The following is a 57671-nucleotide window of genomic DNA, read 5'->3' as shown; positions in this document are numbered from 1 at the left end:
TCGCCTAAAGGCGAGGGATTTTCCCCCAGATTGATACATTAAAAGAAATTAGAATAGTCTAAATCATTAAATCAAAATGTTTAATTTCATTTAAATATTATTTAATAGCATTAGATGGGTCAAAATAATTAATTGGAAATTTCTTATCGTTGTATTTTAGAAATGGTGTTCTATTATCCTGTATAAAATTTATTAATTCGCAATATTCCTTTCTTTTCTGGGTACTTAATTTTTCAATAAAATGAGGCGATATAACAACATTTTCCGCACCCTCAAAAAGAAAAAAATTTAAAAATTTTTGTTGCTTTAATTCATAAGGAATGGCATCAATTTGGTCTAAAAGCTTACACCCAATTGGGTCATCAGGAAATGCTGCAAGTATAATTACGGTACGATTGGAAAATGGCAAAACTGTGGTAAAAACACTACTTTGAAATTCATCCAATGGATTCATTTGAATACTTTTACCATTCGGAAGTTGGTGTGGTGTTATATAGGCAGCACATCCTATGGGGCAAGTATATGGATACTCAATTACTAAATACTCCAAATTTGAATATTCTTTATTCAAGAGCCATTCATCCATTCTCTTCTTAGGCTCAATAAAATCATTTAAAGCTGCTCGAACTCCTAATTTCGATTCTGCCAACTGAACAGGATTAAACATATTGTTTAGCAAAGATATAATTTCAGGGTCTTCGGATTGATAATATTTATCCTCTTCAAACTTGCGATGTGCAGCTATTGCAAATGACCTGTAACTATGAAGAAATAAATGTTCGTCATTATCGATATCGGTTATTTCTGGCTCATTTTCTATTAACTTAAATATCTCAGTATCGTGGAATGAACAAAACCCATCAAAAGTAGTAGCAACTTTTCTCCCTGTTTTCTTGAGGTCAAAAAAATCGTGTTTGAAGTTATGCTCTCTTTCTGTATGAATATATAAATATCTATTTCCATCAAGGTCTTTTTCCAAAAACCTCAATGATCCTTGACGCTGAAGACTATGAGCACTTTTAATGGGTAGGACGCACTCTTCTTTATCTGGATGGAAACAGTCCTTTATATTAGCTTCAGAACGAATTTTACTCTGAATTCTATTGAATTGCTTTCGCATTTCAATCATCTCTTCATTAATCTTATCTGAATCCATTCTTTTAAATATCAATTTTAATAAGCCACAGGCAAATTATCCAATTCTCTCTTATAAGTTTTCCAATTTGGCATAAACTTGTCTAGCAGTCCTTTAAAATGGTCGTTGTGGTTGCGTTCAAAAAAATGCATTAACTCGTGAACAATAACGTACTCTAAACAATGCCTAGGTTTTTTTGCCAATTCAAGATTCAATAAAATTTTTCGTTTTTCAATATTACAAGAACCCCATCTAGTTCGCATTTTTTTAATATCCCAATGTTCACAGCTTAATCCGGTTTTCTCTTCCCAGATTTTAATAATGTCCGGCACAATTTCTTTTAAATGCATTCTATACCATTCATTGAAAACTTTCTCTTTGGCTTCAATGGTCGCTTTTGGACTAACATACAATTCTATATAGCTTTTATTTTTAATTTTCAATTCGTGCTTACCGTAACGCTCTATAACTTTCAATAAATAGCGTTTACCATCAAAGTAATGACTTTCGCCTGTGATGTATTCTCTTGGCGCTTCTCTTAACTGTTCGTAGAAGTTTTTTTGATGCTTTTTAATCCATCTAATCTTACTTATAGCAAAAAGCCTAATAGCTTCATCATTTACGTCTTTAGGCGATGCTATACGGATTCTTCCTGTTGGTGGATAAACAGCCAAGTGCATATTCTTGATGTCCTTTTTAACGACATCAATAGTTAAATCTAAAACTTGTATTTGCTCTTCTTTAATACTCATTTTGATTTTTTATAATTTCAAAAATCTCATCGACACTATAACCATCTGGAAGTATATGCTTTATTGCAATTCTAATTTTCTTTTCTTTTAATTTATTACCTCTAAAATCCGCTTGTTTATTATACTTAACAGTTTCATCCATTAAAACAGCTAGAGCTTCGTCTCTTCCCAAATTATCATACAATGCACGTTTAGCATTTGTATCAAGAACGTTCGGGTAATCCGAAGTTTTATTTGGGCGTGTAACCCTTTTAGTAAGGTCTATTATTTTTTGAAGATACTTTTTATAGTCAAAAGCTTCTCGTTTGCGCTCTAGAATCAATTCATCCAAAATTACCGACATTTTCTCGAAATACCTCGGATTAGTTGGTGCTTCCTCAATAATAACTTTACGTAAATTATTTTCAATAGTTTCTGCAACAGCTTCTCTATCATTTCTAATTCCTTCAGGTAAAGATTCAATGGCTTCTTCTTCTCGTTCAACTATTAATTGAATTAAAGACAAATCATCAAAAGCTGAAATGGTTTCGCTTTCCTCTGCTCTAATATAACTATCAATTAAATGCCTCATTGCTGGCTCAAACCTTTTTAAATCAATGTAGTCGCCACTTGCCTTTTCAATTTCGTCTCTTAAATTAGCATAGAATTTAACTTCTTGCTTAATTGTTTCGATTTCGCTTGCTGAATAGCCTGCTTCTTCCATTTCGTTAGCTATATTGGCATAAGAACGAATTAAACTAACGGTATATTTATATAAATGGACTCTTAAAGCTTCTGTGTCCTTTAAATCATCTTTGTTTTCAGACTTACCACAGAAAAAATGCTGAAAATTAATTGTGTTCTGCGGAAACACAGGTTCGCATAAGGCTTTAATTGTTTCTCTTGCATCTTCTAATCGTTCTTTTGCTTTTACTAGTCTATTATCTAAAAGCCCTTGTACATCATCGTTTTCAAACTCTCCGAAAGCTTCTTTAGTATAATCGTTAATTGAGTTTTCTAAACTTTTGAATAAATCCTTATAATCTACGATATAGCCATATTCCTTACTTTCTCCATCCAATCGATTAACACGACAAATTGCCTGGAATAATCCGTGGTCTCGCATTTGTTTATCGATATATAAAAAGGTGGCAGATGGCGCATCAAAACCAGTCAGCAACTTATCGACTACAATAAGCAATTTCATTTGAGCAGGCTCTTCAATAAATTTCGTTTTCGCTTCTAATTCAAAATCTTCAGTTGTTTTTCCATCAAGCATATTTTTATAAGTCTCATACTGCATTAATTTTTCAGTATAACCCTCTTCGCCTGTGGTTTCGTCTTTTATGCTTTGTAAAGTTGGATTGTAAGACGTGATAATGGCGCATCGTTTAAAACCTTTTTGTTGAAATATGTCGTAATAACGACAAGCTTGATAAATACTTCCTGAGACTAACATTGCGTTTCCTGTTCCGTTCTGTAATCTATCCTTAATCTCAAAGTCCATTAAAATATCATCGACAATTCGATTTAATCGGTCTTGGGAACTTAATACCTTTTGCATTGTTCCCCAACGCTGTTTTAATTTTCGTTTTGCTATATCCGTTAATCCTCTTGTTTTAGCATCAAACCATTGGTCAATTTTCTTTTGCGATGTAATATTTTGATCAACATTACGAGCTTCATATCTTAAATCTAAAACCACTTTATCCCTAACAGCTTCATCAAATTTATAAGTATGAATGTACGAACCAAAAATCTCAATACTCTTTTGTTTGTCTTTTTTTAATAACGGTGTTCCAGTAAATCCAACAAACAACCCATTGGGTAGAATCTGTTGCATTGCTTTATTTAAACTTCCCGATTGCGTTCTATGGCATTCATCCACAAATACAAAAAGATTTCCTTTCGCTTTAAAGTCTTTTGGTAAGCTGCGTGTTAATTCATCAGCAAATGCATCAAAATTAGCTTCATCTTTCCCTCCGAATTTGTGAACTAAAGAACAAATTAGCCACTCGTTTTTTTGATTGAGCGTATGGATTAAGTCTTGACCACTTTCAGTTCTGTAAATATTCTCTTGAACACCTTTAAAAACTTTCTCAATTTGACTGTCTAACTCTTCTCTATCTGTGATTATTAATACTCTAGCATCATCAACATTTTCTCTTAGCCACTTGGTAAGCCAAACCATAGTTAAACTTTTTCCGCTTCCTTGTGTATGCCATATTATACCTCCTTCTCTTTTCAGAAGTCTTTCTTGCGCTGCTTTAACTCCAAAATACTGATTATGCCTGCATAATTTTTTAACACCTTTATCGAAAACAATAAAATCGTGGATAATTTCTAGAAAACGCTGCTTATTACATATTTGAGAAATGTGTTTTAATAACTTATTAGCTTCAAGGCTATTTTCTTTCCATTGTAAATAATACTTTTCTGAAGTTTCTATTGTTCCGTAGCGTAAACCCTCAGTTTCATTTCCTGCCATTAACAATTGCATCGTCGTAAAAAATGAACCAATAACATCTTTTTCTTGGTTCAATAAATTTTGTCTGATGCCTTCTGTTACTCCAACGGTACTTCTTTTTAGTTCTATAACACCTAAAGCAATACCATTGACATAAATTACAATATCTGGTCTTTTAGTATGGTTACCAGAAATTGTAACTTCTTCTGCAATAGCAAAATGATTGTTATTCGGATTTTGCCAATCTATTAGCCATACGGTTTCTTTATTTTCTCCAACATCTGGTCTTACTTTAACACCATATCTCAGAAAACTATTTGCATCTTTATTAGCATCATAAAGACTTTTACCAAGGTCGGTTGTGTCCTTGGTTAATTTATCAATAGCTTTTTTTATAAGCGTATCTGAATACCCTTGTTTCTTTAAGAACGGAATTAAGTATTTAGGTTCAATATTACTATTATCGGCTCTGTCTTTCCAATCGCCTAGATAGTCATACTTTAAACCCAATTCAAAAAACTGGATTACTTTATTTTGCGTTATGCGCTCTATTTGACCAATGTTGCTCATATTTAATTCTTTTGTAAATCGGCTATTCTACTTAAAAAATTCAGCTCTTCTCTTTTTACTTTTTCTTCGGTTAAATCGGTGTAATCAATTCCATCAACTAGATAGCGAGTGTTTGTCGCTTCTTGATTAAAAAGAGATTCAGATTTGTTTTTAAATTGCCTTTCAGTACTAAAATCTTTTGAGAGTGGATATAAAAGGCCTCCTGCAATGACATTTTTATTCTGATGATAGTAATTTATATACGTATGTATTTGAAAGAAGTCTGCCCTATCATAATCATAATAATCAAACTCCATTCTTTTATACTTAGCATCCCAAACCATAACATCCTTTTCTCTTTCTAAAACAATATCTGGAATGAGTAATCGCTTAAAATCTTTCTCCTTATAAGTCTGTATTTTATCTTCCCTCAGTTTCCAACCGAATTTAGCGAAGTGTCTTTTTAAAATTGACCTTAAATAAATTTCCCAAACTTCTGCCATATCGATAAAAAAGCTAAAGCTATCTGAATTTTTATCGTTGTTATTACCGAAACTTTTCTTTTTGATAATATCCCAAGAGAGGTCAACAACAGGTTTAAACGATTTATAAATATCATTATACTTAATATTATTAAAATCTGATTCCGTTAAATAAGTATCTCTTGTGTTAGAAGTTAATATTTGTTCTATTGCATTTTTAGCACCTAATGACACTTTGATTGAGGACAATTTGTAATCGGATTTTAAAATCCTATATGCTTTTAAAAGAATTTTAGAAATATTAGCATCAACAACTTTCTCATTGTATCTACTCACTATTTTTTCTTCAACATATAATGGCATTATACTTTTTCTAACATCCAATCGTCCTCTAACAATTGCACCTTTATAATACCTAACTTTATTGTGCTTTGGAATACCGTGCTTATTTGCCTTTGATAAAAGATTTAGCCATAAAAAAGCTATCAATTGCTTAATTAAGTATTGATAGTCGTCTTGTTTATTGACATTACTTTTAGAGTGAGTTAACTTAATATTGAAAACTTCTTCGAGCATTCTAAATAGCTGTAAGTTTCCAAATCTTGGTTTTACAACAATTTTATAATCAATACCATTATATTTAAATTGAGCCTCTCCAACTAATCTTCCAGCGTACCATTTTGCATCTTTGGTACTAAAATATGCTATTTCTAAATCATCATTCTTATTTTGGTTTCCAATATGAAATATGTTTAGTTCATTTTGATTAGAAATAAAGTATTGTATTGCTTCGCCATTTCCTTCTTGATTCTCAAAAGGAAAGCAATCTTTAGCTTCGATTAGGATTGGCGCTTCTGACATTATTTACTAAAAAATATCGTTTTAAGTTCTTTTAAAATTTCATCTCGTGAGTCAAGTTCCATATTGCCTAAAAAAGATATAAGCATAGGTTGAATAGAAATGTTCCATAAAATACCTGTTGCACCACCATCATTTCTATAAAGCTGATTTTGCAAACTTGTATAACCACCTATCTCTTTATAACTTTTATAAATCTCTACGATTTCCCCAAAAAATGTATGTCCTATTTGGTATTGTTTACCGAGTTCTGAAATTATTGAAATTTTGTAATTAAGAGCAGTTACATTCCTAATATATCTTTCCATCTCCTCTCCCATCTTTAATCGCGTTGCTAAAGCATTATTTTTTTTATGAATTATTTCCCAAAGTATATCCTGATTATATCCATAAAAAAACCATAAAAAACGCCTTCTTAAAGCAAAATCAATCCGTTCTAGTGAAAAATCAATCTCATTCATTGTACCAATAACATATAAGTTACTTGGTATCGTTAATTTTAGTTCTCCAACACCTACCTCGATTGGTTCGTCTCTATTTTCAAGTGCAGAAAACACTTCTCCAAAAAGTCTAGATAAATCAATCCTATTTATTTCGTCCAATATCAAAACGTGAGGCAGTTTCTCTGAATCTTCTGCTACTTTTTTACAGATATTGAATAATGTGCCTTTAGTTTTAACCGTATTACCATCCTTCAATTGATAGCCCGCAATAAAATCTTCGTAGGTGTAATTGGGATGAAGTTGTAAATGGTGTATTCTATTTTTGGTAAAATTGGGCTTATCCTTAAAATACTTCACAACATTCTTTCTCTCACTCAAATAACTATGCGAAATCAAAGCTTCCGCTAAATGTTTAGCGGTATGTGTTTTACTAGTACCTGGTGGACCATATAATATTATTGCCTTTTTGTATTGTAATCCTTGAACCTCTGAAAAGCCCTCTTCTGTTAAAGAATAATTCCAAATTTTAGAATATTGGTGTTCGTAAAAATCAAAATCTGGTCTGGTATATTGCCCTAACCTTTGTCTAATGGCATATATCTTTTCATCTGCATTTAGATTCTTTTTTTCTTCATCACTTAATAAGCCATTAAACGAAACTATAATTTGATTTTTATGAGTTTCCGAAGCAATACGCTCATAATTATCGGGATTACTGGTATAGGTTAGAATATTAGTTAGTGCTAATTTGCTCTTAGGCAATGCTTCTTTTAATTCTGCGGATAGCGCATAATCCTCAATTTCATTTCCATATTTATGATATATGCAGATGTTTTCTATCCAATCTTTTACTTGTTGTGAAGTCTTAATTTCGTTTGAATCAACCTTTCTTTTGATAAATTGTATGATTAATAAAGCAAAGACAATTTCAAAATATTTATTATTTGTATGCCATTGACCTGCGCTTCCAAATCCTCTTGGATAAATATCTTTAACTAATTTATCATCACTTAACTCAGTAGTTCTTCTCGTGTAATGGATTTTTTTATTATAACTTATATCGTCAACTGCAAAAGCCCACAACCATTCTGCGTGAGAAAATACTAGTCGTGTTTCTAAATCTGCATCTTTAAATTGTTGCGTTATTTTTGAATCAAAATTGCTTCCTTCTTCATCATTATAATTTTCGATAAAATTTTTAAAACAGTTATTTATATTAGTTTCATTCAGAATATTTTGATTCTCAATTGTCAAAATACTATTCCCTTTTAAAAGAAACTCATTAATAAATTGGTCGTAACATTTATAAACATCTTCTGCGTGTCCTTGTCTCATATTTTAAATCTATTTTCTAACTAAACAGTTGGTTTAGTTTATGAATAGCACTTTTTAAATTATCATCTGAAAAGATTGGTCTTTTTAGTTTTGGTCGCCATTCTTTATCATCGTTTATTAATTGCTTAACAGTTTGAAAATTCACTAATTTATTTGCTAACAATAAATCTTGCATTGCCATATCAACCGTTGCCCAAAGCTCTAATTGATTTCGTTTTGTGAATTTGAATTGCTGAATCCATTGTAACGCATTTTCTCCATACCATTTTTTAAAATACTCAACTGCTTTGGAAGAGTTCGCTCCTGCAATAAAATTTTCGTACTTTTTTCCGTTATGATTAGATATATGTTTTTTCACATATTTATTCTCTAACGCAATTTTTTCAGCACCTCCATATCTTGTTTTTGGCTTATAAGGACCAGCTGCTTTTTTTAGATAGCCTTTATCCTCTTCTTCCTTATACCGCTTAACTAAATAAGAAACTTTAGTGTACATAAAACGAGTTAATGGAAATTTATCACTACCAAATACTTCTGCCATAGTGCCAATTAGAACTGCATCGGTTATGTGTTCATTTCGTGGCTTTTCACTTTTAGAATCTTTCTCAGGATTAGTAACAATAGGTATTATTTTATCTTCAATATTTACTTTTAATTTTGTAACCAAATCTTTTTTAGAGGGTTGAATAATTGGTTTAACTAACCTAATCTTGCCTGTCAACAACTCTTGTATCATACCTTGCTTTAGATTTTCTGTTTTTTGTAGTTGAGTTTCTAAAGCTTCAATTTCTGAATCCATATCACTTAATATTTGAGCGATTGCTTCTTGTTCTTTAAAATTTGGAATTGGTAAAACTAATTCCTCTATGTCTGAATGAGATAAATGTTTTACAGTAGTACTTGAGGTTATTTCTTCTATATCTTTTAATGGTTTAATCAAAAAATAATAGAAAAATGTTAGGTTTACCTTATTTGAAACTAATCTGCCAATTCTTTGATTTAAAAGTCCTATTCCTTTGTTCCACAAGCAAGGAATAAAATCCCCATCCATTCCTATTAAAACATCTCCATTTTTTACAATATATTCAGATGGAAAATCACTATCCGAATAAAGAACTATTTTTCCATCGTTTTTTAAATCTCTATTTTTTATTAATCTAACACCTTCTTTTTCATTAAAAAAAACAGAGAGAAAAGGGTAACCAACTTGAAAAGAAAGTACTTCTCCCAATCTTTTTAACTTCCACTTTTCTTCAAAACCTTTTAACCGCTTTTTACCAGTTAACAATTCTTGCATTGCACCTTGTTTAATAGCTTTCTTCTTTGATATAACTGTATTTAAGTTTTTGATGAGTAGGACAGTATCGATTAAAACTTCCGCTATTGACTTTTGTTCATTTAATGGTGGTTTAGGAATTAAAATAGTTTTGAGATTTGTTTTAGAAACACCAAACACTTTCATTCCTGTAGTAAGGCGTTTGAAACTGTTTTTAACTAAAATATTTTCACTTATATATGCTTTAAACCCATTAGCAAAATGACCATTTTTGTCTCTAAACAAGAAAGTATGAAGTCCTGAGATTGCTTTCAAACTATTTGAATTAATTACTTCAACACTTTTACCAACACCTTCATAATCTTCAGAAGCATCAGCCATTATTATATCTCCATCTTTAATTAAGCTGTATCTTTTACCCTGAATTTCAGATACAGTAGGCAGTTCACTTTTTAAGTCTAAAAAATGCTTGAAACGAGTATGAATGTCGCCATAATGAATATACTTGATAGGCTCAATTTTAGATAATTGAGCACGAGAATAAGTAGCAGTTGACAAAAATAAAAATGCGTCATCATAAGTTATTAAATCCCAATCCTCTGGAATTACACCTATATCTGTTCGTTTATAGCCTTTTTTTAATTCCATACCATTCCCATTTTTTGTAAATGTTGTGCAACTTTCTTTTGCAATTCTTGAACTTGTTGCTCTACTTTAGGTAATGGGTATTCGTAACGGTTTGCCAACTCCATTATACGGTCAGTTAATCGTTGGCTTATGCGGTCTATTTCGCTATCAATCTTATTTTTTATAATTGTTAACCATTTATCTTCAACAATAAGAATTTTTATTTCCTGTTCTGTTAATTCAGAATATTTGGCATATGCTTTTTGTTTTAATTTTGCGACTTCTTCTTTTAAAGTCTTTTTATTCGCAGTTTCTAAAGACATTAGTTTATCGTAAATGTGAATTATATCATATTCATCTGCATATTCATCGTCTCCTTTTATTTCTTTAAGACGTTTACTCATATAACCTTTAGTAATATTGCCTTTATCATTAATTACTTCATTCAATAAACCTTCATCGCCAGAATGTTCCTCAATGAGTTCAGTCATTTCAGCTGATAATGTATCTAAATAGACTTCAATTGTAGTTACTTCGGTTTTCTCCTTTTTGAAAAATCTATTTATAACCAATTCAAAAGAGATTAATTCGCTTTCAAATTCGCCTTTTCTAATTTTTCCGTTTTTATCTTTTAATGGTGTTGATGTGGCTACCCAACCACCTTCTTTAATTAAAAAACTATCATCTTTTAGTGTTTCATTCCAATAATCCATTAAATGCTGATAAATATCATACGGATTGATTAAGGCTTTGTTTTTATACTGTTTTAATAGGCTTTCAGATATTTCAGCAACTAATTCCTTTGGCTTAGTGATTTCATTAATGTTCCAAAGTTTTGGTTTAGTTTCACTTTCCCATTCGCTATAAACCCTATCTAAAGATTTTCGGTATATTATAAATTCAGCGTGATTAAAAATAGCTTCTTTAATCAATGCCTTAGGTACAACTAAACTTTTATATTGCTCTCTTTTTGTAGGTTGAAACAAATGCTCCTTTAGGTTTGGGTAAACATCCCAATAATTTTGCAAGGCTTCCACATCTCTATTAGGAATATCGCCTAATAAATGAGCTTGGATATCTTGTATATCTTCTTCATCTTGACTATCAATATATCTTGGAATATTAAGATTGTATTCGTTGGCTTCAATCTCTTTATAAGATACCATTCTTGAAAACTTTTCTACTTTCACTTGTTTATTAAAAACATCTACGATTTTATGTAAATCTTGCTCTCTTAAACGGTTTTTGTTTCCATTTTTTATAAAGCTTTTACTAGCATCTATCATAAAAATACCTTTACGAGTTGCTGCGTTTTCTTTGTCTATAACAATAATACAAGCAGGAATACCAGTTCCAAAAAACAAGTTGGCAGACAATCCAATAATCCCTTTAATTAAACCACGTTTTACAATGTTGGTTCTTATAGTTGCTTCTGCATTACCACGGAACAAAACACCGTGAGGTAAAATAACTGCTCCTTTTCCTTTCGTCTTTAAAGAACGGATGATATGCAATAAAAAAGCATAGTCGCCATTTTTATTAGGCGGAATGCCATAACCATCAAAACGCTTATAAATATCACTTTGTGGATTAAAACCATTGCTCCAAGATTTAACTGAAAATGGTGGATTTGCCACACAGAAATCGAAGCGTTTTAATTGGTCTCCATCTTTATGTATTGGCTCTGCTAATGTGTTTCCTTGCACGATATCTTGTACTGCTTCGGGATTATTATGCAATACCATATTCATTTTTGCTAAGGCAACTGTAGCATTGTCTTTTTCTTGACCGTAAATTGTTAATCCGTGAGGTGCTTCATCGTTTACTTTTAAAAGCAACGAAGCTGATCCACAGGCTGGGTCATATACGGTTTGAGATTGCGAAGTGGCTTTATTTACACCTATAATTTTTGCCATTATTCGAGACACTTCCGCAGGCGTATAAAATTGCCCTTTGCTCTTTCCTGCTTCTTTTGCGAAGTGTTGCATTAGGTACTCGTATGCATCGCCCAATAGGTCGTCATCTTCAGCTCTGTTATTACTGAAGTTAAGCGCAGGGTTTTCGAAAATAGCAATTAGTTTGCTTAACTTTTCAATAAGTTCTTTCCCTTTCCCTAGTTTATCTTCGTCATTGAAATCTGCCATTTTAGAGAGCATATCAAATCCGTTTTCCTTATCAATAGGTGCTAAAACTTTTTTGTTGATGTAATCGCCTATACCATCTTTCCCTTTCATTTTAACCAAATCGTTAAAACTTGCACCTTCTGGAATGGTAATTAATGCATCTTCATCATCTGCATACTTGTCTGAAACATATTTTATAAATAGTAACGGAAGAATGTAATCTTTGTATTGAGAAGCATCCATACCACCTCTTAATTCGTCACAACTTTTCCAAAGTGAACTATATAATTCTGATTTTTTAATTGCCATAAATGGTTTTTATAACTTGTTTAGGTTTAATGTTATCAATATTTATTTCTTGTAATTATATCAAGTTGCTAGCAATATCTTTGGGTCAACGTGCAGAATTTGCCCAATTTTGAATAATGTCTCAATACTAGGCTGCTTCCTATTCTGCACATAACCATTAACAGTATTAAAACTTTTGCCTAACTGTTCTGCTAGCCAAACTTGCTTAATACCCTTTTCTTCTAGAACTGCTTTAATTCGGTTCATTCTGTTATATTAAAAGTTTTTAAATATAGATGTTTCAATTGTAAAACACATCGGATAACGTTATGTTTTTATATTCCAATTTTAATTACATTCAATAAAAAAACCGCAAATAGCGGTTGTTTAATATTTAATCCCCCAACTGGTGGACAATTAGGTTTTTTAATCCGTAGATTCTACTTAATAGTACAAATATGAGAACAACACCAATTAAAGGTAGTTATCTCTATATTCTACTACTTCGGTTTAGTTAATTTTCGTTTATACATTCAGCTAATTTTCAGTCAATTTATAAAATTTGAAATGAATTTTATCAGACAAAGTATCATTTACAGTTAGTTCGCTTTTATAATTATTTTCAAATAACTTATACCTTTGCGCACAGTAATATTTATTTCCACTTTCTGTGGTTACAAGACTCAATTCCTTGCTTTCTGCCAATTCTAATTTTGTTTCAGCATCTAGAGTTTCATAATCGAGACAAAACTGAACTCTGGTTCTGTAGATTCCGAAACTAATTTCAGATAAGATTGGTTTGGCAATATTACCACGATATAGCACAGTATCCTTATAAACAATTTCGAACTGATACGTTATTAAGTTATTTTTAGTCGAATTTATTAAGTCGTCATCAGGGATTTTTGCCCCCCAACTTTTAGCAATGTCCTTACTAAGGTATGCTAATTCAGCTTCGTTAAGTTCTGTTTTTGTAATATTCTGCCCGTTAGTAAATAGAAAACTAGCTAAAAGTGAGATTGTTAGTATGATTTTTTTCATAGTATTTTTTATTAGTGATATTTTTGAGAAACGATATCTCCAGCTAAGTGAAGACCTAAGCCTGAATGGTATAATTTATTATTGGTATTAAAACATTTACTACATAAACGATAATCTGCTTCGGCATACGTGTAGAATTTCTCCCTACTTTCTATAATAACATCATAGGATTTAAAACATATAAAACAGTCTATAGTGTAAATTGCATATTGTTTGATTGTACTCCATTCATTAAGGCAATAAGTACCTTTATATTTATCTAAAAATTCCTTTTCTGACATTACAAAATCCTCAATACCGTTAACTGTTTGAGTTTTGAAATATTCGTGAATCATTTCTTCTGCATCGAGGCTTAATTTGCCATTAATTACTATTTTTTTTTGTTTCATAATTGGGTATAAAAAAAGCGAGAGACCATTACTTATCAGTATAGAGGTCTCGCCAGAAACCCTTCCCCAAATAAGAACAGCCCTCGCCATTGCGAGGACGTCCTAACTTTGATTTTGGGGAAATTTAAAACTGGCGAGTTTCTATGTCCGAATCAAAAGCTAAACGCTTTTATATTATTAAATTAATTTATTTCTCTCTCATATTATTTATTTTATTCTTTACAAATTTAAGGATTTATATTTTTAATTGATTGATTTTTAAAGCTGATATGCATTTGTTCTCAATGATTAAAAAAACCTTTTTTGCTATAATGCTATTTTATATTAATACAGTAAAACTATAATACATTAAAATAGTAAAACTGTTTTAATATAAAACTATATTGATGTTAAACTATAAAGTAATAATAAGACTTTGTAGTTTTAATATAATACATCAAAACTGTAATTTATTTCTCCTTCCAATTATTATACCTCAATGCTTCTTTTTGATTTTCAAGGAAGTAGCTATGATAGTCATAGGCTTGTTTCTTAAACTTATTTCTATCTTTTAATACATTTTCATATTCGCTTTTTTCAACTGAATTCTTAACTGCGATGTAAAATGATAGTCCTGCTGTTGAAAGAAAAAAAACATTCAGAATAATCAGATAAAGCAATCTTTTTGAGCTAACTTTTTTATGAATATTCAATAATTCCTTATTATTTTCTCTTGTTTGTGCGTGAAAATTTTCAAAATCGTTTTTAATAATATTACGATTTGATTGTTTCATTGCTTCAAGTTCCGCAATATTAAAATCAACCTTTATACTATTTAACTTTGAAATAGATTTATTTAAAATATCATTTCGGTCCCTTATGACCTTATCGAAATTTGACATTTGCTGAATTAGTACCTCTACCAATTCAGATACTTTTGGTTGGGATTGTTTAGCCATAGTTTTAACGTCTTACTGATTTTCTTTTTCTTGATTTCTTTTTTTCTAAATTTTCATTTTGACTCTCGCCACCACTAAAGGCTAGTTGAGTAATTATTGATTTAAAAATCGAAGCATTTAAACTATAGTCATTTATTACAGATTCTTTATTCCAGTTATTTGAATTTCTCGATATTTCATTTTCGTTAGAAAACAATTTATTAAGTTTCAAATTCCTATCTACTTCACTTGCCTTTAAATTAGTTCCTGAAGCATCGTGAATAAATCGATAACCTTGAATGTTACCTTGTTTATTAATAGTAGGCAAAACTTGAATCCCAAACTTTGCCATATCTTTTTGATAAGCAACGAGGTTTTTAGGCTTACCTTTTAAAACTAAGTAATGCGCTTTTTTGATTATACTTCTTACTTCTTTTGTAAATTCTTTTTGTTCACGCTCTCTAGTTTCCTTTATGTCTTTAGCTGATGTCCATCCGTATTCCAGAGCCATCTTATGTGCAGCGTCTTGTGCCTTTTTACTAATAAAACTATCATTTATTAATTTGCCATCTGATTTCACACGATTTAGTAAAATATGTAAGTGCTTATGGTCTTTCTCAGTATGTATAAAGGCAATAAATTGATTTGATTTAGGATCTAGATTCATTTCCTTTAAGAAACCTTTTGTTAGTTCCTTTAACTGGTAGTCTGACATACGACTACTATCTTCAATAGTTGGCGATAAAACAATACTTATAGTGTTGTTCTTACATTTTAAATTTTGATTTTGAAAGATAGCCATATCAGAATACAGTTCTTTTGGTGTTACTCCAGAAAGACCATTACGCAAAAGTTCATATCCTTTATCTTCATTAACCACATAATGAAAAAGCGCAGTTCCGCCTGGGCAAGATTTTGCTTTACTTATCATTTCAATTTATTTAAATGTTCTCGTATAAGTTTGGCTGTATCTATCGAAGTTTCTTTAACTCCAGTAACATCTCCTAATTTGAATAAGTTACCTATTCTTCTAAAATTATCTCCAAACTTATTTAGCTGTTTATAAACTTCAATTTCATCATAAGTAAGCTTATAAGTCAAAGGATAATCTAGCGCAATATTTCTTAGGTATTCTGAAACTGAACATCCAGTTTTATATGCTTTATGTTTAATTATAAGATGTTCTGTGAGCGTAACTCTAAATTCTATTTTCTTGTTTTTTTTCATTTTATCTCTTTAAAAATTTTGCGACCTTCGGGATGAAAAACGTGATGTTAATGTGCTGACAAAATGAAATTTGTCAGGACATTGACACCTCTCGATATATTTTACCCATAAAAACTAGCGTCTATATGCCATTAAGTAATCATTAACATCATTATATTTTTTGAATTTTAAGCTTTCATTTAAGAACTCTCTTTTACAATTTTCTTGAATCATTTTTGTCGCTTTAATACCAGATTCATCATTATCGAAGAACGTCTTAACAGTTGTGTAATTTGGTAATACTTCAATTGTGTTTTTTACTATTGAAGTCGAATTTGTTATTATGAAATCTTCATTTTCTTTATGGGGCATTAAAGTCAGGTACGATATAAAGTCCAAAAAACCTTCAAATAAATTCAAGGTATTAGAATCATTTTTGATGGTTGTGATTGCTTTAACAAATAAGCAACTCTGAAAAATTTTATTTCTTGTTTCATAACCTCCAAGGTCATTTTTAAATGCAATAGTATAAAAGGGTTTTAGCCTATTATCACTTTTAGATTTTTTGGCGTTGTTTGAGTTTGCTTTTTGAATATTTAAATAATGTAATTCAATACAGTACTTCCTTGCAGTTGAAACGTCAATCTTTCTTTCGTGTAAATAACTAATCAATGTCGCTTTTTGGACTCTCCGTTCACTAACAATTTCATAATTTCGAATTGTTTCGATATTCGATTTTTTTGGCTTTTGAAAAGAAAAAGATTTATTTTCCAATAGTTTTAGCGCCTCACTAATTGAGCACATCTTTAACCTAATCATAAAATCAAGTGTGTTACCACCTTTTCCTTCGCCGTGGTCGAACCATTTATTAATTTTTGAGCATACTTTGAATGAAGGTGTGGTTTCATCCCGAAATGGACTAAAAAACCAAACATCATACTTAATCCGTTTTACAGGATGAAAATTGAGTGATGCCATCAACTCAACTAAATCTAATTCTTTTGCAGTTTTGCTATTCATATCTTTTTCTTTTCAACAGCATTTTTATTGATTTTCACACTACTTGTTTATTTATTGTAGGTTAACCTTATTGTAGAGCACTTGAAACACCTATGATTACTACACTTAACAGAAGTTAATCACACAAAATGACGAAGTTCTAAAATGGCTATCACACAAATTGACGAAGTTCATCACACAAAATGACGAAGTTCAGCGTCTCAATCACACATATCTTTTTTTTAGTGTGTTTTGGATTTTGCAACTCCTTTAACACCAACTTCTTTGAGTATTATTTTGTTCAATAAGTTTTTGATATCAGCTTTAGTTTTTTTGCCAGAAGTATAATCATCATCTAATCTTAAAAACCGTGAGTATGCTTTATCAATTTTACCTGATTGAGCAATTGATTCAGAATAATCTAATGCCTTTGTGTCCATCTGATTTGAATAGAAGCGATTTAAGAAGTTATAAACAAAAATGTACTGTTTGCTATCAATACCTCTATACTCATCTTTAACTTCTGTGTTTCTATGGAATTTAAAGGTTATTGAATAATAAGTACTTCCTCGTTTATGTAGCTTAAAACTAAAGTAGACATCTGCTCTTTTTTTTAGTTCTTGTTTAGGGTCTTCTAAAAAACGTGTTCTTAAATGAGATATTTGTTTATATTTTTCTCCTGTATTCATTAAAAGCCTAAATTCTTCAATCGTACATTCAAAGCCACCTTTATCAATCCATCTACAACAAAGCTCATACATACACTTAGCAGGATTTGTTGTAAGACTTATAGCTATTGTTTTTTGAAAGCTTGTGTAACCACCACCTATATAACAGAAAAACCTGCAAGCTGACGATGGCACCCAAAAAGAAATATATTCAGAATTTCTTTCGTAGGTTAAACCACTTACCAATGAAGTTGCCGAATCGAATATCTTATCAGCTCTATTACCATTAGGTATATTCATTTCGAACTCAACTTGTTTTGAACCTAAAGATTTTATAGCATTTTTGATACGATGATAATTACGATGTTTATCTAAAAGCTTTAACTCCACAATAACTTCTTGCTCTTTATAATTTTGATTCAAATCCTTAGACATAACCTTTTGAAGTTGGTCTAAAACTGTGTAGATAATATTCTTCTCTAACGTCGATAGAGCAAAACGAGCAGTTAAAATATGATTAGGCTTTTTTATGAACCGTGTGGCTTCTTCTTGATTTTTTTTCTTTAAATAAGAAGCTTTCATCTTCTATTTTTTAAAGAATAATCAAACGCTTCTTGCTCAATTTCATCAATAGATTTTTGAGGATTTTGAAGTAACCAAGCTTCTAACTTGTCCCTATCGAAAAAAATAGCTTTTCCATTTGGCTTACTGTGAGGTACGATTTTCCCAGATGTAAGCTTATACATATAACTGGAAGAATAATTTGAATACTGACAAGCTTCGTCAAACGAAAGCACCCTCTTGGATGCAATTAAAAGTTTTTCAATTCTATCGAGTCTTTCATCTAATTGTAGTGTGTTCATTTCCTAATTTTTTTAAATTAATGATGAACAATTGCGCAATTGTTTCTGATTTTGTTTGATATCTGAAAACAAACCTATAACAAAGGAAAACTACTGACTAAATGTTTGAGAACATTGAAATGTTTGAGAAGATTGAGCTACTTAAGACTCTGAAAAATAGTCTTTTGTGATTTTAAATTCTTTTAATAATAATTTTAGTTTTTTATTTCTAGTCTGGTCATATTTAACTTTATTCATATATATACTCCAGTATTTTTCAATATCGTTATCTTCAATGTAACTCGAACGGTCTCTATCAAACTTAAAAATATTATTTCTACAAAGTGATTTTAGTTGAAGTTTAGTAATTAATCCAGTATTGACTAAAGCAAAAAGAATTCTAAGACAATCACTTCCTGTCGTAAAAGTAAAATGAATAGAACCTTTGTTCAATTTATCAAAATTTTGATTCAAAAAAGATTCCAAAATTTCATTTTTTGGGTAAGTAAACATTGATAATGCTTTGTGCGCTATGACCTTATTATTAATTAGGTTGCTTTTAATCAGTTCCTCTTCTAAATTAGGTTTAAATTCAAAAGAAATTTTCTCGCTTTCAACATCTTTTACTAAAGTTTTTAAATTTGATTGATTAAGAAGCAAGTAGCGATGTGGTAAATTGGCTTTTTGATTGTTACGGATTTCAATGCTCTTTATGGCAAAAACAGAACTATTTACAATTGGAAGTATAAAAGTCATAGAAAAAACAGCCATTGATTGATTAAAGCTAATTATAAAGTAACAGCCAATAAAAAATATTAACCACAATAAAATAGAGTATTGAAGTACTGGGTTTTTCTGTGTTTCAGAAGAGGCCTTTAAGGCTAACTCAACGTATGCATTTACTAATTTCATAACTTAAAGTGTTAAATTTGGTATTAATTCAGATGCTTCTTTCATCTTACTATCAATTATTCTCGTATAAATTTCCGTGGTTCTAATCTCTTTGTGTCCAAGTCGTTTTGAAACCGTATAAATATCTGCTCCGTTCTCCAAAAGTAAAACGGCATTCGTGTGTCTGGCACTATGGAAAGTAATATGCTTTGTGATTCCTGCTCGCATACACCATCTTAAAATTTCGGCATTAAAGTGAGCACCATATTTTAATCCCTTAAAGACCTTATTCGCTTCTCCAGTTCGTTCTCCTAACAAAGAACGTGCTTGGTCAGAAATGTAAAGATATTCTAAACCGTCTGTTTTCTTCTGACGAAATATTACACGACAACCAGTATCTTCATCCCGAACTTCCGACCATTTAAGTTTGTCTATGTCGCTCCAACGTAAGCCACTTAAACAACTAAAAATGAAGGCATTCTTTAAAACTTGATACTTACAATCAGCTTTTGCTAAAGCTTGCAGTTCAGAATGAACTAAATATTCTCGTTGAGACTCGCCTTGGTCAAAAGATTTTATCTTTTTAGTAATGTCATCTGAAAGAAAACCATCCTCAAAGGCTTGACGTAATGCTGCTTTGAATTTATTAAAATAAGTGTACTTAGAATTTTGCGAAAGTGCAATTCCACTTTTAGTAACACTCTTAGAATCTAAAAAGCGCTTAAAACCCTTAGCAAATTCATCATCAACGTTATCGAAAGTCAATGTTGGCGAACAATAGCGTTCTAAATGCTTTCCTGCTGCATCCCAATTACCATAGTTACCCTTACTCTCATTACGTTCATTTTTAAGCTCATTGTAATAATCTAGAAATCTAGTTTTAGACTTCTTATCATTCTTAATGCTATGCTTGCCCTGAAAATATTCGGATTTCCTGATGGATAAAATCTGATTAGCTAACTGAACCGTTTCCTTATCTTTCTTTTTATCAATAGCAGTTTGCGGTTCTTGAAGTGTGTAGAGCTTTAGATACTCAAAACTTCTATTGTGTTTCATTGTTCCGTTCTTATCTACATAAGAACCATCATAAAACTCAATGTACCAGCTAAATTTACCGCTACTTAATTTTTTCTTCTTTAGACTAATTTGCATATGAGATGTATTTACTACACCTTATATGTCAAAAAAAGAAACGAGGTGTATTTTAGATGTAGTAAAAGTAATAAAAATAGTTATACAAAGGAAAGTGTAAATTGTATAAAATAGCCTTACGCACCGTTTTTATTGAATTTATTTGACATTAACTTCTTTTGTTTTCCTTTGTTACTTCCCGATACAAAAATTAGCAAAAATATTCCCCAACAAATCATCGTTAGTAATTTCACCGGTAATCTCTCCAAAGTGATATAAAGCTTGACGGATATCTATGGCTAACAAATCGCCAGAGAGTCCAGTTTCTAGTCCGTGTTTAACTTTATCAATTTCTTCAAAAGCTTTTAAAAGGGCATCATAGTGGCGGGAATTTGTAACAATAGTGTCATTATTTCTCAATGCACCTGTGTTTACAAAATCAAGCAAAGTGCTTTTAAATGCTTCAACGCCTCTACCCGTTTTGGCAGAAATAAAAAGTATATTTTTGATTGAAGACTGAAAATCGACAATTGAAGATTTAAGATTTTCAATCTCCTTTTCTGAAAGCTTATCAATTTTATTAAATATTACAATAAGGTTTTTAAGAGGATATTTATTCTTTATTTTTTCAATTTCAATCAAAGTACCATGAGCAATTCCCCCTTCGGGGGTTAGGGGGCTTATATAGACTACAACCTGCGCCTGCTCTATTTTCTCAAAAGTTCTCTTAATACCAATACTTTCCACAACATCTTTTGTTTCTCTTATTCCTGCTGTATCTATAAATCTAAAACCAATTCCTCCAATAGAAATTTCATCTTCTATGGTATCTCTTGTTGTTCCCGCAATTTCAGAAACTATGGCGCGCTCTTCATTTAAAAGCGCATTTAACAGGGTTGATTTTCCAACATTGGGCTCGCCTACTATTGCCACCGGAATTCCGTTTTTTATTACGTTTCCAACCGCAAAAGAATCTATTAAACGTTTTAAAACAAAAGTGATGCGCTCTACTAACTCTTTAAATTGACTTCTATCTGCAAACTCTACATCTTCTTCAGCAAAATCCAGTTCCAATTCAATTAATGATGCAAAATTCAACAATTCTTCACGCAATTTTGCAATTTCAGAAGAAAACCTACCACGCATTTGTTGCATTGCAATTTGATGGGACGCTGCATTATCACTCGCTATTAAATCTGCCACAGCTTCGGCTTGACTTAAATCCAGTTTTCCATTCAAAAATGCCCGCAAAGTAAACTCCCCTGCATTTGCCATTCTACAGCCTTCTCGAAGAAATAATTGAATAATCTCCTGTTGTATATAGTTTGAACCGTGGCATGATATTTCAACAACGTTTTCGCCTGTATAAGAATTGGGGTCTTTAAATACAGACACCAACACCTCATCAATGGTAATGGCGCCATCTACTATATGCCCTAAATGAATGGTATGGGTTTTCTGTTGCCCCAATAGCTTTCCAGAAACAGATTTAAATTGCTTTTCTGCAATAGAAATAGCCTCGTTTCCAGACAAACGAATAACGGCAATTGCCCCAGCACCTGAAGGCGTTGCTAATGCTATTATGGTATCTTGATATATCATGCTGCAAAAATAATGAATTTGATAAGTTAACTTCTTAAACAAATGACAGAAATGCAATTTGAGACAACAATGGAACATTTGTTGTTTCTATTGGAACATATGACGGACACAAACAATTCGTAAAAAAATAACTTTGCAACATTAACTTAAATAATGTTATTATGCTAAAAAAGAAAATTGCACAATTATTATTTTTATCACTAGCCCTATTAGCAACTGCCTGCAGTAGTGATGGAGGTAGTGATGAAGAAATGAAAGAAGAAAAAGATACTGTAAACCCTACTATTAGTTGTCCTGCCAATATCAATGAAACTGTTGATGTTTTTTCAAGTGGTAAGGAAATTACATTTACAGATCCCATTGGAACAGATAACTTGGAAGGTGCTGTAACCACCCAGACGGCTGGTATAAAATCTGGTAGATTTTTCCCTATTGGGACTACTACCAATACATTTGAAGTTAGGGATGCAGCCGGTAATACGGCTTCATGTAGTTTTGATGTCATTATTACTAAAGATGCTCCCTCGGCAAGTTTACCTTATTTTATAGATATTAACCCTACTCCTACTGGCAAAAAATGGACTAAGGTTGAAAATTTATCTGATGAATTTGAAACAGCTTTTGATGACGCGAAATGGCACAGGGACCCTGCAACGGATGGTTTTGGCTGGATTGGACGTGCACCTGGTTTATTTGAACCTGATAATGTAACTGTTAACGGGGGCAATTTAACTGTAACCGTTGATAAACTTGCCGCCCCACAAACCATAGGAACACATACTTATACCCACGGCGGTGCTATTGTGCGATCAAAAGCTAAGGCAAAACAAGGACACTATTTTGAATGTAGAATGCAAGCCAATAAAACTGTGATGTCATCTACGTTTTGGATTGCCTATAAACAAAATTGCAATACGGGCCCTCAAAGGAAACTTGAATTGGATATTCAGGAATGTGTGGGACGTTTTAGTGGCGACCCTGTAAAAGATCCTTGGGCCGTAAATTATGATCATATCTATGCTTCTAATACATGGAGACACAAGCAGTCTTGTGATGTTAGTGAATCTGTACAAAGTCCTGGTAAGACGGTTTTAGACGAAGACAACCACTCAAGATTTTTTGTGTATGGATGCTGGTGGAAATCGCCAACTGAAATTTTATTTTACTTAGACGGTAAATTATCGCATAGCATTACCAACCCTCCTGCCGATTTTGATTTGGAAGGGCATATTACTATGGCTATTGAAACCTATGGATGGAATCCTATAGATGCTGCTAATATATTTGAAACAGCCTCTGCAGATGATAGATCGACCAAATATGACTGGGTAAGAACTTGGAAGTTGGATGATGAATAAACTTCTGAATGATAAATCGTGAAAAACCAAAAAACGCTGAACCAAATGGTTCAGCGTTTTTTTTCTATTCTCTATCGTCTATTCTCTATTCTCTATTGTCTATCCTCTACCGTCTATCGTCTATCGTCTAATCTAAAAAGTCTTCAACTAAATAAATACCATCTTGCTTTATTTCTATTTGGCGCTCCCTATATAAACTTCCAACGGCTTTTTTAAAGCTCTTTTTACTCATTTGAAGTTTGTTTTTTATAGCCTCAGGGTTAGATTTATCCGTTAAATTTATAAATCCGTTATTATCTTGTAATTCTTGTAAAATACGTTCAGAATTAGGCTCAATATTTCTATAACCTATTTTCTCTAAAACAATATCCAATTTATTTCCGGGTCTAATCTTTTTAACAATGCCCTTCATTTTATCCCCTACACTAATATCTTTAAAAATGTTGTCCTTAAAGATAAGTCCAGTATGTTTTTTGTTCACGATAACATTCCAACCCAAATCTGAAGGATGTGACACAATTAAATCGACTTCTTCAAATTCTTTAACGGTTAATTCCCTGTTATCTAAAAATCGATTGGTCTTACTTGAAGCCACTAATCGTTCGGTTTTTTCGTCCAGATAACAATACACCAAATACCAACCGCCAGGTTTCATTTTGAAGGCTTGTTCCATAAACGGACAAAATAATTCCTTAACCATTCCCCAATCTAAAAAAGCACCAAAATCGGTGACCTGATTACATCTTAACAATGCAAATTCGTCTTTTTTGATATAGGGCATATCTGTTGATGCCACCAAACGTTCTTCGTTATCCAGATAAACGAAAACATCCAATTTGTCCCAAATTTTGAATTCTTTTGGTACATATCTGTTTGGGAGTAATACTTGATGATCATCATCATCAACCAAATACATGCCGTGATCTGTTTCTCGAAGTATTTCAAGGGTATTTATTTGTCCTAATTCCATAGTCTGCAAAGTTATAACATTAGGCTTTCACTACTAAATTAATAAGCATAAAAAAAGCGCTACTAAATTGTAACGCTTTTGAATATGATATCGATTCTCTCCTAGTAAACAGACTCTTTACCAAAATGTTTGGTTAGTAAATAATATACTACGGCTCTGTATTTGTTACGGTTAGATTGTCCGTATTGCTCCATTACCTTAGCTATACCTTCATCTAATTTAGCGCCATCGCTCAATCCTAATTTTTTAATTAAGAAGTTGTTTTTTACTGTATCCAACTCAGAAGCATCTGAACCAGAAACCGTTGCAGCATCAGCATTGTAAATTGATGGTCCGCAGCCAATGGTAACTTTAGTTAACAAATCCATGTCGGCATTAACGCCACATTTGTCTTTTAAATCTGCAGCATATTTTGCAATAAGCTCGTCACGTTTACTCATGATAAAAAGTGTTTTTAGGTTAATAATTACTATCTCTAAAGATAACTATTTTTTAGACACGTTAACATTTGTAAAGTCACATTAACGCTGTTTTATGAATTTAAAATATTCTAATAATATCTCGTCATTCAGGTTTTTAGGTGTAAACACTTCCAATAATTTTGGGGTATCTGAATCTTCAAAAAATAAACTTAATTGATCTGTTAATTGGTTTTTTTCGGAAGCAGAAACATATTCAAAATTATACATCTTGCATAAATGTTCTGCAGTTAATTGATGATTGGTTTCAAAATAGGTGTCAAAATTCTCGGTGTTTTTATGTCCAGGAAGAATTCTAAAAATGCCGCCACCTTGATTGTTCACAACTATAATTCTAAAGTTATCTGGGATATAATTATTCCAAAGCGCATTGCTATCGTAGAGGAAACTTAAATCCCCGGTTATAAAGGTCGTTTGTTTTTCATTGGCTACAGCACATCCAATTGCTGTTGAAGTACTGCCATCTATACCACTAGTACCCCGGTTACAATACACTTCTATCGTTTTATTAATGGTGAATAATTGTGCGTAACGAATTGCAGAACTGTTTCCTAATTGCAAAACTGTATTACTAGGAATTGATTTTAAAACCGTATCAAAAACAGAAAAATCACAAAACGGAATTTCGTTTAAATACTGTTCGTGCTTCTTTAGTCGGTCTTGCTTTACTTTAGTCCAAATGCTTTTATAATCGCTTTTCTTATAATGGGAAATCATTGGTAAAAAGGACTCTAAAAATTGTTGGGCCGAAGTTTCAATATGTTTTGTTAAGCTGAAAAACGTATCGTTTGCTTTCTTTTGATCAATATGCCAATGCTCTTTTGGTTTGTATTTACGTAAAAGTGCCTTTATTTTTTTTGAAACAATTAAACCACCAAAAGTCAATAAAATATCTGGTTGCAATTGTTTTTGTTCATCTTCTGAAAGTGGCGCGATTATTTGATCGATGCTCGGGAAAAAGCTTTTCTTATGTAAGTTGGATGTAGTTTCGGTAAATACGATAACACTTTCATCTTTATAGAATTCACTCAATAATGCTTTATCAATTTCATTGGGATGGTTAGCCCCAACTAAAATCATTTTTTTTGAAGCCGCAGTCCAATCTTCGTAACAGTCTCTTAAAATATGGTTGTCGATACCATTATTATCTTTAAAGTTGAATTCAACCACCTCGGGAGTTACAGAAAGCTCGCTAACCGTTTCATATAAAGGTTCATCAAAAGGAATATTGATATGAACAGGACCATTTTTAAATTTCGCTAAATTAATAGCTGTATTTATTTCAACTTCGTTATAATCTTGAATCCCTTTTTGCAGTCCCAAAAAACGTTCTAACTTATTTTCAATATTTTTCATGATAGGCAACTCTTCATGAAGTGGCACATTTTTTTCATCCTTTAAATCCAGCTTTAAATTTGCTGAATATAAAATGTGATTCTTAAAAACGTTTTTCTGGTTGATGGTTTGTCCATCGCCAATACCGATTAAATGTTTTGGTCTATCTGCCGACAAAACCACCAATGGAATATCACTGTAAAAAGCTTCGGCAATAGCAGGATAGTAATTTAACAATGCACTTCCAGAGGTACAAACTACTGCCGTTGGGGCTTTTATTTGTTGTGCAATACCCAGCGCAAAAAAGGCTGCACAACGCTCATCTACAATACTATAGCATTTAAAAAATGGATCGTTGGTAAAACCAATGGTTAATGGTGCATTTCGGCTTCCAGGAGAGATAATAATATGCTTGATGTTTTTCGCTTTGCACAACTGAATAACGGTTTGTGCCAACGGAATTTTAGGATATGTCATTTAGTTTTAAAAAAATCTAAACGCTAAATTAAGAAATAGCAATCAAACAACTTTAATTACAACACCTTTTTAATTACCATAGATTTTGAAACCGTTTCCTCCCACTCACTTTCCGGGGCGGACGTTTCTGTAATGCCACCACCAACATAAATAAAAGCTTTATCATCCTTAATTTGTACACAGCGCAAATTCACGTAAAGTTGTGTCGATTTTCTTTTTAAAGTGTATGCTCTGTTTTCAATATTACGTTTCCCAGTTCTAGGTTTTAAATCGGTTTCAAAATTCAACTCGCCTAAAAACCCAGTATAGAATTCACGATTATAATCTTCATTTTTTAAGATAAATTCTTTTGCGGCCACTTTAGGTAAACCACAAACCGCAGGTGTTGGATGCAGACTTCTTAATAAGGCTTCAAACTTTAAAGTCTGTAGATTGAGTGTGCCTTTTATTTGGGTTCTTAAATGCAACAAATTTCCAGCTTTAACGGTTTCTAGTTCTGAAACTTTTATATTTTCGACTGTCGATTTGATGTTATCTAAAATAAAATCAGTCACAAATTGTTGTTCTTGCAATTCTTTGTCTTTCCAAATTACTTCTCTTGTGCCGTTGTAATTCTGAGTTCCCGCCAATGCCATAATGGAAAATTGTCGTCCTTCTATTTTCAGTAATGTTTCTGGCGTTGCGCCCAACCACAACCCCACTTTTGGATGGTACCAACAATACACAAATGCTGAAGCATAGTTTGCTAAAAGGTTTTTAAATATTGAAATGGGGTTTTTATTCTGAAGTGTTACGGCTTCTTGACGTGATACTACAACTTTTAGGAATTGGTCATTTTTTATAGCTTCAACACCTTTTTTTACGAGGTTGATGTGGTGTTCCTTAGATGCTTTGTGCGTTCCTACCTGTGCAGAAATGATAGGCTTGCGAGAAATATCAACTGTTTTTGACACGACACCATCTATGGATAAAACTTCAGAACTTTCTAGAGGAAATAAAACACTATTCTTTCTATCATCAAATGGAGAAAATACAAATCCACTTTCTTCAAAATGTTTTGTAATGTGTAAGGCATCATCCTTTTGAAGTATAGTTTTTACGTTTATGGTATTCGGTTTTCTATAAACAACAAAGGGCAATTGGCTTTTAAGCTGTTGTTCTAAACGGTTAAAAAAAATCTCCAATGCTCTTAATTTTTTCTGGGTAGCGCAATGGTGGTCAACTTACAAAGCGAAATAAGGTTATCCTCCTCATCGGTAACCCGTATTTCCAACAATTGCGTGGTCCTACCTTTGTGCAGATACACCGCTTTTGCATATACATAACCTTCCCTAACACTTTTTATATGATTTGCTGAAATCTCGATGCCACGAACAAACATTTTATCGCTATCCATTAAAACCAATGAAGCAAAACTACCAATAGTTTCAGCCAAAGCTACAGTAGCTCCTCCATGTAACACGCCATCTGGTTGGTGTAATTTAGAAGTAACCAACATTCTACCTACTACAAAATCGTCGCTCACATCTACAAACTCAATTCCCAAATGTGATATTAACGTGTTTTGACTTATGGCTTTGAAACGCTCAAAAATGGTTTCTTTTGAAATTTGCATAGACATCGTTTATTTTTAAAGGCGTGTAAAAATACAAAATGCTTGCATAAATTAGAACGAATAATTAAAGAGATTCCCGCCGGCACAGGAATGACAAATATGGATGCATCAACTTTGGATTAATAACTGCGTTAGTTAGAAGAATACAAAGGTTGTTAAGTAAGATTTCAAATTGAACATTTTTTTTTTAAGGACGGAATAGAAAAAGAGTCTGAAGGATTCAAACATATAGATATGCCAAGTATTAATACGGTCCTGAAAGGGTCGAACAAACACGAATTGAGCCTATAAAGATGTCCTCCTTTGGGATAAACAAAAAACAACTTCAGCAAGATTGGAAAAGTAACTATCAAATAGACATTTTATATTTGCCTTACCATTACAAAGCCATGAAAGCAAAACCACCCAATAACGTATTTTACAACGAACGCTTAAATGTAATTATTGAATACATCAATAACCATTTGGATGGTAAAATTGACATAAAAACATTGGCGGAACTTTCCTGTTTTTCGCCCTTTCATTTTCATAGGATCAGCAGAGCGCTTTTAGGCGAGCCCATTGGAAAATATATTTCCAGAACACGGATTGAAACTGCTGCAAGACTATTGCGTTATTCAAAATTAACTATTGAAGCTATTGCTTATAACGTTGGGTTTGAAACACCTTCATCATTATCTAAAGCTTTTAAAACTCATTTTGGGATTACTCCCAGCGCATACCGAAAAGATAAATCATTCACCATCAAAAAAACGAATATCATGAAAACAACACTAAACATTAAAAAACCTAAAATCCTAGAAATTGAAGACAAAAAATGTTTGTACATCCGACTGCAAGGTGCATACCAAACCTTGGATTATGCAAGTGCTTGGAAAAAGTTATGGCGACAAGTAAAAGCGCAGAAATTATTTACCAAAGGCATTCAACATATTGGTTTGCCGCACGATGACCCAAAAGTTACCGACGAAAAAAACATAAGATATGATGCCTGTTTAATAATTCATAAAGATGCTAAACCAGTTGGGGATATTGGCGTAAAAACTTTAAAAGGCGGCAAATTTGCCATGTTTTTATACCAAGGGTCTTATAAAAATTTTGAACAGGTGTATAACTATATGTTCAACGATTGGTTAACGACTACCGATTTTGAATTACGCGACGAACCTGTTAGAGAACGCTACATTAGTAATCCAGAACGTGTTGCTGAAGAAAAGTTAAAAACTGAATTTTACATTCCAATTAAGTAACTTACTGGTTAAATAGTTATTGGGTTATTAGGTTATTTTGTCGTAATGCCTTAATAACCCAATTATCATGAACTTAATAACCCAAAAACTAGACCCGCTCAATATGCGCACCAATAGCTTTTAAACGTTCATCTATATTCTCATAACCGCGATCTATTTGTTCTATATTTTGAATGGTAGATGTGCCTTTTGCAGAAAGGGCAGCAATTAATAAAGAAACTCCAGCTCTAATATCAGGAGATGTCATTTTTGTTGCCTTTAAAGTAGATTTAAAATCGTGACCAATAACTGTTGCACGATGTGGATCGCAAAGAATAATTTTTGCGCCCATGTCTATCAATTTATCCACGAAGAACAAACGACTTTCGAACATTTTTTGATGTATCAAAACACTTCCTCTTGCTTGTGTGGCAACCACAAGAATAATACTCAATAAATCTGGTGTAAACCCAGGCCACGGCGCATCGGAAATTGTTAAAATAGAGCCATCAATAAAATTTTGTATTTCGTAACCATTGGTATGCGCTGGAATATGAATATCATCGCCTTGCTTTTCAACAGTAATCCCTAGTTTTCTAAACACATTAGGAATTACGCCTAAATCGTCCCAACTTACATTTTTAATGGTCAATTCACTTTTAGTCATTGCCGCGAGACCAATCCAACTTCCTATTTCAATCATATCAGGAAGCATCGTGTGGTCTGTTCCGCCTAAACTTTCAACACCATCAATAATCAACATATTAGAACCAACACCACTAATTTTTGCGCCCATTCTATTCAGCATTTTACATAATTGCTGTAAGTAAGGTTCGCAAGCTGCGTTGTAAATTGTGGTTTGTCCTTCTGCCAAAACAGCTGCCATCACGATATTTGCAGTACCTGTTACCGAAGCTTCCTCCAATAACATATAAGCGCCCTTTAGCTTTTTAGCTTCAACACCGTAAAATTGTTCTTCTTTACTATAGCCAAATTTTGCACCTAGTTTAATAAGTCCTTCAAAATGTGTATCCAATCTACGACGACCAATTTTATCGCCACCTGGTTTCGGGATATATCCTTTACCAAAACGCGCTAATAAGGGACCAACAATCATGATAGATCCACGTAATCCTCGACCATCAATTTTAAATTGATCGGATTCTAAATATTTTAAATTAACGTTATCTGCCTGAAATGTATATGTTCCTTTGGAAAGATTTTCAACTTTAACCCCCAATTTTTTTAATAAGTTGATAAGCTTGTTAACATCAATAATATCTGGAATGTTATTAATGGTAACTTTCTCTGGAGTGAGCAATACCGCGCATAAAATTTGTAATGCTTCATTTTTAGCACCTTGAGGTTGAATGCTGCCTTTTAGCTGGTGACCTCCTTCAATTTTAAATGTTCCCATAGGTAAACTTAGTAACGTTTTCTTTGACGATTGTTAGAATTGCTTTTCTTCTTTTTGCTGCCGGAATTGCTGCTGTATTTACCTTTGGTGCGCATTAAATTGGTAGCATCTGATAATTCCTCTTTAGAATTTCTCAAATCTATTTTACCACCTGAGAGTTCGTATAAGTGATTAAAGATTACTGCATCTTCAACGGTATCTTTATTCCAGTTTAAGAAACATTTTTTCATGTGGTTTGCAATAGTGTAAAGCAAAGCTTCTTTTAGTTCCCCTTCTTCCCATGTATTTGCAACATCTATCATTGTTTTGATATTATTGCCGTAAAAACGATATTTTGGATGATTTTGGGGATATTCCAAAGTTTCAGGACGTGCGTAAATTTCTTCTTTATTCGGAATTGGGTATGGCGATTCTACATCCAATTCAAAGTTGGCCATGATGAACAACTGATCCCAAAGTTTATGTTGAAAATCTGGAACATCACGCAAATGTGGTTGCAAATTACCCATTACAGATATAATGGCTTTGGCTAATTTTTCGCGCTCTTCCTTGGTTTCCCTAGATTTAGCATGGTTTATCATTTTTTGAAGATGACGTCCATACTCTGGAATTATTAAATGCTCTCGCTCTGTATTGTACTCTAAATTATCAATCAAAATTATAAGTGTGGTATTTAAATTCTATGAAGTTGCAATGCTGCAAAATACGAAAAAAAACTAAAGGCTAATAACTCCTTCAATCTTTTCTGCTACCTCTTTATATTTATCAATGACAGCATCTGGATTTTTCATCATCACATTAATGGAAACACTAGTATATTTCGCGTTTTTGGATGCAACTGTATGTATTACAGCACCCATATTGTCAAAAAGAGATTCTACTTTAGTAATTTTTGTAGTGTCTGTTTTAACGATAAACTTGTACAAATACTCACTAGGCCATAACGCAGTATCGTATAACTGTGCTTTTAGTTTTTTGTAAAATTCATCTGGATTTGGAGGTATGCTCATAACCTATTTTTAAGCTGCAAATATAAGGTTTACTTTCCATTTTTTTTATAGCAGTTAAATTCCGATTTTTACATTTAAATTCAAATCATTTTAAATATCAAAAAAATTGTAATTACTGGTGGCCCAGGAACTGGGAAATCTACTATCATTAACGAATTAATAAGAAAAAATTATACCTGTTTTGAAGAAATATCGAGACAGGTAATTATAGATGCCCGAAAAGAAGGCATTGACCAATTATTTTTAACCAATCCATTATTATTTAGTGAATTACTTTTAAAAGGACGGTTAGAACAATTTCAAACTTCGGAAACTTTAAAAAGTGATATTGTTTTTTTTGACAGAGGCATTCCAGATGTTTTGGCATATATGAATTATATAGGAGATCCTTATCCTGATCATTTTATCCAAACCACAAAAAATGCTGTTTATGATACGGTTTTTATCTTAAAACCATGGGAAGCTATCCATAAAAATGATACTGAACGTTATGAAAGTTTCTCCCAAGCAAAAGACATTCACAACCATTTATTAAAGACATATACGGATTTCAATTACACACCAATCGATGTGCCTTTTGGAGCTATTGAAGCACGTACCAATTTCATTTTAAACACTTTAATTTAGAATGTCCCAACACCCGTTAAACATATTAGAGCGTTATTGGAAATTTACTTCGTTTCGACCGTTACAAGAAGAAATTATCAATGCCGCAATTGAAGGTGAAGATACCTTTGCCCTATTGCCTACTGGCGGAGGAAAATCATTGTGTTTTCAAATTCCAGCGCTAGCAAAAGAAGGGATTTGTATTGTAATTTCCCCACTAATTGCACTTATGAAAAACCAAGTTCAAAACTTGAATGACAAAGGCATTAAGGCTATTGCACTAACTAGCGGTATTCGTTCGAGCGAAATAGATACGCTTTTAGATAATTGCATTTACGGGAATTATAAATTTTTGTACCTCTCCCCTGAAAGACTTGAGCAAGAATTGGTGCAAGACCGTATCCGTCAAATGAACGTAAACCTTATTGCTGTTGACGAAGCACATTGTATCTCGCAATGGGGCAACGATTTTAGACCTGCTTACAAAAATATCGTAAAATTACGGCAGCTGCAACCAACTGCAAATGTTATTGCATTAACTGCAACTGCAAAACCTAAAATTGTTGGCGACATTGTTAAAGAACTCGATTTTATAAATCCAAAAATTTTTAGACAATCGTTTTTTAGACCCAATCTTGGGTATATGGTGTTGCATGAAGAAGATAAATATTATCGGCTGGAGACTATTCTTAAAAAATATCAAGGGTCTTCAATTATATATGTTAGAAACCGAAGATCTACTTTAGAAGTGAGTTCTCATTTAACCTCAAGAGGAATTTCATCTACTTATTATCATGGTGGCTTAGATGCCACAGAGAAAGACAAGAACATGAATGCGTGGATACGCAACCAAAAACAAGTAATGGTTGCTACCAACGCCTTTGGTATGGGGATTGACAAACCTGATGTAAAAACAGTTATTCATTTAAACTTGCCAGAAAGTATAGAAAGTTACTTTCAAGAAGCTGGTCGGGTTGGCAGAAACGGCGATAAGGCATTTGCCATTGTTTTAAAAAACAAAAGTGATGAAGCTTTAGTGAAGCATCAGTTTTTAAAGGTGTTGCCTTCGGTTAAAAGTGTGAAACAAATATATCGGAAGTTGTGTAATTATTTTCAAATTTCCTACGGCGAAGGCGAATACACAACACATGATTTCGATTTTAATAGGTTCTGTAAAACTTATGATTTTAACGGCATTTTATGCTATAATGCGTTGCAAGTTTTGGATAGAAACAGCATCATCAATTTATCAAATCAGTTTAAAAATAAAGTTTTAGTACAATTTATAGCATCAAACAGTTCCATATTCAACTATTTAGAAAAACATGCTGATTTTGAAACAGTTGTAAAATCTATATTAAGAAGTTATGGGGGTATTTTCGACCATCAAACCGATATTAATACGAGGAAAATGGCCGATAAAGCTTCGGTTTCAGAACATGTTGTCATTCAAACATTAGAACAATTGGCAATAGATGACATCATCACTTTGAATCATACCAAAACGGATGCTCAAATCACCTTTATTGAACCTCGGGAAGATGATAAAACCATTAACCGAATTGCTTCAATAATAAACCAACAAAATAAACTTAAAGAAGAACAGGTAAGTGCTGTGATTGATTATATAAATAATGATGACCTTTGCAAAAGCATGCAACTTTTAAGTTATTTTGGAGAAAAAGACATAGCACCTTGCGGAATGTGTTCGGTTTGCACCACTAAAAATTCAAAAAAGACTGAATTGAGTTTAGAAGACATCAAAAAACGAATCATTCAACTTTTAGAATCTGGTGATACATCTTCAAGACATATTACCCAAACCATAGGTTGTAATGATGTACAAACAAAGCAAGTTTTAAGATTGCTTTTAGAGCATAATATTATAACGATTACAAAAACAAACACATACAAATTGAGCCATTTATGAGGAATTTAAGAATTGTATTTATGGGTACTCCCGATTTTGCTGTTGCAACTTTAAAAGCATTGGTAGAACATCAATACCATATAGTAGGTGTGATAACCGCTCCCGATAAACCTGCCGGTCGCGGAAGAAAACTAAACGAAAGCGCCGTAAAACAGTATGCAAAACAGGAAGGCTTAACTATTTTACAGCCTACCAATTTAAAGAACAAAGATTTTATTGAAGAATTAAAAGCTCTAAATGCTAATCTTCAAATAGTAGTTGCTTTTAGAATGTTGCCAAAAGTGGTTTGGCAAATGCCAGAATATGGTACGTTTAATTTACATGCCTCGCTCCTACCAAATTACCGTGGCGCTGCACCTATAAATTGGGCGGTTATAAATGGTGAAACCAAAACTGGCGTATCCACATTTTTTATAGACGAAAAAATTGATACAGGTGAGATGATTCTTCAAGAGGAAATTGACATACATCCAGAGGAAAATGCAGGAAGTCTTCACGATAAATTAATGCAATTGGGAAGCGACTTGGTAATAAAAACTGTCGAATTAATAAAAAGTGGTAATGTAACAACATCGTCTCAAATAGAAAGTGAGGCTATTAAAACCGCTTATAAATTAAATAAAGAAAACTGTAAAATTAACTGGCACTCACCGATCGAGGATATATACAATCATATTCGTGGATTAGCGCCTTATCCGGCAGCTTGGTGCACCTTAATTAATGGTGAAGAAACTTTAGATATCAAAATATATGACGTTGAAAAAGAAATTGAATCTCACAATAATAGTGTTGGTACAATTATTTCAACAAAGAAAACCCTAAAAGTTTCAGTTACTGAAGGCTATATAAATATCTTAAAAATCAAGCTTCCCGGAAAGAAATTAATGGATACAAAATCGCTTTTAAATGGATATCAATTTGATGATGGCGCAAAAATGCGCTGAACCCCTATCAATGCTGATATCATAAAAAATCGTTAAAATGCACTTCCTTTATTAACAAATGATATAAGTTATCAACAAAACCCTGTTTTTCCCTTGCCATTACTTGTATGGAATGATAATCCGTATAAATTTGTAAAGGATTTAACAAATAAGTTTAACCGATTTATTAATATTTAAAATTTACATTATGAACAAAACAGATTTAATCGATGCAATGGCAGAACACGCAGGAATCACTAAAGCAGCTGCTAAAAAGGCTTTAGAATGTGCTCTTATAGAAATAGAAGGAGCTTTACAAAAAGGAAACAGAGTTTCTTTAGTTGGTTTTGGTTCTTGGTCAGTTTCTAAAAGATCTGCAAGAGACGGAAGAAACCCTCAAACTGGTGAAACTATTAAAATCAAAGCTAAAAACGTTGTTAAGTTTAAAGCTGGATCTGATTTATCAAGTGCTGTAAACTAATTTTAGTTACAGAAAAAAAAGAGAAAATGCCTTCCAGTTTGGAGGGCATTTTTTTTATGTCATTATTAAAAGTTGGATTTTTAATAAAATAATCTTAGATTTAGTTACTAATTCAAATAATGCACATGACGAGTATAGAACCAAAGAAAGGCGATTTGTTAATAGCGGAACCTGCCATAATTGGAGATGTTTCTTTTAATCGTTCCATTGTTTTATTGGCAGATCATTCTGAAGAAGGCTCTATAGGTTTTATTTTGAACAAACCTTTAGATTATACCATTAGCGATTTAATTCCTGAGGTAGAAGCCTCATTTAAAGTCTATAACGGTGGGCCTGTAGAACAAGACAACCTCTACTTTATTCACAAAGTACCCCAGCTTATTCCTAATAGTATCGAAATTTCATTAGGTATTTATTGGGGTGGCGATTTTAATAAAGTTGCAGAACTTATTACAGCAAATACCATTGACGAAAATGATATTCGTTTCTTTTTAGGGTATTCCGGTTGGGACATGCACCAATTACAAAATGAACTTAACGCAAATTCTTGGTTGGTTTCAGAAAATATTTATGCAAAAAATATTATCGAGAAAGATTACGAATCTTTTTGGAAAGAAAAAATGCTGGAATTAGGTGGCGAATATAGTATTTGGTCTAACGCTCCAGAAAACCCGAATTATAATTAAGCTACTCTTACCTAAATATTAAGTTGCTGCAAAAGTGCTTTGGCTACTTTAGTTTCAAATTCCTTTTTTCTGTATTTCGAGATTGGCTGTATCCCAACAATTACATTGCTTATAAATAATTCATCTGCTTTTTGTAATTCAAATGGAGATATGGATACTTCCTCTAAAATATAATCTGTCTTTTTATCAATTATATTTATGAGTTGCGTTCTCATAACGCCTTTTAAACAGCCATCTAATAATGGTGGGGTTTTTATTGTATTTCCTTTCACCAAGAATAAATTACCATTTAGTGCTTCAACGACATGCTTGTTGGTATTTAATAACAAACAATTATCTAGTTCATTTTCTTTTGCAAAAATACTCCCTATAACATTTATCGCTTTATTGTTCGTTTTTAAAGTAGATAATAATGTTGGGGCAACGTAGTAGTCTTTAAATAAATCGACTTCGTAGTTGGCTTCGTTCAATTCAAAAATAGCATTATATAAAGGTTTAACACTAATATTAAACCCTACAGAGTTTTGTTGCGGTAAATACAAACCGCCTTCGTTTCTATGTACTATTAACTTTGCTCTGGCATTGCCTTCTAGAAGATTATTGGCCTCTAAGGTCTTTTTAATTTGTGCTTCAAGATATTCCATTGTGAAGTTCATTGGGATTTCCATGCGCATAATTCGCATCGATGCCATCAACCTAAAATAATGGTCTTCCCAAAACAATAGTTTCCCATTGGCTACTTTTATAGTTTCAAAAAGTGCATCACCATAGGCATAACCTCTGTTATTAATAGAAATTTGAGTAGTATCTTCTAAAATATATCCGTTAAAATTTGTCATAAAAAAAGTCCCGAAGTAAATTCGGGACAAATATAATGCTAAATTACTTTTTCTTAAGAGGAACCCAGTACTTGTTTTAAATCTGAAACTTGATTTGTCCAAAGCATTTTGGCTTCTTCAATTTCATCATCTTCTGCAAAATCGGTAACCATTAACGATACATCTTTTGTGATCTCATCAACCTGAATTCTAATTTCAAAATAACAAGCCAAACCCTCTTCTTCATCAGCTACCCATCTAAATTTTACACGCTCTCCGTTTTTCTTATTTAACAGTTTCGCTTCCTCTTCACTATCATCCCAAATAAAGGTAAATAACTCTCCACGAGAATTTACATTATCTGAAAACCATTCTGACAAACCAGAAGGTGTAGATATATATTGGTATAATAACTGTGGAGAAGCATGAATAGGAAACTCTATTTCAAATTTAACTTTATCGTCCATAAATGTATCAAAGATTTGTGTTGCTCAATATATACATTAATTGATAAGATTTACAACTATTTATGATAATATTTTAGTTAAGTTATGTTTGCACGCGTTAATTTTGTTATTATATTTGCAACCTCAAAATGGCGAGGTAGCTCAGTTGGTTAGAGCGTCGGATTCATAACCCGGAGGTCGGGGGATCGTGCCCCCCTCTCGCTACATAGTTTACAAATAAAAAACCCAAGGAATTAATTCTTGGGTTTTTATTTTGCTAAAACATTTTGCTTTTTTACACCCATCTACGAAATAAGCACAAAATGATATTAAAATTACTTCCTAATTTCCCTTTTTATAATCTTCTAAGAATTTAGCCAAACCTATCCGTCAAAGGGTGCTTTAACAATCCCATAATAGAAGATAAAGGCCCTATCACCACATCACTTCCTATCTTTGCACAGTTAATAACATGCATCGTGTTTCTAACCGAAGTAGATAAAATTTGTGTTTCAAAACCGTAGTTATCATAAATCTGTCTAATTTCCGCCATGAGGTGCAATCCATCTGTAGAAATATCATCCAATCGTCCTAAAAATAGCGACATGCATGTAGCCCCAGCTTTGGCAGCTAATAAAGCTTGCCCAGGGGAGAACACCAAAGTAACATTGGTTTTTATACCTTTATCTGAAAAATATTTGCAGGCCTTTACACCGTCTGCAATCATTGGTAATTTTACAACTATTTAAGGGTTTAAAGCTGCTAAAGCCTCGCCTTCCTTAACCATGCCGTCAAAATCTGTTGAATTCACTTCTGCGCTTACATCGCCAATAATGACATGATGCCGTAAACCCAATACGCAAAACCGTGATTGAATTGTGCCATTAAATATGAATTATCGTCCATCATCAGGAAGGTTAAGGACACTAAATAATTAGAAATCCATTGTGCCGCAACAGCAATAGCCATGGCACGCCCTCTAATTTTGTTAGGAAATATTTCCGATAACAACACCCAAGTAACGGGCCCCCAACTTATCGCAAAACTCGCTACATATAGCATCATACAGGCTAAAGCTAAATACCCTGTAGCTCCAGAGAAAAACACAAACCCTGATGAAAGCATTGCGACACACATGCCTAATGCTCCAATCATCATTAATGGTTTTCTACCAAATTTATCTACGGTTCTCACAGTAATAATGGTAAACAGAAAGTTTACGACTCCCACGATAATCGTTAATAACAAAGCACCATCTGTATTTGGATCTATGGATTTAAAAATTTCCAGCGCATAGTAGAGCACGACATTAATGCCGACAAATTGCTGAAAAACAGACAATATGATACCGATAATAAGATGCCAGCCCAACACCAATACCACCAAGAATTCTGTAAAAAATAAAAATTGTAGAAAATGTATGGTCCAACTCACCTACAGGCGCGATAAACATTTCTGGCATGGCAGAACCTTAGGCCGAAACTAAAAATAAAGATGCAGCAAGTACCAAGCCTTTTTTTCTACCTAATGATTTACTGATCAGTCCACCAAAAGCACCACCAATGATACATCAAATTAAGTACTAGAGACCAGAAATCCTTTAAAAGCACTCGCGGCAGTTTCTGATAAGCCTTTTGGCATTACAAAAAAACTATCAAGGGAACCTACTGTTCCTGAGATTACGCCTGTGTCGTACCCAAATAGCAAGCCTCCTAAAGTGGCTACCAAGGTGAGTTTAATTAAATATCCTGATTTTTTTGATGTTGCCATAATTTGGTTTTAGTTAGTTGCTATTTTATGTGTATTGAGACACTTCAGGTTTTAAAAACCTGAAGGGTCTTGGGTTTTATATGTACTGATTGATAATATTCTCAAACAGCTCTTGTTTGCCGCTTTGTAGTTTTAACTCGCCGTTTTCTTGAGCCAACTTGTATAAGTCTTGCAAGCCCAATTTTCCGTTTTCAAAATCTTTTCCCTTTCCTGAATCGAAAGAGCTATAGCGTTCTTTTCTCAGTCTATCATAAGGTGAGGATGTGATGATCTTATCTGCAATCAACAATGCTCTTGCAAAGGTATCGGCACCACCAATATGTGCGTGGAACACATCATCCATATCTGTTGAGTTTCTTCTGATCTTGGCATCAAAATTAACACCGCCACCTTGCAGGCCTCCCGCTTTTAGGAATACCAACATCGCCTCGGTGGTTTCCTGAATGTTGTTTGGAAACTGGTCGGTATCCCATCCGTTTTGGTAATCGCCCCTATTGGCATCCAGACTTCCCAACATACCTGCTTTTGCAGCAGTTTCAATTTCGTGTTGAAAGGTGTGTTGCGCTAATGTTGCATGGTTTACCTCGATATTTATTTTGAAATCCTTATCCAATCCATATTCCTTTAAGAACCCGATAGCTGTTGCCGTATCAAAATCGTACTGGTGTTTTGATGGCTCCATTGGTTTTGGCTCTACGAAGAAATTGCCCTTAAATCCTTGTGCCCTTGCATAGTCCCTGCACATGGCTAAAAACTGTCCCATATGATCCAGCTCGCGTCCCATATCGGTATTCAATAACGACATATAACCTTCACGACCGCCCCAGAACACGTAGTTTTCGCCGCCTAATTTTATGGTGGCGTCTATGGCCAATTTAATCTGTCCGCCGGCCCTGGCAACCACATCAAAATCCGGGTTTGTTGAAGCCCCGTTCATATAGCGTGGGTTTGAAAAACAGTTAGCTGTTCCCCATAATAATTTAGCCCCGTTTTCTACTTGTTTGCCTTTTATGTAATCGGTAATGGTCGCCAATCTTTGTTCTGATTCTGCAAAAGTTGCGCCCTCTTGGATTAAATCGAAATCGTGGAAACAGAAATAGTCAAAGCCCATTTTTGAAATGAATTCGAAAGCGGCATCTGCTTTGTCTTTTGCTGCCTGGATTGGGTCAGAAGACTGGTCCCATGGGAAGTTTTGGGTACCTGGCCCGAAGGGGTCTGAACCTTGTCCGCAGAAGGTGTGCCAGTAAGCTACGGAGAACTTAAAATGGTCGCGCATGGTTTTTCCCGCTACCACCTGGTCCGGGTTGTAGTACTTGAATGCCAATGGATTGTCTGATTCCTTGCCTTCAAATTTTATTTTGTCAATGCCTTTAAAATATTCTTTTGTTGCCATAATTGATTGTTGATTATATGTTTGTTTCTTTGTTAGTTTTTGGATAACCACGCCAAAAGGCGTGGCAGGCGCCCAACTATTATTTATTTAATATGAGTTCCAGTTCTTTTTTCCAATTGTTGTATGCTTCTAAATAAAGTTGCTTGTCCTTAAAAGGCATGAAGGTCATCACATGGTCATTATCCATAATGGTTTTTCCGAAGGCTTCAAAATCGCCTTTGTGGAGGTTTGATGCTCTTGCTGCACCTATGGCGCCCGTAGTATTATAGATTTCTATTTCTTGCTGAATCAACGTTGCTACGGTATTTGCGAAAATTTCCGAGCGGAACAGATTATCGTTTCCTGCACGAATTACGCTTGGTTTGATACCATCGGATGTCATGATTTCCATACCGTAAACGAATGAAAATGCGATGCCTTCCAGAGCTGCGCGACATAAGTGTCCTTTGTGATGGTTGTTTAAATTGATATTGACGATGCGCGTGCCAATTTCTTTATTGTTCAGCATACGTTCTGCGCCATTTCCGAACGGGATTAAACACACACCATCTGAACCTACAGGAATGTCTGATGCCAACGTGTTCATGTCTTCATAGGAGCTAACATCTAGGTTATTCAACAACCAGCGGTACTGAATTCCCGCGCCGTTTATACATAATAATTTACCTATTCTTGGGTCTGCTCCCTTTTGGTAATTTACGTGTGCAAAATTGTTAACCCTAGAACTTTCCTTGGCCGATAAACTGTCTGTAACCGCATACACCACACCTGAGGTGCCTCCTGTTGCAGCGACTTCCCCGGGATTGAATACGTTTAATGACAGGGCGTTATTTGGCTGGTCTCCTGCCCTGTAATAAATGGGCGTTCCTGCTGCGATTCCGCTTTCTGCTTCGCCATTTTCATCTACTTTGGATTGCACACCAAAAGTTTCGACGATGTCCGGAACCAATGATGTATCTATGCCATAATGTTCCAAAAGAAAATCGGCTACACTATCATTTTTAAAATCCCAAAAAATACCTTCTGATAATCCTGAAATGGTGGTATTTATTCGATTTGAAAATTTATAGGCGATATAATCACCGGGCAGCATGAACTTATGAATCTGTTTATAAATATCTGGCTCATTGTCTTTTACCCATTTTAGTTTTGAAGCGGTAAAATTTGCCGGGGAATTTAAAAGTTGTGAAGCGCATGTGTCGTTTCCGATGTCGTTAAAAGCTGCATTACCGATTTCGACGGCTCTACTATCGCACCAAATGATACTTTTTCGTAATGGTTTTCCAGCTTTATCAACCAAAACCAATCCGTGCATTTGGTAGGAAATACCAATCCCTTTTATTTGGGTTCTGGAAATATGATGTTGTTTTTTTAAAGCCGTTATCGCATTACAAATGTGCAACCACCAATCGTTTGGCTTTTGTTCCGCCCATCCGTTTTTCTGGGCGAACATCCCCATTTCTTCCTTTGGTTCTTGAACAACCCCCAAGCTTTTTCCTGATTCTATTTCTACAAGTGCCGCTTTTATGGAAGAACTTCCCAAGTCTATTCCTAAGTAATAATTCATTATAGTGAGTCTCTTAATATTAATTGTGTTGGTATGTAAGATTGAATTTGATTATCGTTAGTGATGAATTCTGCCGCTTGGGCGCCCATTTGCTTAAAATCTGTCGAAATGACTGAAATCCCTTTGTATATAAACTGTTTCATTGGGGTTTCGTTATAGGACAAAAAGCCAACATCGGTTCCTGGCTCAAGATTTTTAGTGCGACATTGCTCCAAAAAATTTCCCAACATCCTGTCGCTTACACTTATATAAGCTTCATATTTTTTAATATTGAAATCGCCCGGATCTGTTATAATTTCAAAATCAATAGTTTCTTCCTCACAGTACTTTTTAAAATAGGATATCGTTTCAGAAGTATGATTTGTAAATGATGGATATAAGAAAATGAGTTTTTCGTATTTACTGAAAGCTGGTGTTGCTTCTTTTAAACACTTATAAAATGCTTTTCCAAAGTCTTGGAAAACAAAATTATTATCGGCTTTGGAGTTGATGTTCCAATCGATTAAAAGCAACTTACTATCTGGAATATCGGCAAGTACATGACTGACTTCTCTATTATCAAAACTCATGACGACATACTTAAAATACTTCCCTTTACTATTGTTTAAAATAGTTTTGAAATTTTCAATATTGTAATGATGAAATTGCACATCGGTAATTATATTATCCGGAAGATTGTTTACAAATGAATGATACAATACTTCTTTATAAGCCTTGAAAGTATCCAGAACAAGTAGCACTTTACGGGTTTTATTCGCAATATAATAGCCTTTGTTTGGCACAGACTCTATAACGGCCTGCTCTTTTAAAATAGAATAGGCTTTAAAAACAGTATCCCTGGACAATTGAAGCTTGCCGCACATTTGATTTACAGAGGGTAAGGCATCACCACTAGACAAATTATTGTTAGCAAGTTCGTCATTTATAGCATTGACCAATTGTTGGTATTTTGGCACTTCGCTATTCGTTTTTATCTTAAAATCTATGACCATAAATCCATTCTGTTCTGTTCTGGTATGTAAATATAGTAAAAATATATTAGTGAACCCGTAGTGCATTTTGAGAAAATTTTGTCAGTTCGAGTGAGTGTTGCGATTGAAATGAGCAAAATTTGTATCGAGAATAAAAATTTTCGTTTTAGAAAAGCTGTTCTCGATACAAAATTCTTTCAGAATTTCACTCGAACTGACATTTGTTTAATAAAAAGGACCAAAATGCACAACGGGTTAGTGAATTTAATTTTCTTTATTTTACTCTTCTAAAAAGGATATAATTAATGTGCCTTATCAGGTTTTATCGGCTCATTATTAAATTAGTTATAACCATATTTGCTAAAAATTCTAGCTTTAAAATGAAAGAGCCTCCTCAGTTTAATCTTAAAAAACATGCTCTATTATTTGATGTTCAAAGTATTCATATTAGTTAGAATTACTGTATTGCACTATACTGAAAGTAATTTTACAAGGAATAGTTATTGCAGTTTTAAAGACACAACCCAATCTAATGAAGTCTCTGATTTTGGATTATTTAAAACGATGTTTGAACCTCCGTCTATTTTTGTAGATTTCTTTGGTTGAAATTGTTCTCCTGTTCTAGGATTAAACAAACGTCAATTATCTATAAGCATATAAAATTGCCATAAGATTTTAATTTAGACGACCGAAAACTACTCAATCGTCAATCTATAGACATTAGTTTCCCTTTTTATAAAACCTAACTTTTGATACAATTTATTGGCAGCTATCCTATCTGGACTGGATGTTAAATTTATTTTTTTAATATTTTTACTTGTAGTGTATTCTATCGCAAATTGAATCAGTTTTTTACCAACGCCTTTACCTCTTGCAGCTTTATCAACCACCACATCTTCTATCCAAACCTTATCGCCTGTTGGTATTTTATTAAAGACTAACGATAATGTACCAAGTATGTCGTTATGTTCTTCTGCTATAAAAAGTAGGGTGTTATTAGAATTAACAATAGCCTCCAAATCATCTTTTGTGGGTAAATCGCAGCTTGAGGAAAGTTGTGGGATTAACTTTTTAAATGCATTTAAAACACTTTCAGTTACCGTGATTAGCTTATAGATTTTCATAGTAACAAAATTAAGTATTTTTTAGCTTTTTAATTGGTTCTCGATACAATTTTTCGTTCCTCAAAATCACTAGAACTGACACATTAACCCTATTCAAATTCAAAATGTACAATGGGTTACAAACTATTATCTATAATATCTTGCACCACTTCAGGATTAAGTAATGTTGATGTGTCTCCAAGATTTGAAATATCTTTGCTTGCTATTTTTCTAAGGATACGTCTCATGATTTTACCTGAACGTGTTTTAGGCAGACCACTTGTAAATTGAATTTTATCCAACTTAGCGATAGGGCCTATATGTTCTGTAATAATCTGATTGATTTCTTTTCGGAGATTATTCTGGTCTCTGCTTTCGCCAGTATCTTTTAAAGTGACATAGCCATATAATGCACTACCTTTCACATCATGCGGAAAGCCTACGATAGCAGATTCTGCTACTGCTGGATGCTCATTAATGGCATCTTCAATAGGTGCAGTTCCTAGATTATGTCCCGAAACTATGATCACATCATCTACCCTACCTGTAATTCTGTAATACCCAACTTCATCACGTAATGCGCCGTCACCTGTGAAATATTTATTTTTATAAGCTGAAAAATAGGTGTCCTTATAGCGTTCATGGTTTCTCCAAATGGTTCGCGCCATACTTGGCCATGGGAATTTTATGCACAAGCGACCATCTACTTGGTTGCCTTTTAGCTCATCCCCATTCTCATCCATTAATGCAGGTTGAATCCCTATAAATGGCAAGGTTGCATAGGTTGGTTTTGTTGGCGTTACAAATGGAATTGGACTTATCATGATGCCTCCAGTTTCGGTTTGCCACCATGTATCTACAATGGGGCTGTTCTTTTTACCAACATTATCGTTGTACCAATGCCACGCTTCTTCATTTATAGGTTCGCCCACAGAACCCAATACTTTTAGGGAGGACAGATCATATTTCTCAACGAGTTCTGTCCCTCCCACTCCTGAACCACTACCTTTTATGACTATATTGCTTTTTGAAATTATGATGCTTTCGTTTAAATTATCAACACTAGCATCGTTTACAATAAACTTTCCCGGAGGAAATTTAACAATCCCACCACCTGGGTTTTCTTCAGCAGCCGCAATTGCCAATTTTATAGCCGCTTTATCTGAAATACCATCGTTGGCTATAGCACCATAGGCTGCATCTGTAACATCAAATTCTGGTTGTGAAAATGAAGCCGGTAAACCTACCTCTCCATTATGATAACCAGCATAGCTAAAGGTTGGCAATATAGGCTCAGTACTGTTTACTTGTGCATCTACCCAATTTTGATATAAGGCACTTGGGTTTTGTGCTTCTAAATGTATTTGAAACAATAGGAAACAAAGTACGGTAAAGCGTAGCGTATTATTCATAACAATTTGTTTAACAATTATTTGTGTTCAAAATTACAAATACAGGCAAATAACTATGAGGGTATAACTAGCCAACCAAGGGTGGTTTTTAATTTTATCTACTATTTAAAGGGTTTTAGCTTTAAATAGTAGATGAAAAAAAGTCTTAAGCGGTTCTTCTATAGATATAATATTTCAAAAACAGTACAACAAATTTTTAGGCGTTTACCTTTTCAAAATCAAATACATGATTTTTCGATACGTCCTATACACTATAAAGTAGAAGGTTTTTAAGCGCATATTTGAGTATTGAATTCTTAAGTAAAAATTTTAGACGAAACAGGAAGCGCTTATTTTTCTTCTATACTTTTCCCTGATCCTTGGAAATTTAAACAACTGATCGCCAGTATCCACTAAAAAGACAAAAGACCACCTCGTCACAGGACATAAGATTTCCCATCGCGCTAAAAAAAGCACGTTATAAAATATACATATTGAATTTTTTTGTAATGTTCAATTGAAATCGACACGACATCAAAATGGATGCAGGGTGTTTTTTATCAAGTTTTTACAAAGATTCGCTATTGATTTAAGTGGACACTAACTATAATCTATATAAACCAACTCCTATTTTATATTCCAAAAGCAGTAACAACTAGTTTTCTTGAGCCGCCATGATTTCGATGTTCACATAAATAAATACCTTGCCATATGCCAAGATTCAATTTTCCATTGGTAATTGGAACTTGTACCGAAGCGCCTAACAAAGAGGATTTAATGTGTGCAGGCATGTCGTCAGAACCTTCATAGGTATGTTGAAAATAAGGTGCGTTTTCGGGAATCATTGTATTGAAATGACTTTCAAAATCTGATCTTACAGTATGGTCTGCGTTTTCATTAATGGTTAAACTTGCAGATGTATGTTTAATGAATACTTGAAATTGACCAGTACTTATTTCTTTTAGTTCAGACATAGACTTAAGGACTTCATCAGTAATTAAATGAAATCCTCTGGGATATGGTTTTAATTGTATTTGTTTTTGATAAAATTTCACTAAAAAAACTATTCAATATCCTTTGCCATTTCGGCAACGGCATTTTTAAATTCTTTCCAATCAACTTGCTCATCTCCATCTTTATCATAACCTTCAATAAGTTTGGAACCTACTAAACCTCTAATAAAACCATTTATCTCGGCTTCTTTCAACAAACTAACGATTTCGTCTTTTGATAATTTTTTATCTCCGTCTTTATCGAAGAAATTAAAAGCATCCTCTGGAGATTCAAAATGCTTTGTAAGTACTATTTGAATTTTCTTGAGTATTGTTTTCTTAGAAGCCATTCTTTTAAATTTAAATTTATCTGTTTTCAATTTAAGAAAAAGAATTGGATTTAAACTTTCATACTGACTTCCTTTTAGGAAAACCCATACTTTTATTTGAAATTTTTTTTGCCACGAATACACAAATAAAACTAAAATAAGATGTACAAATAATTATCACAAATAAAAATCTATAGATTTTTTGTATTAATTTATAATAAAAAAATTAGTGTACCTGCCTTGCCGGCAGGTTAGCGGCATTTTTTATAAAGCGAGAGCTCCTCTTAACCTCCTTTAATATTAGCGGTGTACAGAATCTTGTGTACAAGGACAGTTACTAATACCTTTTTTAAAAATTAGAGTGAAAATTTAATATTCTTTTACCAAGTGGCCAGGGCAGCCCTAACCCATGTATTAGCCGCTGTACAAACATAAATATGTGTTGCAGTAACTCGAATTTCCCCAGCAACACCTGCTGCTCCTGCACTTGCAGGTGCCGTATTTAAAGCCGAAAGCTTATATTGTGTAGCCTCGGTCGTACCTGTAACCTCTAAGGCGTATGTGGTAGCTACTTTGGAAATACCAACTCTATTATTGGCAAAATCACCATAAATCAATGGTACTGTTCCATTTGAATTTTCAATGTATAATTTATCGCTTCCACTTTCCTGTAGTCCTGCTTGATAACCAATAAAAACATTGCCACTTTTATTCTCTGCAGTTCCTGTATTGGTTATCGGATCGTATGTACCTCTACCAGCTTCATAACCAATATAAACATTTCTTGATGCATCAACATCAGCGTTTCCAGCTCTAGTACCTATATAAATGTTTCTGAATTCATCTATCGCCGCACCTACAATTTCATCGCCTAATGATTCACCAGATTCGTAACCAATTGCAATGCTATCATCACCGTCCAGATTATTAGATAAACTTTTAAAACCAATGGCTATATTGCTATTTCCAATAGTATTTAGAGTTAAACAAAACTCGCCAATTGCAACATTTCTCCACCCCCAAGTGTTATCCCGTAGTGCAATGTGCCCAACACCTACATTACCGAACCCTCCAAGGTTTTCCAATAATGATGCATTTCCAATTGCCGTATTATTATTACTGGTGTTGTTTTGAAGCGCGGCAGTTCCAATTGCTGTATTATTAGTGCCTGAAACATTTCCTACTAACGATCTATAACCTAAAACAGTATTATTAGAACCATCAGTATTTAAAATTAAAGATTGATATCCAATACCAATATTTCGATTATCACTACCGTCATCAACAAGACCGGCATCTATTCCTAAATATATTGAAGAACCATCATTCGTTCCATCAAAATCAGATTTTCCATCCAAGAGGTCATTAATGCGCTGAGCAACTGGTATCCATGTCGAAGAATTATCCCAATAATAAAATCCTTTAGTAGGAGATGTAGGGTTTACGCCTAAACCAGTAATGTAAACCAGCATACCATCTTGAGCTACTGTGGGATTTATTGCTGGAAATTCATCCATTTTTGGAATTAAAACTCCATCTGTATTTGCAGGAGTCGCTTGGTTAGATGACCTAACATCTAATGCCGCATCTGGATTAGTGGTACCCATACCAACTTGGGAAAAACAAAGTACTGGTAATAAGAAAGTTAAATATAGTAGATTTTTCATATGGTAATGAGCTTAAATTATGATGGTTGTACAAATAATCTTAATCTGTTGCAAGATATAAAACATGGTTTAAAAATCACCAAAATAATTTTAAATTTAAATTCCTACACAAACTTCTATTAATATTAGTGGTGCACAGGATCTTGAGTACAAGGACAATTGCTAATGCCCTGAAGAAAATTCAACCCTATGGTCACCACATGTGTTCCTGAATTGTAAGCCGATAAGTCGTTGGTTGTGATTTGATACGCATATCCAAAATAGAAAATGTTTTTTTGAAAACCGACCATTGGCCCTATATTTAGAGGTTTTAATAACTGATCGTTTAAAAAACGGTATGAAAGGCCTCCCCAAAAATAATCGCCGTATCTGTTATATTTTCTGAATTTGAAATTTAAATCGGTAGCTGAGCGTTTATCACTACTAAACATTTGATAAAAGACGGAAGGCTCATATTCTAAACCACTTTTCTTTGGACCTTTGAATGTGTAGCCTGAGTAAATTTGATAGTTTAATAATAGATTGGGTTCTAAATCTTTAATGGCTTTATCTAATTTTTTGTCCAATAAATTGTTCACATTAGCACTAAAAAAGAACCCTCCAAATCGGTATAATATGCCAACATCAAAATTATTATTAGACCTCCGTTTATCATCTGTCAGCGCTGGTAAACCTGCAGGGTTTCCCATATTTTCATTATTAATCTTATTAATATCAAATCTGAAGTTATTAAGATTGTATGAAATCCCAAATGACAAGTACTGTTTTGAATAATAATCGAGGATTAAATGATGTGCAAATGAAACTTTTAAACCAGTTTGAAGCGTATATCCATTCTTGTCATTATACAAAGACAAGCCCACACCTGTTCGATCTGCTATACGAACATCTCCATAAACTGATTGATTATCTGGAGCATCCTTTATACCTACCCATTGTGTAAGCGCATTTCCTCTAATTTTTAAATTATCGCCTATTCCTGCATAAGTTGGCGATACCACAAAATTATTATCTGCTAAATATTGCGTAAATACAGGTAAGTGCAATTCTTGACCATAGCTTTTTGCTACCATCAAAAGAAAACCATATATAATTATATGTCGCATTTTAATTTGTTTTAATTTGCTCGGCATCATCATTTTCATCATTATCTATATAAAGTGAAATGTCCAACAAATTCCTTATCGTTTCTGCTATCATTTAGTTTAACAACATACCAGTAATCTCCTGATGGCAATTCTTTGCCTTTATATTTACCATCCCATGTATCATTCACTTTTAAAGTTGCGATTTTCCTTCCGTATCTATCGAAAATATCAAAGGTTAAATCTTGATACTGCGTTGCACAACCCGGCCCCCATTCTTCTAAATCCCCATCTCCATTAGGGGTGAAATAATTCGGGATACATACATCTATAAATTCAAAAGGCATTGCAGCAGACACAAAACATCCGTTACTATCTGTAACAGTTACGGTGTAAGTTCCTGTTTCATAAATGATAAAGGTGTTTTCACTTCCGTAAGATTCGCCATTTAAAGTGTATTCGTAGTTTCCAGTACCTCCTGTGGTTACTGCAACAATTTCGTTTAAACCACCTTCTTCCAGAACTAAGGCCAAAGGTTCGTAATCCTCAATATCAAAGAACTCGCTTCTTTTAATACATCCGTTGGTGTGTCTAACATTTACAAAATGATCTAATCCTGCATAAATATTTGTGAACACATTACTTTGTTGATACGTACCACCGTTAAGTGCATATTCTAAATCTGAAGGGTTTATTGTAGTTGTATCTACATTAACCGTAACCGTGTTGGTGGACGTATTGTTTATACATGTATAATCAATAACTAGTGCGGGGCTGATAAGTATTGAATCTGGAAAATCAATTTCAAATTCCGCTTCGCAACCTTCTGCATCTGTGATGTAAACTACATGGTTCCCTCCTGCTAGTGCCGTAAAATCAAATCTTGTTTGGGTTACGTTTCCTGTGGTGTAAGGGCCATCATAGTTATCTAAACTCACACTATATGGTAAACTTCCTCCAGAAATTTCAACGCTAAAAGCACCGTTAGAATCTCCTCCACACAATTCTGGGATAGTAGAACTTGGCACAACAGTCAAGAATACTGGCGCAGGTTCATTGATAGTAAAATCTATAATTTCGAAACATCCTAATTCATCTTGAACGACCGCCTGATAAGTTCCAGGTGCTAAATCTTCAAATATTGGTGTTTCAAAAAACTGATTTAATTGTGGAGAAATAGCATATTTAATAACACCTGTTCCCCCTGTAGCAATAATCTCAATTGCACCATTATTTTCTCCTGTACATGTTACATCAGTGGTATCAAAAGTAACTTGTAACTGAAGCGACGGTTCTGTAATTGGAATAGTTGCTGATGTTGATAAACAATCGCCGCTATCTACTCTTACCCGATAATCTCCCACAAGAAGTTCGGTAAAAACACCGGGGCTATCTTGAGTTGCCAGAATTGCGTTTCCAGAAGTATCTTGAAGTGTGTACACATAACTTCCCAATCCGCCTTGCGCTGTTGCTATAATTACGCCATTGTTATCCCCTGCACAATTAATTGTAGCATTTGTAGCATCAACATCTATAGTTAACGTTGGCAACACATCAATGGTAATTTGATTGGAAATAGAGGTAACACATCCATTAGCATCTCTCACATAATATTGATAATCCCCAGCAGAAACCGGAAACGTTACTGATGTGACAAATGAGCCAATTACTGTTGAAAAATTACTATCTGCACTATAGCTGTATGGCCCATTGCCTCCCGTAGCACTCAATGTTAATGTAGATTCCGTCAAACAAGTTTGTGATGTTGCTTTTACTAAACTAGCGTCAACTTCGGTTGGTTCGTTAATAATGATGTCTGCGGAATTAAATTCACAATTATAGCCGTCTGAAATAGTTACATTATAAGTTCCTGCTCCCAAATTATCAAAAACAGTAGAAGTTTGAGGTCCTGAAGATGTTATAGTTGGAAACACCTGATTTAATGTATATGTATAATTTGAACCTTGTCCGCCTATAGTATTCGTCACGGTTATTGAAGCAGTATCGTCTCCAAAACAAGACAGTAATGTTGTACTTGCAGAAATTGTAGCATCGATAGGATTTGGAATTGTTAAGGTTACGCCATCTGATGCAATACATCCAGCTATATCTCTAACATTTACCGTATAAGTACCCGCTACTAAATCTGTAAAAGTGCCGTTTGATGAATACGCCACGGATGCTGTTCCTGTTAATTCATATTCATAAGTACCCCAACCGCCACTAGCTATTGCGGTAATTGTACCTTTATCGTTATCACAAGTTACATTTGAAGTTTCGGTTGCCACAACGGTTAATGGGTCTAATGGCGAAGGAATAATAACAGTTGAAGTCGTTGTACAAAACGGACTTGCGGTTTCTGTAATGACTACCGAATATGTACCAGATGCCATTCCTGAAACTACTTCTGGATTTGTAGATGTATTTGCGGAAACAACTCCAGTTACTGAAGCTGATGTGCTATCAAAAACTTCATAAGTATAAGGCCCTGAATAGCCACTTACATTAATTTCGAAAGCACCTGTATTATCCCCAAAACAAGTTATTGCTGTTGGTGTGGTTGTAACAATTGGAGCAATTGCTTCTGGTAAAACCACTTCAACATCTGTTGAACATGTATTTGCATCTGTTATTGTAATGGTATATGTTCCCGAAGGTACTCCAGAAAAAATAGTGCCACTTAAACTTATACTTGCTGGATTTGGGCTTATGGAATAGGTGTAAACCCCTGTGCCTCCTGTACCCGTTATTGTTATTTCTCCATCATCATTATTACATGTTGGTAAAGCTGTAACAGATGGTGTTATAGCTACAGGTGGCGCGATATTTAAAGTTACTGTATTTCCACAACCGTTAGCATCTTGTATTGCTACAGTATGCGTTCCTGATGTTAGATTTGAAATTGAAAACGGGGCAGTTCTAGTTTGAAATGCGCCACCATCAATACTATAACTATAAGGTGGAATTCCAGTAGTTGTTAAAGCGACATCTATTTCAAAATTACCTTCTGTTACTGTACATTGGTTATTTACGGTAGCTGAAATTATAGGCTCTGGATCAAGTGGTAGTACTATTGCTGGTGTTGTTTTGATACAATTATAAGCATCTCTAACATGTACATAATAGGTATTGGCATCTTCATTAAATGTATTTGTTGCAGCCCAAGATGGATCTGTTGCTAATGGAGCAGTTGCCGATGTTGTAATTTGATACGAATATGGCGGTGTTCCATCTCTAGCAATAACGCTAATCAATCCTGAATTTACATTACAATTTGCATTTCTATCAACGGTTGCAGTGATACTTAAATCGATAGCGGATTCCACTATTTCAAAAACCACGGATGCAGATTCACAGCCATGAAATAATCCTGTTCCATTTTCAGTAAAAACAATATAATACTGTCCAGGAGCTAATGTACCTGGGGTTGGCGTAGTTACTGTTTCTGTTGTTCCGAAAGTAACTGGCAAATTGGTTGGTCCACTTATTAAAACGTTTGTAAATGCTCTGTATATCTCATAGTCAACAGAAGTAGTGGTGCTATCAAAATTATCAATAGTAAATGTAACACTACCATTATCTCCGCCTTGACAGATTACATTGTTAGGTAAAACTGTGGAGGTCAACGTTGAAGCTGGATCTATGGCAGCATCAGCAGATTTCACAAAATAACAATCTGTTGAGAGATCATGAACAACAAAAGTATAGATAACTCCTGGCGTTAAATTTGTAAACGTTCTTCTATCTGGGAATCCAATATCTGACGGCAAAAACGTAGATGTATAAGGAGATGTATTGAACTCAAGAATACCAAATTCGTAATTTCCACTACCAACAGCCGATACAGCCTGAACTATTGCCGTGCCTCCAGAAGTACAATCTGGAACCGTCGTATTCACATTAATCAATAAATCTGATGGTGGCGAGGCGATTATAATTTGATCTGAAAGACTACATCCATTGGCATCAACGACATTAATTGTATAAGTTCCGAAGTTGATAATATTAAATGTATGATTTTCATTTGAAGTCGCCGAATAAGGGCTTCCTGGAATAACATCTCCAAAATTGTTTGAAATGAAATACGTAAATGGTGCAGTTCCTCCCGAAACATTTTCAACCGTAATAGCCCCTAAACTTGAACCTCCCGGATTATTACATGTGATATCTACTTTTGATAAATCGAATGCAATCGGGTCTGGATTTGCAATTGTAATAGGTGCAGTATCTGTACATAAATTTGCATCGGTTAAAGTAATCGTATAATTACCTGCTGGCAAACCTGATGTTTGTGTTCCGAAATCAGTTCCCAATGTGTCATTATTCACATTGATAACAAAAGGAGGCGTTCCCACAGTATTATTTATTGTAATGTCTATCGCCGCATTGGTATCGCCGTTACATAAATTGTTTTGAGTTTGACTTACTGATGTGATCTCCGGTAATGAAATCGCACTTATAGTTTGAACTCCAGATGCTGCAGTACAGTTATTTGCATCCGTGATTTGGAATTGGTAAGTGCCATCAGTAGGTACATTATAAGTAAATGTTGTTCCTGTTGACCCGATAGTAGTATATGCGCCACTATTTATGGATACAGCGTAAGTAAAGGGTGCGGTACCTCCAGAAATAGTTCCCGTAATAGTTCCATCAGGTGAAGCGGTACAATCTAAATCTTTCGTAATAATTGTACTTAGCGTTAAAGGTGGTAATGGGTTAATAGTGTAGGTTTCAGCATAAGTACAGTCATTGGCATCACGTACTTGGAATGTGTAAGTTCCTGGAGCTAATCCTGGAAATATATTAGATGTTTGATAGGCTGTCGCTGCTCCTAAAGGTGCAATAATTTGATATTCCAATGGACTTAAACCACCTGTTGCAGTCAAGGTAACATCAGAGGTGTTTGACGGACAACTTATTGGCGTACTGTTAAAATCTAAATCCGTTGGGGGATCTAAAGCATCAATTGTAATTGGTGCAGCAACAAAAGTACACACGTTAGCATCTCTTACTGTTACTGTGTAAGTACCTTCTGCTAAACCAGTAAATGTATTTCCTGATTGAAAGTTAACTCCATCTATACTATATCCAAATGGTGGTTGTCCCGTTACTCCAGATACTGTAATTACTCCATTGGTCGCACATGTATATGGAGTAGTTAAAGTAACTGTTCCGTTTATAGCTGTAAGTGCAGTTATTGTTATGGTTTGTGGTGCGCTTGTACATATATCTGCCCCTACTGAATATTCAACAATAACCTCATAATCTCCTGCTGCCAATCCTGTGAAATTTGGTGAGTTAACATAAGTTGTTCCATTATCAATACTATAACGTAACGTATTTCCGTTAGGGTTTGAAACATTAATATTTATGGTGCCACTATTTGCTGCATCTGAACATAAAATATCCGTTTGAGCCACAGTAAAATCTGGTGCAGCAATTGCATTTACGGTTAGTGATGTATCTGCTGAACAATTATTTGAATCTACCACAGTAATGTTATAAACTCCCGAAGTAGTTACACTAATTTCTGGTGTCGTTTGAAAAACCGTAGTACTATTTACAAAGTAATAATATGGTGGTGTGCCTCCAACTGGATATACTGTAATTTCCCCATCGGTACATGTTAATGGTGTTGTAAGTGCCGCTGTCACTTCTAATAAAGGTGGGTCTATTATATCGATATCTCCCGTATATGCACAACCATCTTCAGTTGAAACATTTATGGTATAAGTCCCTTCGTCTAAGTTTTCAAACACATAATTGTCTTCTGTAATCGGGCCAACGCTATTTACCAAAGTTGCACCGTCATATATTGAAAAGAAATATTGTGGGCGCGCATCATTGGCCGAAACATATACACTACCTAATCCACCATTACAAAGCGGTTGGGTTATAATTGTTGACACCGTAAAATCCGTCGCTCTTATCTGAACGTCTGGTACAGAGAAAATACAAGGGTTTGGAGTCACTCCTATTTGCCTGATGTAAACACTATAAATATCTGCCGTAGTTATAGAAAATATATTACTAGGTTGATAGTTTACGCCATCAATACTATACTCATAACCACTTGGTACTCCACCAACCACTATTTCACCTGGTGTGGTACAATAAATATCTTTTGAGGTAACCGTTGGTATTAATAAATTGGTATAGACATTAAAATAAAACTGATTAAAACAACCACCTTGATAATTTAAGGTCAATCGGTATTGACCAACTGTATCAATCATATAATCTGGCCCAGTTTGTACTTCATTCCATGTACAGGTAGCATCTTCATTCGCACAATCTTGATTTAAGACGGCATCGCAGCTGGCTTCGTCCAAGCGTTCCCAAATCATTGTTGTTGTATCTGTTATTCCAGTTTGAATAAATCTTGAATCATTGGCACCACATAGATAAAAATTTGGTAATAATTTACCATCATTAGGACAGCTTACAACTTCATCAGCAAAGGGTATTACTGGATTTGTGACATTAGCTCCAAAAGTAATCACTTCAAATTCTTGATTAATAGATTGACATGGTGCTATTGCTGTATTTCTAACATAATATCTACCAGTAGTTGTTACCGTGATAGATTGGGTTGCGCCTATTACAGGAGTTCCTGACGGACTGGTTGACCAAGAATAAGAATCGTATCCATTGGCTGCGTTTAATGTTGCACTTGCGCCACAAAGCACTACTTCCTCTTCAAAAGTACAGTTTAAATCTGCTAAAAAATTTGTTGCTGCAGGTGTTAACAAACAGCCTGTATTGGAACTAAAACTTGGGTCATCTGAAATTACAAATGTTGAATTTATAGTACCGTTATAGGTTACAAAAGCTTGATTACTAATAATATTAGAACACGCATCAGTTAATAAACTACATGATGAAACAACTGTAACTTTAAAGCGAATTTCCTGTAAAGGGTCATTTTCCTCAACAACAGAATCATCAACACTAAAAACAATTTCCCTGGTTGCTGCATTATAGCTTTGTACGGTTACACCAGGCGGTAATACTCCCATATCTGCGGGATAATTAAAAACAATATTTATAGGAAGTACATCTCTAATAATTAGGTTTGTTGCATCATCATTTCCGGTATTCTGAAAACCAATAATATAATTTAATTCATCACCAAGATCAACCAATTGGTTACCAATATCGTTTCCTAATACATCCTCAACTACTTTGGTAAGTGTTATTTTAGGCTCAATAATTTCAACGGAAAATGAGGTTAAGAATACGCCATAACCATCTCCATTTGTTGTTAGTTTTAAATCTCCCGCTGTGGCACTATTAGGCAACACCGAATTAAGCGGATTCGGTATTTTAACATTGTTAATATCTAATCCAAGTGTATTTAAACTGGCGGGGTTTCTATTAATTTGATGCACGCCATCTTTAGTAATTGTGGAATTGAAAAAATTATTAGGTTCGTTTATGGCATCACTTAAAATAGTATAAGTTGGTAATGTACTTGCCTTAAATTGAAATGAATCCCCTCTAATACCGATATCGCCTTCTAAGGCAGAAACACCAATATTTGCATTTACCGGTAATGGTGCCGGCAATGTTTGAAATCCTGAAACTGGAATGTCTAGTTGTATTGTATTTTGTACACCTGCA

At 33.8% G+C, this 57671-nt stretch carries 48 protein-coding genes, 1 tRNA gene and 1 pseudogene (1 of these 50 only partly in view); 8 read left to right on the top strand and 42 right to left on the bottom strand.

The window, feature by feature from the left end; all coding sequences use genetic code 11:
* Positions 1-97 precede the first annotated feature (97 nt).
* The 19 genes from ABXQ82_RS10355 to mnmE all read right to left on the bottom strand — a co-directional run bounded on the left by ABXQ82_RS10355 (position 98) and on the right by mnmE (position 22000).
* Complete coding sequence (locus ABXQ82_RS10355) at positions 98-1156, bottom strand: hypothetical protein (protein WP_367058809.1); 1059 nt, start codon at positions 1154-1156, stop codon at positions 98-100.
* Between the two features lie 17 nt (positions 1157-1173).
* Entirely contained in the window at positions 1174-1887 is a 714-nt protein-coding gene (locus tag ABXQ82_RS10350) for a SprT family zinc-dependent metalloprotease (protein ID WP_367058806.1), read from the bottom strand.
* Entirely contained in the window at positions 1877-4903 is a 3027-nt protein-coding gene (locus ABXQ82_RS10345; RefSeq protein ID WP_367058803.1) for an HsdR family type I site-specific deoxyribonuclease, read from the bottom strand. Before ABXQ82_RS10345 ends, ABXQ82_RS10350 begins: the two co-directional genes overlap by 11 nt.
* Positions 4904-4905: 2 nt before the next feature.
* Complete coding sequence (locus ABXQ82_RS10340; protein ID WP_367058800.1) at positions 4906-6225, bottom strand: hypothetical protein; 1320 nt, start codon at positions 6223-6225, stop codon at positions 4906-4908.
* Positions 6225-8000 (bottom strand): AAA family ATPase, encoded by a 1776-nt coding sequence (locus ABXQ82_RS10335; protein ID WP_367058797.1) that lies wholly within the window; start codon positions 7998-8000, stop codon positions 6225-6227. Before ABXQ82_RS10335 ends, ABXQ82_RS10340 begins: the two co-directional genes overlap by 1 nt.
* A gap of 16 nt (positions 8001-8016) precedes the next feature.
* A complete protein-coding gene (locus ABXQ82_RS10330; RefSeq protein ID WP_367058794.1) occupies positions 8017-9924 on the bottom strand; it encodes a restriction endonuclease subunit S in 1908 nt (635 codons plus the stop codon).
* Positions 9915-12335 carry a type I restriction-modification system subunit M gene (locus tag ABXQ82_RS10325; protein WP_367058791.1) on the bottom strand — a complete coding sequence of 807 codons (2421 nt, stop codon included), beginning with the start codon at positions 12333-12335 and terminating at the stop codon, positions 9915-9917. The genes ABXQ82_RS10330 and ABXQ82_RS10325 overlap by 10 nt, the downstream gene beginning before the upstream one ends.
* 60 nt (positions 12336-12395) lie before the next feature.
* Positions 12396-12581: a helix-turn-helix transcriptional regulator gene (locus ABXQ82_RS10320; protein ID WP_367058788.1), complete on the bottom strand. Its 186-nt coding sequence runs from the start codon at positions 12579-12581 to the stop codon at positions 12396-12398.
* 270 nt (positions 12582-12851) lie between these two features.
* Positions 12852-13355 (bottom strand): hypothetical protein, encoded by a 504-nt coding sequence (locus tag ABXQ82_RS10315; protein ID WP_367058785.1) that lies wholly within the window; start codon positions 13353-13355, stop codon positions 12852-12854.
* 11 nt (positions 13356-13366) lie between these two features.
* Complete coding sequence (locus tag ABXQ82_RS10310) at positions 13367-13834, bottom strand: hypothetical protein (RefSeq protein WP_367058782.1); 468 nt, start codon at positions 13832-13834, stop codon at positions 13367-13369.
* 359 nt (positions 13835-14193) lie between these two features.
* The gene (locus tag ABXQ82_RS10305; RefSeq protein WP_367058779.1) at positions 14194-14682 is read right to left on the bottom strand and encodes a hypothetical protein; all 489 of its coding nucleotides are present in this window, start codon (positions 14680-14682) and stop codon (positions 14194-14196) included.
* A gap of 4 nt (positions 14683-14686) precedes the next feature.
* A complete protein-coding gene (locus ABXQ82_RS10300; RefSeq protein ID WP_367058776.1) occupies positions 14687-15592 on the bottom strand; it encodes a relaxase/mobilization nuclease domain-containing protein in 906 nt (301 codons plus the stop codon).
* Positions 15589-15888: a mobilization protein gene (locus tag ABXQ82_RS10295; protein WP_092853269.1), complete on the bottom strand. Its 300-nt coding sequence runs from the start codon at positions 15886-15888 to the stop codon at positions 15589-15591. The genes ABXQ82_RS10300 and ABXQ82_RS10295 overlap by 4 nt, the downstream gene beginning before the upstream one ends.
* A 114-nt stretch (positions 15889-16002) precedes the next feature.
* On the bottom strand, positions 16003-16887 hold the full coding sequence (locus tag ABXQ82_RS10290) for a toprim domain-containing protein (RefSeq protein WP_367058773.1): 885 nt from the start codon (positions 16885-16887) through the stop codon (positions 16003-16005).
* Positions 16888-17108: 221 nt separating this feature from the next.
* Positions 17109-18116, bottom strand: a complete 1008-nt coding sequence (locus ABXQ82_RS10285) for a replication initiation protein (RefSeq protein ID WP_367058770.1) — start codon at positions 18114-18116, stop codon at positions 17109-17111.
* A complete protein-coding gene (locus tag ABXQ82_RS10280) occupies positions 18113-18397 on the bottom strand; it encodes a helix-turn-helix domain-containing protein (protein WP_367058767.1) in 285 nt (94 codons plus the stop codon). The genes ABXQ82_RS10285 and ABXQ82_RS10280 overlap by 4 nt, the downstream gene beginning before the upstream one ends.
* Positions 18398-18538: 141 nt before the next feature.
* Complete coding sequence (locus tag ABXQ82_RS10275) at positions 18539-19288, bottom strand: hypothetical protein (RefSeq protein WP_367058764.1); 750 nt, start codon at positions 19286-19288, stop codon at positions 18539-18541.
* A 3-nt stretch (positions 19289-19291) separates the two neighbouring features.
* A complete protein-coding gene (locus ABXQ82_RS10270) occupies positions 19292-20419 on the bottom strand; it encodes a site-specific integrase (protein ID WP_367058761.1) in 1128 nt (375 codons plus the stop codon).
* A 171-nt stretch (positions 20420-20590) separates the two neighbouring features.
* A complete protein-coding gene (gene mnmE, locus ABXQ82_RS10265) occupies positions 20591-22000 on the bottom strand; it encodes a tRNA uridine-5-carboxymethylaminomethyl(34) synthesis GTPase MnmE (RefSeq protein ID WP_367058758.1) in 1410 nt (469 codons plus the stop codon).
* A 161-nt stretch (positions 22001-22161) separates the two neighbouring features.
* Here mnmE and ABXQ82_RS10260 point away from each other — a divergent pair, with 161 nt between their 5' ends.
* Positions 22162-23358 (top strand): HYR domain-containing protein, encoded by a 1197-nt coding sequence (locus tag ABXQ82_RS10260; protein ID WP_367058755.1) that lies wholly within the window; start codon positions 22162-22164, stop codon positions 23356-23358.
* A gap of 127 nt (positions 23359-23485) precedes the next feature.
* On the opposite strand, the gene ABXQ82_RS10255 is transcribed toward ABXQ82_RS10260, so the two are convergent.
* The 5 genes from ABXQ82_RS10255 to ABXQ82_RS10235 form a co-directional block, all read right to left on the bottom strand.
* Positions 23486-24328, bottom strand: coding sequence for a S1-like domain-containing RNA-binding protein (locus ABXQ82_RS10255; protein WP_367058752.1), 843 nt, complete (start codon positions 24326-24328; stop codon positions 23486-23488).
* Positions 24329-24429: 101 nt separating this feature from the next.
* Positions 24430-24768 carry a DUF2853 family protein gene (locus tag ABXQ82_RS10250; protein WP_367058749.1) on the bottom strand — a complete coding sequence of 113 codons (339 nt, stop codon included), beginning with the start codon at positions 24766-24768 and terminating at the stop codon, positions 24430-24432.
* Positions 24769-24849: 81 nt separating this feature from the next.
* The gene (locus tag ABXQ82_RS10245; RefSeq protein ID WP_367058746.1) at positions 24850-26619 is read right to left on the bottom strand and encodes a thiamine pyrophosphate-binding protein; all 1770 of its coding nucleotides are present in this window, start codon (positions 26617-26619) and stop codon (positions 24850-24852) included.
* 56 nt (positions 26620-26675) lie between these two features.
* Positions 26676-27803 (bottom strand): chorismate-binding protein, encoded by a 1128-nt coding sequence (locus tag ABXQ82_RS10240; protein ID WP_367058743.1) that lies wholly within the window; start codon positions 27801-27803, stop codon positions 26676-26678.
* Between the two features lie 5 nt (positions 27804-27808).
* Positions 27809-28234, bottom strand: coding sequence for a hotdog fold thioesterase (locus ABXQ82_RS10235; protein WP_367058740.1), 426 nt, complete (start codon positions 28232-28234; stop codon positions 27809-27811).
* Between the two features lie 389 nt (positions 28235-28623).
* On the opposite strand from ABXQ82_RS10235, the gene ABXQ82_RS10230 reads away from it, so the two are divergent.
* Positions 28624-29484, top strand: a complete 861-nt coding sequence (locus tag ABXQ82_RS10230) for an AraC family transcriptional regulator (protein ID WP_367058737.1) — start codon at positions 28624-28626, stop codon at positions 29482-29484.
* Between the two features lie 88 nt (positions 29485-29572).
* Here the strand turns inward: ABXQ82_RS10230 and murA are convergent, their stop codons facing one another.
* Genes murA through ABXQ82_RS10215 form a run of 3 tightly spaced genes read right to left on the bottom strand, consistent with a single transcriptional unit; the run spans position 29573 to position 31890 of the window.
* Positions 29573-30880 carry a UDP-N-acetylglucosamine 1-carboxyvinyltransferase gene (murA, locus tag ABXQ82_RS10225; protein ID WP_367058734.1) on the bottom strand — a complete coding sequence of 436 codons (1308 nt, stop codon included), beginning with the start codon at positions 30878-30880 and terminating at the stop codon, positions 29573-29575.
* An 8-nt stretch (positions 30881-30888) separates the two neighbouring features.
* Positions 30889-31536: a DUF4290 domain-containing protein gene (locus tag ABXQ82_RS10220; RefSeq protein ID WP_367058732.1), complete on the bottom strand. Its 648-nt coding sequence runs from the start codon at positions 31534-31536 to the stop codon at positions 30889-30891.
* A 60-nt stretch (positions 31537-31596) separates the two neighbouring features.
* On the bottom strand, positions 31597-31890 hold the full coding sequence (locus ABXQ82_RS10215) for a DUF493 domain-containing protein (protein ID WP_367058729.1): 294 nt from the start codon (positions 31888-31890) through the stop codon (positions 31597-31599).
* A 78-nt stretch (positions 31891-31968) separates the two neighbouring features.
* On the opposite strand from ABXQ82_RS10215, the gene ABXQ82_RS10210 reads away from it, so the two are divergent.
* The 5 genes from ABXQ82_RS10210 to ABXQ82_RS10190 all read left to right on the top strand — a co-directional run bounded on the left by ABXQ82_RS10210 (position 31969) and on the right by ABXQ82_RS10190 (position 36516).
* A complete protein-coding gene (locus ABXQ82_RS10210) occupies positions 31969-32517 on the top strand; it encodes an ATP-binding protein (RefSeq protein ID WP_367059094.1) in 549 nt (182 codons plus the stop codon).
* 1 nt (position 32518) lies between these two features.
* The gene (locus tag ABXQ82_RS10205) at positions 32519-34426 is read left to right on the top strand and encodes a RecQ family ATP-dependent DNA helicase (protein ID WP_367058727.1); all 1908 of its coding nucleotides are present in this window, start codon (positions 32519-32521) and stop codon (positions 34424-34426) included.
* Positions 34423-35370 (top strand): methionyl-tRNA formyltransferase, encoded by a 948-nt coding sequence (fmt, locus tag ABXQ82_RS10200; RefSeq protein ID WP_367058725.1) that lies wholly within the window; start codon positions 34423-34425, stop codon positions 35368-35370. The genes ABXQ82_RS10205 and fmt overlap by 4 nt, the downstream gene beginning before the upstream one ends.
* A gap of 187 nt (positions 35371-35557) precedes the next feature.
* Complete coding sequence (locus ABXQ82_RS10195; protein ID WP_367058723.1) at positions 35558-35830, top strand: HU family DNA-binding protein; 273 nt, start codon at positions 35558-35560, stop codon at positions 35828-35830.
* A 125-nt stretch (positions 35831-35955) separates the two neighbouring features.
* Complete coding sequence (locus ABXQ82_RS10190) at positions 35956-36516, top strand: YqgE/AlgH family protein (RefSeq protein WP_367058720.1); 561 nt, start codon at positions 35956-35958, stop codon at positions 36514-36516.
* An 11-nt stretch (positions 36517-36527) separates the two neighbouring features.
* Here ABXQ82_RS10190 and ABXQ82_RS10185 read toward each other — a convergent pair whose 3' ends face one another.
* Both ABXQ82_RS10185 and ABXQ82_RS10180 read right to left on the bottom strand, forming a co-directional pair.
* Positions 36528-37355 carry an aminotransferase class IV gene (locus tag ABXQ82_RS10185; protein WP_367058717.1) on the bottom strand — a complete coding sequence of 276 codons (828 nt, stop codon included), beginning with the start codon at positions 37353-37355 and terminating at the stop codon, positions 36528-36530.
* Positions 37356-37408: 53 nt separating this feature from the next.
* Complete coding sequence (locus tag ABXQ82_RS10180) at positions 37409-37801, bottom strand: START-like domain-containing protein (RefSeq protein ID WP_367058715.1); 393 nt, start codon at positions 37799-37801, stop codon at positions 37409-37411.
* Positions 37802-37931: 130 nt separating this feature from the next.
* Here ABXQ82_RS10180 and ABXQ82_RS10175 point away from each other — a divergent pair.
* Positions 37932-38005: transfer RNA gene (locus ABXQ82_RS10175), tRNA-Met, on the top strand.
* A gap of 117 nt (positions 38006-38122) precedes the next feature.
* Here the strand turns inward: ABXQ82_RS10175 and ABXQ82_RS10170 are convergent.
* The 13 genes and pseudogenes from ABXQ82_RS10170 to ABXQ82_RS10110 all read right to left on the bottom strand — a co-directional run.
* Positions 38123-38618: pseudogene (locus ABXQ82_RS10170) on the bottom strand (transaldolase family protein); the annotation flags it as partial.
* Entirely contained in the window at positions 38600-39085 is a 486-nt protein-coding gene (locus ABXQ82_RS10165; protein WP_367059091.1) for an MFS transporter, read from the bottom strand. The pseudogene ABXQ82_RS10170 and the gene ABXQ82_RS10165, both read right to left, overlap by 19 nt.
* 270 nt (positions 39086-39355) lie before the next feature.
* Positions 39356-39550: an MFS transporter gene (locus tag ABXQ82_RS10160; protein ID WP_367058712.1), complete on the bottom strand. Its 195-nt coding sequence runs from the start codon at positions 39548-39550 to the stop codon at positions 39356-39358.
* 76 nt (positions 39551-39626) lie between these two features.
* Positions 39627-40943, bottom strand: a complete 1317-nt coding sequence (gene xylA, locus ABXQ82_RS10155; RefSeq protein ID WP_367058710.1) for a xylose isomerase — start codon at positions 40941-40943, stop codon at positions 39627-39629.
* A 79-nt stretch (positions 40944-41022) separates the two neighbouring features.
* Complete coding sequence (locus ABXQ82_RS10150; protein ID WP_367058707.1) at positions 41023-42510, bottom strand: FGGY family carbohydrate kinase; 1488 nt, start codon at positions 42508-42510, stop codon at positions 41023-41025.
* Positions 42510-43568, bottom strand: coding sequence for a GntR family transcriptional regulator (locus tag ABXQ82_RS10145; protein ID WP_367058705.1), 1059 nt, complete (start codon positions 43566-43568; stop codon positions 42510-42512). Before ABXQ82_RS10145 ends, ABXQ82_RS10150 begins: the two co-directional genes overlap by 1 nt.
* Before the next feature lie 608 nt (positions 43569-44176).
* Positions 44177-44605, bottom strand: a complete 429-nt coding sequence (locus ABXQ82_RS10140) for a GNAT family N-acetyltransferase (RefSeq protein ID WP_367058702.1) — start codon at positions 44603-44605, stop codon at positions 44177-44179.
* 116 nt (positions 44606-44721) lie between these two features.
* Positions 44722-45996: an AMP-binding protein gene (locus ABXQ82_RS10135; protein ID WP_367058700.1), complete on the bottom strand. Its 1275-nt coding sequence runs from the start codon at positions 45994-45996 to the stop codon at positions 44722-44724.
* Between the two features lie 611 nt (positions 45997-46607).
* The gene (locus tag ABXQ82_RS10130; protein ID WP_367058697.1) at positions 46608-47030 is read right to left on the bottom strand and encodes a secondary thiamine-phosphate synthase enzyme YjbQ; all 423 of its coding nucleotides are present in this window, start codon (positions 47028-47030) and stop codon (positions 46608-46610) included.
* Positions 47031-47038: 8 nt separating this feature from the next.
* On the bottom strand, positions 47039-47317 hold the full coding sequence (locus tag ABXQ82_RS10125) for an EF-hand domain-containing protein (RefSeq protein WP_367058695.1): 279 nt from the start codon (positions 47315-47317) through the stop codon (positions 47039-47041).
* A 359-nt stretch (positions 47318-47676) separates the two neighbouring features.
* Positions 47677-48963, bottom strand: coding sequence for a hypothetical protein (locus ABXQ82_RS10120; protein WP_367058692.1), 1287 nt, complete (start codon positions 48961-48963; stop codon positions 47677-47679).
* Between the two features lie 125 nt (positions 48964-49088).
* Positions 49089-50069: a type IX secretion system membrane protein PorP/SprF gene (locus tag ABXQ82_RS10115; protein WP_367058689.1), complete on the bottom strand. Its 981-nt coding sequence runs from the start codon at positions 50067-50069 to the stop codon at positions 49089-49091.
* 41 nt (positions 50070-50110) lie between these two features.
* On the bottom strand, positions 50111-57671 hold the 3' portion of the coding sequence (locus tag ABXQ82_RS10110) for a T9SS type B sorting domain-containing protein (RefSeq protein ID WP_367058687.1). The gene runs 743 nt beyond the window's last position; only the last 7561 of its 8304 coding nucleotides appear in the window; the start codon falls outside the window, past its right edge; its stop codon occupies positions 50111-50113.

This window comes from Algibacter sp. 2305UL17-15 (genome assembly GCF_040720935.1).
Classification (GTDB): domain Bacteria; phylum Bacteroidota; class Bacteroidia; order Flavobacteriales; family Flavobacteriaceae; genus Jejuia.
Note: the sequence above shows the minus strand (reverse complement) of the source record. Positions and strands in the feature narration are given on the sequence as shown.

Bases quoted from the DNA above. Each gene is read 5' to 3' on its own strand.
- ABXQ82_RS10355 (WP_367058809.1), bottom strand. From the start codon at position 1,156: ATGGATTCAGATAAGATTAATGAAGAGATGATTGAAATGCGAAAGCAA.
- ABXQ82_RS10350 (WP_367058806.1), bottom strand. From the start codon at position 1,887: ATGAGTATTAAAGAAGAGCAAATACAAGTTTTAGATTTAACTATTGAT.
- ABXQ82_RS10345 (WP_367058803.1), bottom strand. From the start codon at position 4,903: ATGAGCAACATTGGTCAAATAGAGCGCATAACGCAAAATAAAGTAATC.
- ABXQ82_RS10340 (WP_367058800.1), bottom strand. From the start codon at position 6,225: ATGTCAGAAGCGCCAATCCTAATCGAAGCTAAAGATTGCTTTCCTTTT.
- ABXQ82_RS10335 (WP_367058797.1), bottom strand. From the start codon at position 8,000: ATGAGACAAGGACACGCAGAAGATGTTTATAAATGTTACGACCAATTT.
- ABXQ82_RS10330 (WP_367058794.1), bottom strand. From the start codon at position 9,924: ATGGAATTAAAAAAAGGCTATAAACGAACAGATATAGGTGTAATTCCA.
- ABXQ82_RS10325 (WP_367058791.1), bottom strand. From the start codon at position 12,335: ATGGCAATTAAAAAATCAGAATTATATAGTTCACTTTGGAAAAGTTGT.
- ABXQ82_RS10320 (WP_367058788.1), bottom strand. From the start codon at position 12,581: ATGAACCGAATTAAAGCAGTTCTAGAAGAAAAGGGTATTAAGCAAGTT.
- ABXQ82_RS10315 (WP_367058785.1), bottom strand. From the start codon at position 13,355: ATGAAAAAAATCATACTAACAATCTCACTTTTAGCTAGTTTTCTATTT.
- ABXQ82_RS10310 (WP_367058782.1), bottom strand. From the start codon at position 13,834: ATGGCGAGGGCTGTTCTTATTTGGGGAAGGGTTTCTGGCGAGACCTCT.
- ABXQ82_RS10305 (WP_367058779.1), bottom strand. From the start codon at position 14,682: ATGGCTAAACAATCCCAACCAAAAGTATCTGAATTGGTAGAGGTACTA.
- ABXQ82_RS10300 (WP_367058776.1), bottom strand. From the start codon at position 15,592: ATGATAAGTAAAGCAAAATCTTGCCCAGGCGGAACTGCGCTTTTTCAT.
- ABXQ82_RS10295 (WP_092853269.1), bottom strand. From the start codon at position 15,888: ATGAAAAAAAACAAGAAAATAGAATTTAGAGTTACGCTCACAGAACAT.
- ABXQ82_RS10290 (WP_367058773.1), bottom strand. From the start codon at position 16,887: ATGAATAGCAAAACTGCAAAAGAATTAGATTTAGTTGAGTTGATGGCA.
- ABXQ82_RS10285 (WP_367058770.1), bottom strand. From the start codon at position 18,116: ATGAAAGCTTCTTATTTAAAGAAAAAAAATCAAGAAGAAGCCACACGG.
- ABXQ82_RS10280 (WP_367058767.1), bottom strand. From the start codon at position 18,397: ATGAACACACTACAATTAGATGAAAGACTCGATAGAATTGAAAAACTT.
- ABXQ82_RS10275 (WP_367058764.1), bottom strand. From the start codon at position 19,288: ATGAAATTAGTAAATGCATACGTTGAGTTAGCCTTAAAGGCCTCTTCT.
- ABXQ82_RS10270 (WP_367058761.1), bottom strand. From the start codon at position 20,419: ATGCAAATTAGTCTAAAGAAGAAAAAATTAAGTAGCGGTAAATTTAGC.
- mnmE (WP_367058758.1), bottom strand. From the start codon at position 22,000: ATGATATATCAAGATACCATAATAGCATTAGCAACGCCTTCAGGTGCT.
- ABXQ82_RS10260 (WP_367058755.1), top strand. From the start codon at position 22,162: ATGCTAAAAAAGAAAATTGCACAATTATTATTTTTATCACTAGCCCTA.
- ABXQ82_RS10255 (WP_367058752.1), bottom strand. From the start codon at position 24,328: ATGGAATTAGGACAAATAAATACCCTTGAAATACTTCGAGAAACAGAT.
- ABXQ82_RS10250 (WP_367058749.1), bottom strand. From the start codon at position 24,768: ATGAGTAAACGTGACGAGCTTATTGCAAAATATGCTGCAGATTTAAAA.
- ABXQ82_RS10245 (WP_367058746.1), bottom strand. From the start codon at position 26,619: ATGACATATCCTAAAATTCCGTTGGCACAAACCGTTATTCAGTTGTGC.
- ABXQ82_RS10235 (WP_367058740.1), bottom strand. From the start codon at position 28,234: ATGCAAATTTCAAAAGAAACCATTTTTGAGCGTTTCAAAGCCATAAGT.
- ABXQ82_RS10230 (WP_367058737.1), top strand. From the start codon at position 28,624: ATGAAAGCAAAACCACCCAATAACGTATTTTACAACGAACGCTTAAAT.
- murA (WP_367058734.1), bottom strand. From the start codon at position 30,880: ATGGGAACATTTAAAATTGAAGGAGGTCACCAGCTAAAAGGCAGCATT.
- ABXQ82_RS10215 (WP_367058729.1), bottom strand. From the start codon at position 31,890: ATGAGCATACCTCCAAATCCAGATGAATTTTACAAAAAACTAAAAGCA.
- ABXQ82_RS10205 (WP_367058727.1), top strand. From the start codon at position 32,519: ATGTCCCAACACCCGTTAAACATATTAGAGCGTTATTGGAAATTTACT.
- fmt (WP_367058725.1), top strand. From the start codon at position 34,423: ATGAGGAATTTAAGAATTGTATTTATGGGTACTCCCGATTTTGCTGTT.
- ABXQ82_RS10195 (WP_367058723.1), top strand. From the start codon at position 35,558: ATGAACAAAACAGATTTAATCGATGCAATGGCAGAACACGCAGGAATC.
- ABXQ82_RS10190 (WP_367058720.1), top strand. From the start codon at position 35,956: ATGACGAGTATAGAACCAAAGAAAGGCGATTTGTTAATAGCGGAACCT.
- ABXQ82_RS10185 (WP_367058717.1), bottom strand. From the start codon at position 37,355: ATGACAAATTTTAACGGATATATTTTAGAAGATACTACTCAAATTTCT.
- ABXQ82_RS10180 (WP_367058715.1), bottom strand. From the start codon at position 37,801: ATGGACGATAAAGTTAAATTTGAAATAGAGTTTCCTATTCATGCTTCT.
- ABXQ82_RS10160 (WP_367058712.1), bottom strand. From the start codon at position 39,550: ATGGCAACATCAAAAAAATCAGGATATTTAATTAAACTCACCTTGGTA.
- xylA (WP_367058710.1), bottom strand. From the start codon at position 40,943: ATGGCAACAAAAGAATATTTTAAAGGCATTGACAAAATAAAATTTGAA.
- ABXQ82_RS10150 (WP_367058707.1), bottom strand. From the start codon at position 42,510: ATGAATTATTACTTAGGAATAGACTTGGGAAGTTCTTCCATAAAAGCG.
- ABXQ82_RS10145 (WP_367058705.1), bottom strand. From the start codon at position 43,568: ATGCACTACGGGTTCACTAATATATTTTTACTATATTTACATACCAGA.
- ABXQ82_RS10140 (WP_367058702.1), bottom strand. From the start codon at position 44,605: ATGAAAATCTATAAGCTAATCACGGTAACTGAAAGTGTTTTAAATGCA.
- ABXQ82_RS10135 (WP_367058700.1), bottom strand. From the start codon at position 45,996: ATGAATAATACGCTACGCTTTACCGTACTTTGTTTCCTATTGTTTCAA.
- ABXQ82_RS10125 (WP_367058695.1), bottom strand. From the start codon at position 47,317: ATGGCTTCTAAGAAAACAATACTCAAGAAAATTCAAATAGTACTTACA.
- ABXQ82_RS10120 (WP_367058692.1), bottom strand. From the start codon at position 48,963: ATGAAAAATCTACTATATTTAACTTTCTTATTACCAGTACTTTGTTTT.
- ABXQ82_RS10115 (WP_367058689.1), bottom strand. From the start codon at position 50,069: ATGCGACATATAATTATATATGGTTTTCTTTTGATGGTAGCAAAAAGC.